Origin of the sequence: Zavarzinia sp. (assembly GCF_041650655.1) — a bacterium.
Taxonomy (GTDB): domain Bacteria; phylum Pseudomonadota; class Alphaproteobacteria; order Zavarziniales; family Zavarziniaceae; genus Zavarzinia.
Map to the genome: position 1 here is coordinate 1 of NZ_JBAZKR010000030.1, position 45,178 is coordinate 45,178.

Genomic DNA, 45,178 nt, shown 5'->3' on the forward strand with positions numbered 1-45,178 from the left:
GGATCTGCGAGCGCATCCTCGGGTCCCAGAATTTCACCAGGTGATCGGCGATCTCGGCAGGCGCCGAGGCGGCACCCTGGGCCTTGAAGAAGGCGGCGATCTGATTGGCCATGCGGACCAGCTTCTGGGCGTCCATCGTCACTCCGCCGCCTGGTCCGCGGCGACGATGCGCCGGCTCTTCTCGCTGTGTTCGCGGTAGCGTTCCTGCCAGTCGCTCGGCCCGTTGGAGGGCGAGACCTGGACCGCCGTCACCTTGTACTCGGGGCAATTGGTGGCCCAGTCCGAATAGTCGGTGGTGATCACATTGGCCTGGGTCATCGGGTGGTGGAAGGTCGTGTAGACGACGCCGGGGGCCACACGGGTGGTGATCTGCGCGCGCAATGCGGTCTCGCCCGAGCGGCTCTGCAGCTTCACGAAATCGCCGTCCTTGATGCCGCGGTTCTCGGCGTCATAGGGATGGATCTCGAGGAGATCTTCCGGGTGCCACACGGTATTGGCGGTGCGCCGCGTCTGCGCGCCCACGTTATATTGCGACAGGATGCGGCCGGTGGTCAGCAGCAGGGGGAAGCGCGGGCCGGTCTTCTCGTCCGTCGGCACATATTCGGTGATGACGAATTTGCCCTTGCCGCGCACGAAGCCGCCGATATGCATGATCGGCGTGCCTTCCGGCGCCTTCTCGTTGCACGGCCATTGCACCGAACCCATCTCGTCGAGCCGGGCGTAGGAAACCCCGGCGAAGCTCGGCGTGGTCGCCGCGATCTCGTCCATGATCTCGGACGGGTGGCCGTAATTCATCGCCATGCCCATCGCCTGGGCCAGCTTCTGCGTCACTTCCCAATCGGCCAGGCCGTTCTTCGGCGTCATCACCTTGCGCACGCGGTTGATGCGGCGTTCGGCATTGGTGAAGGTGCCGTCCTTCTCGAGGAAGGTCGAACCCGGCAGGAAGACATGGGCGTAATTGGCGGTCTCGTTCAGGAACAGGTCCTGCACCACCACGCATTCCATGGCCGAAAGGCCCGAGGTGACGTGTTTCGTGTCGGGGTCGGACTGTACGATGTCCTCGCCCTGGACATAGAGGCCCTTGAAACTGCCCTCCAGCGCCGCATCGAACATGTTGGGAATGCGGAGGCCTGGCTCGTCCGACAGGGTGACGCCCCAGAGTTTCTCGAAAATCTCCCGCGTGGCGTCTTCCGAGACGTGGCGATAGCCCGGCAACTCGTGCGGGAAGGAACCCATGTCGCAGGAACCCTGGACATTGTTCTGCCCGCGCAGCGGATTGACGCCGACGCCGCGCCGGCCGATGTTGCCGGTCGCCATGGCCAGATTGGCGATGGCGATCACCGTGGTGGTGCCCTGGCTGTGCTCGGTGACGCCGAGGCCGTAATAGATGGCACCATTGCCGCCGGTGGCATAGAGCCTCGCGGCGCCGCGGATCGCCTCCGCCGGCACGCCTGAGATCTTCTCGACCGCTTCCGGCGCATGGCGCGGATCGGCGACGAAGGCGGCCCAGTCCTGGAACTCGTCCCAATCGCAGGTGGCGCGCACGAAATCCTCGTTCACCAAGCCCTCGGTGACGACGACATGGGCGAGCGCCGTGACCACGGCGACATTGGTGCCGGGGCGGAGGGGCAGGTGATAGGACGCCTCGACATGGGGGCTGCGGACGAGGTCGATCCGGCGCGGATCGATCACGATCAGCTTGGCGCCCTGGCGGAGCCGCTTCTTGAGGCGCGAGGCGAAGACCGGGTGGCCGTCGGTCGGATTGGCGCCGATCACCAGGACGACGTCGGACTCTTCGACCGAATCGAAATCCTGCGTGCCCGCCGAGGTGCCGAAGGCGGTCTTCAGGCCGTAGCCGGTGGGCGAATGGCAGACCCGGGCACAGGTATCGACATTATTGTTGCCGAAGCCGGCGCGGATCAGCTTCTGAACCAGATAGGTTTCCTCGTTGGTGCAGCGCGACGAGGTGATGCCGCCGACCGAGGCAACGCCGTAAGTTGCCTGGAGGCGGCGGAATTCGCTGGCGACATGGGCGAAGGCTTCGTCCCAGCTCACTTCGCGCCAGGGATCGGTGATCCTGGCGCGCACCATCGGCTTCGTGATGCGGTCGCGGTGGGTGGCGTAACCCCAGGCGAAACGGCCCTTCACGCAGGAATGGCCGCGGTTCGCCTTGCCGTCCTTCCAGGGCACCATGCGCACCAGTTCCTCGCCCCGCATCTCGGCCTTGAAGGAACAGCCGACGCCGCAATAGGCGCAGGTGGTGACCACCGAATGTTCCGGCTGGCCGATCTCGACGACCGATTTCTCGATCAGCGTCGCGGTCGGGCAGGCCTGCACGCAGGCGCCGCAGGAAACGCATTCGGAGGTCAGGAACGTCTCATGCGCGCCGGGCGAAACCCGGCTGTCGAAGCCGCGGCCCTCGATGGTCAGGGCGAAGGTGCCCTGCACTTCCTCGCAGGCGCGGACACAGCGCGAACAGACGATGCATTTCGACGGATCATAGTCGAAATAGGGGTTCGACTGGTCCTTCTCGGAATGGGTGTGGTTCTCGCCCGCATAGCCGTAGCGGACATCGCGAAGCCCCACGGCGCCGGCCATGTCCTGCAATTCGCAGTCGCCATTGGCGCCGCAGGTCAGGCAGTCCAGCGGGTGGTCGGAGATATAGAGTTCCATCACGCCCTTGCGCAGGCGCTTCAGGCGTTCCGTCTGGGTCTGCACCGCCATGCCTTCGGCGACGGGCGTGGTGCAGGAGGCGGGCGTGCCCGCCCGGCCCTCGATCTCCACCAGGCAGAGCCGGCAGGAGCCGAAAGCCTTCACGCTGTCGGTGGCGCAGAGCTTGGGGATCTGCGTCCCCATCTCCATGGCGGCGCGCATGATCGAGGTGCCGGCGGGAACCGTGACGTTCCGGCCGTCGATGGTGAGATTCACCACCTTGTCGGCGGTAACGGCAGGGGTGCCATAGTCGGTCTCGGGGACGAGGGACATGGGGCCACTCCTATTCGGCCGCGGCGGGCATGGGGCCGCGCGCGAAATCGTCGGGGAAATGCTGCAGGGCGGAGAGCACGGGATAGGGCGTGAAACCGCCGAGGGCGCAGAGGGAGCCGAATTTCATCGTCTCGCACAGGTCTTCGAGCAGCGAGAGGTTAGCGGTCACGTCGCGGCCCGCGGCGATCTTGTCGACCGTCTCCACCCCCCGGGTCGAGCCGATCCGGCAGGGGGTGCATTTGCCGCAGGATTCGATGGCGCAGAATTCCAGGGCGAAACGTGCCTGTTTCAGCATGTCCGCGGTGTCGTCGAACACCACCACGCCGCCGTGGCCGATCAGCCCGCCCGCCTTGGCAAAGGCCTCATAGTCGAAGGGCGTGTCGAACAGCGCGGGCGGGAAATAAGCGCCGAGCGGCCCGCCCACCTGCACCGCCTTGATGGGCCGGCCGCTCGCGGTGCCGCCGCCGACTTCGTTCACCAATTCGCCGAGCGTGATGCCGAAGCCGACCTCGAACAGCCCGCCCTGCTTCAGATTGCCGGCGAGCTGGATCGGCATGGTGCCGCGCGACCGGCCGAAACCGAGGTCGGCATAGGCCTGCGCACCCTTGTGCAGGATGAAGGGCACCGAGGCGAGGGAGAGGATGTTGTTGATCACCGTGGGCTTGCCGAACAAGCCCTCATGCGCCGGCAGGGGCGGCTTGGCCCGGACCTGGCCGCGCTTGCCCTCGATACTCTCGAGCAGAGCCGTCTCCTCGCCGCAGACATAGGCCCCGGCGCCGACCCGGAGTTCGAGCTCGAAGCGCCGGCCGGAACCCATGACGTTGCCGCCCAGGAAGCCGGCATCGCGCGCCATGGCGATCGCCGAATTCATGATCGCAATGGCATGGGGGTATTCGGAGCGGGTGTAGATGTAACCCTTGGTGGCGCCGACGGCGATTCCGGCAATGGCCATGCCCTCGATCAGGTGGAAGGGATCGCCCTCCATCAGCATGCGGTCGGCGAAAGTGCCGCTGTCGCCCTCGTCCGCATTGGCGACGACATATTTCTGGGTCCCGGGGGCGTCCAGCACGGTCTTCCACTTGATGCCGGTCGGGAAGCCGGCGCCGCCCCGGCCGCGCAGGCCCGATTTGGTCACTTCCGCGACGATCTCGGCGGGGGCAAGGGAGATCGCCCGGGCCAGGCCCTTCCAGCCGTCCGTCGCGGCATAATCGTCGAGCGAGAGGGGGGCGATCACGCCGCAGCGGGCGAAGGTGAAGCGGGTCTGGCGCTTCAGGAAGGGAATCTCTTCGACCAGGCCGAGGCCGCCGTGGCCCTCGGCCAAGCCTTCGGCGAAGAGGCGCGCCACATCTTCGGGCTCGACCGGGCCGTAGCCGACGCGGCCTGCCGGCGTCGCCACCTCGACCAGGGGTTCCAGCCAATGCAAGCCCCGCGAGCCGTTGCGGATCAGGCGGAGATGCAGGCCGCGCTTGCCCGCCTCGATCCGGATCGCATCGGCGACGGCATCGGCGCCCACGGCCAGCGCCGCGGCATCCTGGGGTACGTAAATGGTCAGGGGGACGTTGAGGGCGCTCACGGCAGCAACTCCGCCACCAGGCGCTCGGCCTTGGCCGGGGTCAGGCGGCCGACCAGGCGGTCGTCCACCATGGCGGCCGGTGCGGTCGAGCAGAGGCCGAGGCAGAACACGGGTTCCAGCGTGACCGAACCATCCGCCGCCGTCTCGCCGAAGGAGAGGCCGAGCCGGCGGCATACATGCTCCGCCACCGCCTCGCCGCCCATCGATTGGCAGGCTTCGGCCCGGCACAGTTTCACGACGTGCTGGCCCGCCGGCTGTTCCCGGAAATCGTGATAGAAGCTGACGACGCCGTGAATCTCCGCCCGCGAGCGATTCTCCGCCTCGGCGATCAGCGACACCGCCGCCGCCGGCACATGGCCGAATTCCGCCTGGATCGCATGGAGGACCGGCAGGGTCGCTCCCTCCACCCCGGCAAAACGCGCGATCACCTCGCGCAAGCGCTCCCGCTCGGCCATTTCATGCGACATCGGCGCGACAATCCCTTCTCGCAGTTTCCCCCAACGTCCGGCCATTATCGATCGTGATCAAGGGGGTGAATTCTATGGTGCAATAGAACAATTCTATCGAACTAGTCATCCTCGGCGATGGCGGGGGCGACAGCTTCGGCTTGGGCGACCAGGGCGGTGGTCAGGGGGGTCATGGGGTCGCGGTGGGGCACGACCAGGCCGATCGTGTGGGCGGCGTCGGGCTCGACGATGGGGATCGAGCGGACGTTGTCGGGCAGGCCCAGGGCACCGGCCAGTTTGGCGGGCATCACGCTGGCCCATTTCGCGGTCCGGACATGGGCGAAGAGCACGATCATCGAATTGGATTCGAGGGTGGGCGAGGGGCTGGTGCCGGCCTCGCGCAGCAATTGGTCGATGATGCGCCGGTTCTGCATGTCGGGCGTCAGCAGGCAGAGCGGGAGCTGGCCGACTTCGGCCCAGGTGACGCGGGCGCGGTCGCCCAGCGGCGCGCTCGCCGCGGTGAGCAGGCGATAGCGCTCGCGGTAGAGCGGCACGGTGGTGACGCGGCCCAGCGGCTCGTTGTCGAGATAGGTGATGCCGGCATCGATCTCCAGATTCTCCAGGAGGCCGAGGACTTCGATCGAGGTGCGCGAGAGGACGGTGAAATGCACCTTCGGATAGCGCGCGCGAAACGGTGTGGTCAGCTGCGGCACCATGGCGAGGGCGGTCGGGATCGCCGCGATCTTCAGGTGGCCGGCCAGGCCCCGGCGCATCGCCTCGATGTCCTGGCGGAGGCCCCTGGCGTCGCCGACCAGGCGGCGGGCCCATTCCAGTACTTTCTCGCCCTCCGGCGTCAGGCCCTGGAAGCGCGAGCTGCGCTGGACCAGGAGCACGCCGAGTTCCGCCTCCAGCTGCTTGATCCCGGCCGAGAGGGTCGGCTGGGTGACATGGCAGGCTTCGGCGGCGCGGCCGAAATGCCGTTCGCGGGCGAGCGCCAGCAGGAATTCGAGCTTGGTGATCATGGCAGCAGGGCTTCGGCGGCGGCCAGGTCTTCCGGCCGGTTCACGTTGAAGAACGGATCGCGCCCTTCCGTGCCGAAGTCCACCAGCGCGAGGTCGAAACGGCGCACGAAATCCTCGACCCGGCGGATGCCCTCGTCGACCAGCGCCCGCTCGAGCGGGGCGGCCAGCGTCGGGTCCCACAGCGCGGTCGCCCAATGGACCCGCCCGCCCGAGGCGGCGACGGCGATCCGCCCGCCCGCCGCGGCGAGGCGCTGCGCCAGATCGGCCGGCAGGAAGGGCGCATCGCCCGGCACGGTGAGCAGGCGGCGGCTCCCGGCGCGGCGCAGGCCGGCCAGAACGCCCGCCAGCGGCCCGGGCTGGCCCGCTACCGGGTCGGGAACGACGGCGAGGCCGAAGCCGGCGAAACGCGCGGGATCGCCATTGGCGTTGAGGAGGAGTTCCGCGCATTGGGGCGCCAGCCGCTCGATCACATGGCCGAGCAGCGGCCGGCCGCCGAGCGGCAGCAGGGTCTTGTCGCCGCCGCCGAGCCGCCGCGCCCGCCCGCCCGCCAGGATCAGGCCGAGGGGGCGCGGATCGCTCACGGCAGCGTGCCCGGAAAGGGGATGAAGGCGACCGGGTCGCCCGGCACGATCGCCGCCGCGGGCTCGGGCATTTCGATCAGGCCGGTGGCCTGCCCGCTCCAGGCCAGGTTGCCGGCCATGGCGGCGGTCAGCCGTTCGATCCGTCCCTCGGCGGTGAGGCGGCCGGGCAGATAGATCCGGTCGCCTGCCGCTTTCTCGAAGGCGAAGCCGGCGGGCAGGCGGAGCCGCTGCACTCCGTCCGGCGTCTCGCCGGCCAGGCGGCGGACGAGCCCGCGGCCGAGCACGGTGAAGACCACGGCGGCGGCACCGGGGTTGCCCGGCAGGCCCAGCACGGGCGTCTGCCCGATGCGGCCGAGGCCGACCGGCCGCCCCGGCTTGATCGCCAGGCGGTGGAAGATCATGCCGCCCGAGTCCTTCAACACGGCGGGCACATGGTCCTCGTCGCCGACCGACATGCCGGCGGTGGTGACCACGAGATCATGGCTGGCGGCGGCCTCGTGGAGGGCTTCGGCGATCACGGCGCGGCGGTCGGGCAGGATCGGCCAGTCGGTCACCCGGCAGCCGGCGCCGCGCAGCCATTCGCGCAGCATGGGCCGGTTGCTGTCCACCACCTGATGATCCTCGGTCGGGGTTCCGGCCGGCACCAGTTCGTCACCGGAGGAGATCAGGGCGACCCGGGGTCGGCACCGCACCAGGACGTCGGCCGCGCCGAGATCGGCGAGCAGGCCGAGGTGGAGCGGCGAGAGGCGAAGGCCGGCGGCCAGCACCCGTTCGCCCGGCTTCAGCACTTCGCCGGCCCGGCGGATGTTGGCGCCGGGCCGGGGCTCGGCCGCGAGCCGGAGCATTCCTTCCGCCACATCGGCGCATTCCTGCATGGCGACGGCATCGGCGCCGGCCGGCAACAGGGCGCCGGTGAAAATCCGCACCGCTTCGCCCGGGCCGAGGCAGCCGGCGAAGGGCGCACCGGCGGCTGCCCGTCCGATCACCCGGCGGGGGCCGGCATCGGCGGTACGGAGCGCGTAGCCGTCGACCGCGCTGTTGTCGGCCGCGGGCAGCAGGCGGGTCGCGCTCACGTCACTCGCCAGCACGCGGCCCACGGCCTCGATGACGGGCAGGCTCTCGCTCCCCGGACAGGGGGCGATGTGACGGGCGATCAGGGCTTGCGCCTCCGCCAGGGTCAGCAGGGGCAGGGTCAGCAGGGGCTTGCTCACGCCAGGCCCTGCGCGATCAGGAAATCGGCCACCGCGCCGGCATCGTCGAGCGGCAGGAAGGGCAGGGCCACGCCGGGCAGCGGCGCCGGGCTCGCCACCGCGACGATATGGGGATCGTCCGGGTGGAGCAGGGGCTTGCCGACCTCGGGCCGATGCACCTCGATCTTGGGGATCGGATCGCGCTTGAAGCCTTCGACCACCACGACGTCGACCGGCGCCATGCGGGCGAGCAGGGCGGCCAAGTCCAATTCCGGGGCACCGCGATATTCATGCATGAGGGCGAAGCGGTTGGCGGAGGCGACCATGACTTCGCTGGCCCCGGCCATTCGGTGCTGGTGGCTGTCCTTGCCCGGCTTGTCGATGTCGAAATCGTGATGCGCGTGTTTGACGGTCGAGACCGAGCGGCCGCGCGCGATCAGGGCCGGGATCACCTGGGTGATCAGCGTGGTCTTGCCGGAACCGCTCCAGCCCGCGAAACCGATCAGCCGGGTCATGCCGCGATCCGCTCGGGATGGGCGAAGATCGTGCAGCGGCTGCCGCGGGCGAAGGCGGCGAGGGTGATGTTGGCGTCCTCCGCCAGGGCGGCGGCGAAGCCGGTCGGGGCGGAGACGGCGGCGATCACGGCGATGCCGGCCTGGGCCGCCTTCTGCACGATCTCGTAGGAACAGCGGCTGGTCACGGCGAGCATGCCGGTCGCAGGGTCGAGCCCGGCACGGGCCAAAGCGCCGGTCACCTTGTCGACCGCATTGTGGCGGCCGACATCCTCGCGGAGCAGCAGGACATGGCCCTCCGCATCGGCGAAAGCGGCGGCATGGACGGCGTGGGACTCGCGGTTCAACTGCTGGCCGGCCGCCAGTTCCGCCATGGCGCGGGCGATCGCCGCCGCCGCGACGACCGGACCGGGGCCGAGCGGGGCGAGGGGGCGGATCGCCTGGTCCAGGCTCTCGATGCCGCAGAGGCCGCAGCCGGTGCGCCCGGCCAGGCTGCGCCGCCGGTCCTTGAGGGCGGCGAAGCGGGCGGACGGGATCTCCATCCGCATCTCGATGCCGCGGGCATGGTCCTGGCGTTCGATCTCGCGGATCTCGCTCGCACGCCCGACGATGCCTTCGGCGAGCGAGAAACCGAGGGCGAAATCCTCAAGGTCCTGCGGCGTCGCCATCATCACGGCGTGGGAGATGCCGTTATAGACCAGGGCGACGGGCACTTCGGCCGCCAGCACGTCGACCACCGCCAAGGCCACGGCACCGTCGCGCCGCAGCGCCGGGCGGCGCTGCAGGGGCGGATGATCGTCCGGCGCGTGGTCGTCGGGCATGCGGGGGATCAGGCGGCCTTGACGCCGAAGCCGGCGCGTTCGATCGCCTGGGCCACCGCCTTGGGGTCGACGCCGTCGGCGAAGCTGACCTTGCCTGCGTCGAGATCGACCTTGGGGGCGGCATCGGGCGCCACTTTGGCCACGGCCTTCTCGACCGATTTGGCACAACCGCCGCAGGTCATGCCGGTGACTTCCAGAACTTGCATTTCACGCACTCCTGTTCTCACCGCCACAAGATGGGGCTTGCCACCGTGGTAAGGTCAAGGTGGAAATTCATGCTTGACCTTCCCACGTTGGGAAGGTGTTCGCTGAACCCCAGACAGCGAATGGATATGCGATGACCACCTTGCAGATCGACGGTATGACCTGCGCCTCCTGCGTGGCGCGGGTCGAAAAGGCACTGGCTTCGGTGCCCGGGGTTTCCGCGGCCTCGGTCAACCTGGCGACGGAAACCGCGCGGGTCGACGGCAAGGCGCCGCTCGCCGCCCTGATCGAAGCGGTCGAGGCGAGCGGCTACGAAGCCCATCTCGCGGCCGACGAATTCGATCCCGGGCGCCAGGTCGGCGCATCGGCACCCCACGGTGCCGAAGTGGTGCTGGCCCTGCTGCTCACCCTGCCGCTGCTGGTACCCATGGTGGGCGACCTTCTGGGGCAGCACTGGATGCTCTCGGGCTGGACCCAGCTCGGCCTCGGCACCATGGTGCAATTCGTCTTCGGCTGGCGCTTCTACCTGCATGGCTACAAGGCGCTCAGGGCCGGGGCCGGCAATATGGACCTCCTGGTGGCGCTCGGCACCTCGGCGGCCTATGGCCTCAGTGTCTATCTGCTTGCGGTCCGGGGCGCCCATCACCTCTATTTCGAAGCCTCGGCGGCGGTGATCGCCCTGGTCCTGCTCGGCAAATATCTGGAAGCGCGGGCGAAGCGGGAGACCGGCTCGGCGCTGCGCGCCCTGGCGGCGCTCCGGCCCGACAAGGCGATCCGGATCGAGGACGGCCAGGAAGTCGAAGTGCCGGTCGCCTCGCTCGCCGACGGCGACCGCATCCTGGTCCGTGCCGGGGCGCGCATCGCGGCCGACGGCGTGATCGAGGAAGGCTTGTCCGCGGTCGACGAAGCTTTGCTGACCGGCGAGAGCCTGCCGGTGGCCAAGGCACCGGGCGACGCCGTGGTGGGCGGGGCCGTCAACGGCGAGGGCCGGCTGCTGGTCCGGGTCACCGCGACCGGGCACCGCGCCTTTCTCGGCACGGTGATGCGCATGGTGGCGGAAGCCCAGGGCTCCAAGCCGCCGATCCAGCGCCTGGTCGACCGTATCGCCGCGGTCTTCGTGCCGGTGGTGATCGCCATCGCCGCCGCTACCATGCTGGGCTGGGGCATCGCCGGGGCGGATGCCGAGACGGCGATCATCCATGGCGTCGCCGTGCTGGTGATCGCCTGCCCCTGCGCCCTCGGCCTGGCGACGCCGGCGGCGATCATGGTGGGCACCGGGCTCGCCGCGCGGAACGGCATCCTGATCCGCGATCCGGCGGCGCTGGAGGCGGCGCGCACGATCGATCTCGTGGTGTTCGACAAGACCGGCACGCTGACCGAGGGCAAGCCCCGCCTGGTCGCCACCGAAGTGCTGGCGCCGGATCTTTCCGAGGACAAGGCCCTGGCGCTGGCGGCGGCCCTGCAATCGGCCAACGACCATCCGCTCGGCCTGGCGCTGCGCCAAGCGGCGGCTGGGCGGGGGCTGACGCTTCCCGCGGTCGAGGCGGCGCGGAGCCTGGCCGGGCGCGGCGTCGTGGGCCGGGTCGACGGTATCGACTATCTGCTCGGCAGCCTGGTGGCGGCCAAGGAGGCGGGGGCAAGGGTGCCCGGCACGGTGCTGGTCGAAGGGGCGAGCGAGAGCGTGCTGACCGCGGGCAGCACGGCGATCGCCCGCTTCGCCTTCGAGGACAGTGATCGGCCCGGTGCCGCCCCGGCGATCCGGGCGCTGACGGCGCGCGGTATCGGCACCGCCATGCTGTCGGGCGACCGGCGGGCAGCGGCCCAGGCGATCGCCCGGCGCCTCGGCATCGTCAATGTCACGGCGGAGGTTCTGCCGGGCGACAAGGCGCATGTGATCGCAGCCTACCGGAGCTCCGGCAAGGTGGTGGCGATGGTGGGTGACGGGCTCAACGATGCCCCGGCCCTGGCAGCGGCCGATCTCGGCATCGCCATGGCGGGCGGCGTCGACGTCGCGCTGGCGACCGCGGGGATCACCCTGATGCGGCCCGATCCCCGCCTGGTGCCGGCGGCGATCGCGCTCGCCTCGGCGGTGGCGGCCAAGATCCGCTCCAACCTGTTCTGGGCCTTCGCCTATAATGTGGTGGGCATCCCGCTGGCCGCCTTCGGCCTGCTCTCGCCGGTGATCGCGGGTGTCGCCATGGCAGCCAGCAGCGTCAGCGTGCTGACCAACGCCCTCCTCCTCCGCCGCTGGAAAGCACCTGAAGCATGAGCAACGGGTTTCACGGAACGCTCCGCCATCCGCCGGTCTGGCCCCCCGAAGCGGGGGCCAACCCCGCCAAAGGCGGGGTGCGAAGCGGGCCGGCGCAGCCGGCGTCTAGCGAAGCGAGCCAAGGCCGCGGATGCGGCCGCCCGGCGATTGAGGGACCTGAACAATGAACATCGGCGAAACCGCGGCCTCTTCCGGCGTCTCGGCCAAGATGATCCGGCATTACGAGAGTATCGGCCTGCTGCCGCCGGCGGCGCGGAGCGAGGCGGGCTACCGGCGCTATCGGGCGCAGGATGTCGAGACGCTCCGCTTCATCCGGCGGGCGCGCGACCTCGGCTTCTCGCTCGATTCGATCCACGACCTGCTGGATCTCTGGCGCGACCGCAGCCGGGCCTCGTCCGAGGTGAAGCACCTGGCGCTCGACCATGTCGCGACGCTGGAAGCCAAGATCGCGGAACTGCAGAGCATGGCGCGCACGCTGCGCCACCTGGCGGATGCCTGCCACGGCGATGAGCGGCCGGATTGCCCGATCCTCGACGACCTGGCGGGCTGCCCGCACGGCTGAGCGAAATTCAGTTTGCGTCGCGCCCCGCCCCGCCCGGAGAATAGCGGCGCCAGGAAGAGGTCGGGATGGAGAACGAGGAGAAAATCCTATACGGCGCCTGCCTTTGCGGAGCGGTGCGGTTTTCCGCCCGGGGCCGATTCGGCGCCGTTTCGGTGTGCCATTGCTCGCAGTGCCGGCGCTGGCACGGGGCGCCCGGCCCCTATACCGCGGTCCGGCGCGACCGGCTCCAGTTCCAGAACAGCCGCGGCCTCGCCTGGTATCGCTCGAGCGAGCGGGCACGGCGCGGCTTCTGCCGGGATTGCGGCTCCTCGCTGTTCTGGGAGCAGCCCCAGGCGAATTACACGGCGGTCGCGCTCGGCTGCCTCGATGCGCCGACCGGGCTTCGCGTCGCCCATCACATCTTCGTCGCCGACAAGGGCGATTCCTACGAGATCGCCGACGGCCTGCCGCAATGGCCCGACGGCCAGGTGACGGAATAGGCCGATGAGCCTTCTCGCCACCAGCCGTTTGTGGGATGACGGCGTCATGGATCCCGTGGATACACGGCGAGTCGCCGCTCCTCGCCGGGTGGCCGCCCCGACTGTGCCCAATCCGGAACCGCGCTCCGGCGCATTCCGCCTGTAAGGAAGCCTCCATGCCTACCGACATGAACGAAGTCGCCCCCGGCACCGAACTGCCGGATCTCGAAGCCGGTGTCCGCCTCGAAGTCTCGCCCGAGGGGCTGGCCGTCGCGACCCTGGCCAAGCCCGAGAAGCACAATTGCTTCGACGAGCTGACGATCGACCGCTTGTCGACGATCTTCGACGACCTCGGCCGCCAGGACGGTATCCGCGCCCTGATCATCCGGGCGGAAGGCGCCAGCTTCTCGGCCGGCGGCGACCTCAACTGGATGCGCCGCCAGGCGACCCAGGTCTATGACGAGAATCTGACCGACGCCCGCGGCCTCGCCACCATGTTCGCCCGCCTCGACCGCCTGCCGATGCCGACCATCGCCATGGTCGACGGCCCGGCCTATGGCGGCGGCGTCGGCCTGGTCGCCTGCTGCGACATCGCCCTGGGCACGCCCAAGGCCGCCTTCGCCCTCTCCGAGGTCAAGATCGGCCTGATGCCGGCCACCATCGCCCCCTATGTCCAGCGCGCCATCGGCGCCCGCAACTGCCGGCGTTACTTCCAGACCGGCGAGCGTTTCGGCGCCGAGGACGCCCTGCGCATGGGCCTGCTGTCCGAAGTGCTGCCCGATGCGGTCGCCCTGGAAGAGCGGATGAGCAAGCTGGTCGATGCGATCTTCCTGAACGCGCCAGGCGCCGTCGCCCGCGCCAAGAGCCTGGTCGCCGAAATCGAGGACATGCCGATCGACGACCGCCTGGGCGAGCTCACCGCGGTCGCCATCGCCAAGCGCCGCGCCACCGAGGAGGCCAAGGAAGGCCTTTCCGCCTTCCTCGAAAAGCGGCGTCCCGACTGGCAGTCGTGACGGCTGGCCCGACCAGCGAGCGGGCGGCCTGACATGGCCTATCGCCTGTCCCAAGCACAGCGCCGGGCGGTGACGCGGCTCGCCGATTCACCGCTCGCCCGGGCGCTTTCCTTCCCCATAGAGGGACGGGCGCTGAAGGGCCGCGCCATCGCGGCCCGGCTGCAGGTCGAATCGCTGCGCTGGGCCACGGCCTTCGCCATCGGGCCGGTGATGGCCTTTTCCGTGCTGCTGCTGGTCGGGCTGATCACGGGACGCATGCCGGGCTTCATGGTGCCGCTGGGCGGGGTCTGGTTCGCCCTCGCGGTGATCACCCTCGCTGGTTTCGCCGGCTGGTTCACCGGTCGGCGCGTGCTGAAACGCTTCTATGCCGACGTCCAGATGCAGCAGGCCGATGCGCCGGATTTCATCTGCGCCGACGCCCGCGGCTTGACCGTGACCGGGGCGGGCGGCTTCCGCCTGGAAGGGCCGTGGTCGCGCTGGCGGGTTTCGAGCATCACGGTGCATCCGCCCGAGGGACAGGGCCGCGCGGTCGGCCGGCGCAGCTATTTCCGCGCCATGGTGCTGGCGCTCGACGGCGACGCGGGCAAGGCGGTCGCCCTCGATCCCCTGCTGATCGAACGGGGCGCCGCCCTCTGCGCCGTGACGCTCAGGGCGCTCGAGAAGGCCGGCGCCTTCGCCGCGCCCGAGGCGAAATCTTAAGGATTACACCGCGACATTGTCGATCAGGCGGGTGGCGCCCACCTTGGCGGCGACCAGCAGGCGGGCCGGGCGGTCGGCCCGGTCGAGCGGCGCCAGCGTCTCGGCGTCGGCGAGATCGAGATACTGCACCTCGGAGAAGCCCGCCTTCAGGAGCCGGGTGCGCCCGGCTTCGAGCAGGGGGGCGGCGTCCAAGCCACCGCGGAGCTGGCTCGCGACGAAGCTCAGGGTCGCGGGCAGGGCGGCGGCGACGGCCCGGTCTTCGGACGAGAGATAGGCATTGCGCGACGACATGGCGAGACCGTCCGCCTCGCGCACGGTCGGACCCGGCACGATGTCGACCGCGAGGTCGAGGTCGGCGACCATGCGCCGCACCACCAGGAGTTGCTGGTAATCCTTCTCGCCGAACACCGCGAGGTCGGGCCGGACCTGGTTCAGCAGCTTGGTCACCACGGTGGCGACGCCGGAGAAATGGCCGGGCCGGCAGACGCCCTCCAGGCGGTCGGTGACGCCGCCCACGGTAACCGCCGTGGTGGCACCGGCGGGATACATCTCGTCGACCGTCGGGGCATAGAGGACGTCGACCCCGAAGGCGGCCAGGCGGGCGGCATCGGCCCGTTCCTGGCGCGGGTATTTCGAAAAGTCTTCGCTGGGGCCGAACTGCGTCGGGTTGACGAAGATCGAGACCACCACCCGGTCGGCCCGGGCGCGCGCCATCTCGACCAGCGACAGATGGCCGGCGTGCAGCGCCCCCATGGTGGGCACGAAGCCGATGCGAAGCCCGTTGGCGCGCCAGTCGCCTACGGTCTGGCGCAGGCTGGCGATCGAACGCGCGACGGGCAGCGGCAGGGGGGCGGCATCGGACATGGCGGCGAACTTTCTCGAGGCGCGCAAAGTTGCCCCGCGAGTAGGGCACTCGGCCCGACCTGTCAATCATTCGCTGCGATAATCTGCCCCCGCACGGGCGGTTGGATATGCCCAATGTTGCAGCATTGTGTATATTCTTTGAGCGATGACCTGATTCGGAATCGACATGAGCCGCAATAAGGCCAGGGTCAACCGATCCGCCGACTGGACCGCTACCGCGGCCGAGGGGCGCTTTATTCTCCTTCATTCGCCTTCAGGCGCTGCTTCCTTTTGTAATGCAAAAGATCGCATCGGACCGGGGCCCCGCTTCGCGGCGGGCCCGGTGCGGGACGAAATCCGCCTGCCGTCGCAGGCGGTTGACGCTCACTCCGAGGGTGCGGCCGCCACCGGGAGAGAGCTTCGATGCGGCCGTTCCGGTCGACCGCGGGGCGACGATCGCCGCCGGTTCACCGCGTCTCGTTCACCTCGACCGACGGAGTGACATCGATCATGGCAAAGACTGAAAAGAAAGCGGCCGAAGCGAAGGCCGACGACAAGAAGGCGAAGTCCGCCAAGAAAGCGGAGGCCAAGAAGGCCGAGGCGAAAAAGGCGGACGTGAAGAAGGCCGAGGCCAAGAAGCCGGCGCCGAAGAAGGCCGCCGAAAAGCCGGCCAAGAAGGCTGCGCCGAAGAAGGCCGCAGCGGCTGCGGCGGCTCCCGCCCCGGCCGCCGCAGCCCCGGCCAAGAAGCCGGCGGCCAAGAAGCCCGTGCTGAAAGTGGTTGCCGAGACCCCGGCCCCGGCCGCCCCAGCCGCGGCCAAGAAGCCGGCGGCCAAGAAGCCGGCCGCAGCCAAGGCCGAGGTCCCGAAGAAGGCCGAAGCCCCCAAGAAGGCTGCGCCGAAGAAGGCCGCCGCCGCCGCCGCGGCCAAGCCGCCGGCCAAGGCGAAGGCCCCCAAGGCCGCGAAGAAGTAACGCGGCACGGCCGGAACGGGGCGTAACGGCCGTCGTTCCGGCCTCGGCATTTCGCGGCGTCTCCCGCGCGGCCGGGCGGCGAGGCTGGCCCTTGCCTCGCGGCGACCATTCCGCTTTGCTGGCCCGGCGTTGCGGGAGGAAGCGATGGATCTGACGGCGCGGGATCTGACGGCACGGCTGGGGCTTCGGCACCCGATCGTCCAGGCCCCGATGGCGGGCGGCTCGACACCGCCCGGCTTCATCGCAGAGAGCATTCGCCTCGGCCTGCTCGGCTCGCTCGGCGCCGCCTATCTGGCGCCCGCGGTGATCGAGGCACAAGCGGCGGAGATTCGGGCCGCGGCGAAAGGCCCGCTCGGCATCAATCTGTTCCTGCCGGTCGGCCGGCCGCCCGCGCCGGGCGCGGTCGAGGCGATGATCGATTTCCTGGCGCCCTATCACGCCGCCGCCGGCATCGCGCCGCCCGTGCTGCCCGATCCGCCGGAACAGGATTTCCAGGCCCAGCTCGCGGCGTTGCGCCGGGTTCGGCCCGAAGTCGCCAGCTTCGTCTTCGACTGTCCCGATCCCGCCATGGTCGCCGCCCTCAAGGCCGAGGGGATGCTGGTGATCGGCGGCGCCACCACCTTGGACGAGGCGCACGCCGTGGCGGCGGCAGGCGTCGATGCCGTGGTCGCCCAGGGGGCGGAGGCGGGCGGCCACCGGGCGAGTTTCCTCGCCCCCTTCGAGGCCAGCCTGGTACCCACCCTGGAGCTGGTCGAGGCGGTCGCGGGCGCCCTGGCGCTTCCCGTGATCGCGGCCGGCGGCATCATGGACCGGGCCGGCATAAGCGCGGCGCTCGACCGCGGCGCCCAGATGGTCCAGCTCGGCACGGCGCTGCTCCGCGCCGACGAAAGCGGGGCGCCCCCGGCCCACAAGGCGGCGATGGCGCGGGGCGACGGCGCGCCGGTCGACCTGATCCGCGAATGGTCGGGCCGGGCGGCCATCGGCCTCGGCAACCGCTTCACCCGGGAGGTGCGGGCGGCGGGCCTTTCGGTGCCGCCCTTCCCCTATCAGAATGCCCTGACCCAGGCGATCCGCGCGGCCGGGCGGAAGGCCGGGGACGGCGATCTCCTGGCGCTCTGGTGCGGTGCCGGCTATGCCGCGGCCAAAGCCGCGCCCTTGGCCGATATTGTGGCCGATCTCGTCTAGATCGCTATCTATTGCGTCTCCGTCCTTGACGGGGCTGGGGGCGGGGCCGACCATGACCAAGGGGCCGACTCGCGGCCGGGACAATTACGGGTGCTCCATGACCAACGGGCGGCGAGCTCATATCATCGTTCTCGGTAACGAGAAGGGCGGCTCGGGCAAGTCGACCAGCGCCATGCATCTGGTGGTCGCGCTGCTCGAACAGGGCCGCAAGGTCGCCACGATCGACCTCGACGGCCGCCAGCGCACCCTGACCCGCTATCTCGAAAATCGCGCCAAGGCGGTGGCCGAGGGCATGGACCTGCTGATGCCCAGTTTCGCCGTGGTCACGCGGAGCGAGCTGCCCGATTTCCAGCAGGCCCAGGCAGACGAGCGCACCCGCTTCCTCTCGGTCCTCGAAGACTATGTCGACCGCCACGACGTGGTGATCATCGACTGCCCCGGTTCGGACAGTTTCCTCTCGCGCCTGGCCCATGGCTGTGCCGACACGCTGCTGACGCCGATGAACGACAGTTTCATCGACCTCGACCTGATCGCCCGGATCGACCAGAACGACCATTCGATCCTCGGCCCCAGCCTCTATGCCGAACTCGTTTGGGAGATGCGCAAGCGCCGCGCCCGGACCGGCGGCACCATCGACTGGCTGGTGATGCGGAACCGCGTCTCCCATCTCGACGCCCGGAACAAGCGCCGGGTCTCCGAAGTCCTGGCCAAGCTCGCCAAGCGGATCGGCTTCCGCGTCGTCGCCGGCCTGTCGGAGCGTGTCACCTACCGCGAGCTGTTCCTCCAGGGCCTGACCATGCTGGACCTCGGCCGCACCGGCTCCTCCCTCACCATGTCCGAGGTGGCGGCACGGCAGGAAGTGCGCACCCTGGTCGCTTCTCTCGACCTTCCGGCGATCGACCGGGCCACGGCGCCGATCGTCAGCGCCGCAGAATAGGGAACATCGGGCAAAGACGCGCATTGCTTAGGCTGCATACGACGTGGCATCAACGCCGCGTCGAGCGCCCGCACGTCCAGCCAGAGTCGTTTCCGCCATGACGATCAAGATCCGCAAGGCCGTTTTTCCCGTCGGTGGCCTGGGTACCCGCTTTCTGCCCGCGACCAAGGCGATGCCGAAGGAGATGCTGCCCGTCGTCGACAAGCCGCTGATCCACTACGCCCTCGAAGAGGCGCGCGCGGCCGGTTGCGACCATTTCATCTTCGTGACGAGCCGCGGCAAGACCGCGCTGGAAGACCATTTCGACCGTCACTTCGAACTCGAAGAAACCCTTGCCCGCCGCGGCAAGACGGCCGAGCTCGAGGCGCTGCGCGCCTGGCAGCCGGGCCTCGGCCAGGTTTCCTACGTGCGCCAGCCCGAAGCCCTCGGCCTCGGCCATGCCGTGCTCTGCGCCAAGGAGCTGGTGGGCGACGAGCCCTTCGCCGTGATCCTGCCCGATGATCTCGTGCTCGCCGACAAGCCTTGCCTCGCCCAGATGGCGGAAGTCTATTCGGGCATCGGCGGCAACATGTTCGCGGTGATGGACGTGCCGCGCGAGCACACCCAGCGTTACGGCGTGCTCGCCCCCGGCAAGCAGGACGGCCGCCTGACCGAAGTGAAGGGCCTGGTGGAGAAGCCGAAGCCGGAAGTCGCCCCCTCGACCCTTTCGGTGATCGGCCGCTACATCCTCTCGCCCAAGGTCTTCCACTACCTGGAGACCCAGGAGCGCGGCGCCGGCGGCGAGATCCAGCTCACCGACTCGCTCGCCAAGATGATCGGCGAAATGCCCTTCAACGGCTTCTCCTTCGACGGCACCCGCTTCGACTGCGGCGACAAGGTGGGCTTCCTCGAAGCCAATATCGCCTTCGCCCTGTCCCGGCCCGATATCGGGCCGAAGCTGAAGCCCTATATCGCCCAGGTCGCCGCCAAGCTGTGACCGCCCGCCCGCAAGACCGAGAGACACCCCCGATGGCTGCCTATCAGTTCCACAAGTCGATTCTCCGCGAATACGACATCCGCGGTATCGTCGGCGAGACCCTGCACGAGAGTGACGCACGCGCCCTGGGCCGGACCTTCGCCACCGTGATCGCACGCGGCGCCGGCAAGGCGCATCCCGTGATCGTGGTCGGGCGCGACGGCCGCGTCTCCTCGCCGTCGCTCGAAGCGGCGCTGGTCGAGGGCCTGAAGGCCGCCGGGGCCGAGGTGGTGCGGATCGGTATCGGCCCGACGCCGATGCTCTATTTCGCAGCGACCACGCTGCATTCGGACGGCGCCATCCAGGTCACCGGCAGCCACAACCCGCCGCATCACAACGGCTTCAAGATGATGCAGGGCAAGAAGTCCTTCTTCGGCGCCCAGATCCAGGACATCGGCAGGATCGCCGCCGCCGGCGACCTCGCCGAGGGCGCCGGTTCGGTGCGTGACGAGGACGTGAAGGGCCGCTATGTCGCTCGCCTGCTCGAAGAGGCGATCGACAACGATCTCGCCGTCGGCTGGGACCCGGGCAATGGTGCCGCCGGTGCCGTGCTGGGCGCCGTGGTCGCCGGGCTGAAGGGCCGCCATGTCGTGATCAACGAGGAAGTCGACGGCACCTTCCCGAACCACCACCCGGACCCGACCGAGCCGCATAATCTCGAACAGCTCCAGCACCTGGTGGCGGAACAGAAGCTCGATATCGGCATTGCCTTCGACGGCGACGCCGACCGTATCGGCGCGATCGATTCGAAGGGCCGCATCCTCTGGGGCGACCAGCTCCTGGCGATCCTGGCCGAGGACATGCTGCGCGATAATCCGGGCCAGACCGTGATCGCCGACGTGAAGGCGAGCCAGGTGCTGTTCGACGAAGTCGCCCGCCTGGGCGGCAAGCCGCTGATGTGGAAGACCGGCCATTCGCTGATCAAGTCGAAGATGGCCGAGACCGGCGCGCCGCTGGCCGGCGAAATGTCGGGCCATGTCTTCTTCGCCGATCGCTACTACGGCTATGACGACGCCATCTATGCGGCGCTGCGCCTGATCACGGCGGTGGTCCATGCCGGCGTCTCGCTCGATACGCTGCGCGACCGCCTGCCCACCATGGTGAACACGCCCGAGCTTCGCTTCCCCGTGCGCGAGGAAGAGAAATTCGCCGTGGTCGACAAGGTGAAGGCCGCGCTCGCTGCCGCCGGCGCCAAGGTCGACGACACCGACGGCGTCCGCGTCAACTCGCCCGACGGCTGGTGGCTGCTGCGCGCGTCGAACACCCAGGCCGTGCTGGTCGCCCGCGCCGAAGGCCCGAACGAGGCCGCCCTCGACAAGCTGAAGGCGACCCTGGTTTCCGCCCTGGTCGCCGCCGGGGTCGAACCGCCCAAGTTCTGAGCCGGGTCTGCGCGCCGCCGCGCCGAAGACCAGGGCCATATCGGAGGGTCGCATTCGGGAACGGATGCGGCCCTTTCGCTTGACCGGCGTCCGGCCGCGATATATTTAAGTGATGGCTTAAATATTTGACGGTTCGGCGACGTGCAGGCTTCTCGATCCCTTGCCCAAACCTTTGCGGCACTCGGCGACCCGACCCGGATGGCCATCCTGAGCCGCCTGGCGGCCCAGGGCGAGCTGACGGTGCAGGAGATCGCGGCACCCTTCGCGATGAGCCTGCCGGCGGTGTCGCAGCACCTGAAGGTGCTGGAGCACGCCGGCCTCATCGCGCGCGGCCGCGACGGGCAGAAGCGGCCGTGCCGGCTGAATGTCGAGCAATTCGCCGCGGCCGCCGGCTGGTTCGACCATACCCGCGCCGCCTGGGAGGCGCGCTTCGACCGTCTGGAACGCTTCCTCGCAACGACAGAGACGAAAGGTGACGGCCATGGACGCTGACCCCCACAGGACCTGGGACCCCCGCAGGACGTGGGCGCTCGATCGCGAGATCGTGCTGTGCCGGGTGATCGCCGCCCCGCGCGAGCGCGTCTTCGAGGCCTGGACCGATCCGGCGCAGATCGTGCAGTGGTTCGGGCCCGACGGCTTCGTGGTCGAATCGCTGGAATGTGACATCCGCCCCGGCGGGCGCTGGCGCTTCGTCTTCACGGGGCCCGACGGCACGCGTTACGACAACCGCATGGTGTTCCTGCGCCTGGAGGCGCCGCGGCTGATCGAGATCGAGCACGGCCGCGACCGGGACGACGACCCCACGCGCTTCCACGTCACCCTGACCTTCGATGCCCAGAGCGACGGCAAGACCGTACTGACGCTGCGTCAACTCCATCCAACCAAGGAGCAGCGCGATGCGGGGATCGGCTTCGGCGCCGTGGAATTCGGTTATCAGACCCTGGGCAAGTTGGCGCGCCATCTCGGCGCGGCCTGACCGGGACGGGACGAGGGCGGCCCCTCAGCCGGCGGAGCGGAGCTCGCCCGCCGGATCGGCCACCGGCGCATCCACTTCGCCGCCGAAGCCGTGCATCCGCAGCGCCCACTGCAGGCCGATCAGGGCGCCCTTGGCGCGCGGCAGCAGCGTGAGGGCGAGCAGCAGGGACAGGGGCAGCCACAGCACCGCATGGACCCACTCGGGCGGGGCATAGGTCTGTTCGACCACGAGCATCAGGGGAACGATGATGTGGGCGACCACCAGAATGGTGAAATAGGGTGGCGCGTCGTCGGCTTTGTGCAGGTCCAGGGCCTGGCCGCAGGCGGGGCAGCGGTCGTTCACCTTGAGGAAGGCATGGAACATGTGGCCCTCGCCGCAGCGCGGGCAGCGCAGGCGGAAGCCCCGCTTCACGGCCGTCTGCCAGTGGCGGGGTTCTTCGGCCACGGGGGCCGCGGGGCTGCTCTTCACGTCGATGGGCATGGCGTTCTCCGTTGCCTGCCCCAGCATCTAAGATCTGCGCTTAGACTTATTCAAGGGTGCGCGACCCCTTGACGCGGGGCGGGGGCGGCCGGGGATGCGGCGGCCAGGGCGATAGTCTGCCTCTTCTTCGCCCGGGCGCGCCAGGGTGAAGACCAGGCCGCCGGTGATCGGCGTCGCCTCGCGCAGCACGACCTTGACCTGATCGCCGAGCGTGAAGCGCTGCTGGCTGCGGCTGCCGATCAGGGCATGGGCCGCCTCGTCGTGGCGGAAGAAATCCGTGCCGAGGGAGGAGATGGGGACGAGGCCGGTCGCCCCGCTCTCGTCCAGCGTGACGAAAAGGCCGAAGCGGGTGACGCCGGAAACCCGCCCGGTGAAGGTGGCGCCGACATGGTCGGCCATGAAGGCGGCGAGATAGCGCTCGGTCGATTCGCGCTCGGCCGCCATGGCGCGCCGCTCGGTCAGCGAGATGTGTTCCGCCGTTTCCTCGAAATGGGGCACTTCGTCGTCCGACAATCCGCCCTCGCCCAGCTTGTCGCCCCGGATCAGGGCGCGGTGCACCAGGATGTCGGCATAGCGCCGGATCGGCGAAGTGAAATGGGCGTAGCGGCGGAGCGCCAGGCCGAAATGGCCGATGTTGTCCGGCGAATAGACCGCCTGGGCCTGGCTCCGCAGCACGATCTCGGCGACCGCGCGGGCGTGCGGCCCCGCCGCCGTGCGGGCCAGGATGCCGTTGAAATGATGCGGCTTCAGGACCTGCCCCTTGGCCAGCTTGATGTCGATGGTGCGCAGGAATTCACGCAGCGCCTCGAGCTTCAGGGCGGTCGGCTGGTCGTGCACGCGGTACATGCAGGGCTGGCGCCTCGCCTCCAACTGCTCGGCCGCCGCGACATTGGCGAGGATCATGAATTCCTCGATCACCCGGTGGGCGTCGAGGCGCTGGCGCGGCTCGATCGAGAGAACCTTGCCCTCGGGGCTCAGCTTGATCAGCCGCTCCGGCGCGTCGATCTCCAGCGGCTCGCGCTTCTCGCGGGCGAACATCACGGCCTTCCAGGCGGCCCAGAGCGGCTTCAGGACGGGGTCCAGCAGGGGGCCGGTCATCTCGTCGGTGCGGCCGTCGATGGCGTCCTGCGCCTGGCCGTAGTGGATGCCGGCGGCGATCCGGATCAGCGCCCGGCAGAAGCGGTGGCGGATCTTGTTGCCTTCGGAATCGAGCCACAGATGCACGGCGAGGCTGGCCCGGTCCTCCCCCTCGATCAGGGAGCAGAGGTCGGTCGACAGTTCCTCCGGCAGCATGGGCACCACGCGGTCCGGGAAATAGCAGGAATTGCCCCGCTCGCCGGCCGCCCGGTCCAGCGCCGAGCCGGGGCGGACGTAATGGGCGACGTCGGCGATGGCGACGATGACGTGATGGCCGCCCGGGTTCTTCGGATCGTCGTCCGGTTCCGCGAAGACCGCGTCGTCGTGGTCGCGGGCGTCGGCCGGATCGATGGTGATCAGGGGCAGGGGGCGCAGGTCTTCGCGCTTGCCCAGGGTGACCGGCTTCGCCTTCTTGGCTTCCTGCACCGCCTCGGGCGGGAAGGCCACGGGAATGCCGTGGGTATGGATCGCGATCAGGCTGACCGACTTGGGCGAGGAGAGATCGCCCAGGCGCTCGCGCACGCGGACCTTGGGCAGGCCGATGCGCCGGCCGGGCAGCGTCTCGGCCGAGACCAGCTCGCCGTCGACGGCGCCCTTCAAGTCGATCGTGTCGATCCGGTAATCGCTCTTCGCCTTGCGGTCGGCGGGGACGAGGCGGGCCTCGCCCGATTTGTCGAGCCGCACGATGCCCAGCACCCGCTCCTGCTCGTGGCTCAGGGTCCGGATGATATGGGCCTGGTAGCGGGCGTGGCCCAGATGGTCCTCGACCCGCTCGATCTTGGCCAGGATCCGGTCGCCCTCGGCCGGGGCCGGACCCGGGTGGCGGCCGGGCACCACGTCGATCTCGGGGACTTCCAGGCCTTCCGGCCATTGCACCGGGCGGGCCAGCAGCTCGCCGTCCTCCGGCACTTCCATGACTTCGAGCACGGCGACCGAGGGCAGGGCACCGGCCGCGACCAGGCCGCGCCGGGGTTCGCGCGCGATCACGCCCTGTTCCGCCATCTCGGCCAGCAGCCGCTTCAGCTCGATCCTGGCGTCGCCGGTGATGCCGAAGGCGCGCGCGATCTCGCGCTTGCCCGCCTTGCCCGGGTGCTCGGCCAGGAAACGGGCGATCTCTTCCTTCGAGGGGAGCTGGCTGCCGGGCGGCTTCGGACGCTTGGCCACGCCCTCAGTCCGCCTTCGTCTTTTTCGCGGGCGCCTTCTTGGCCGCGGGTTTCTTGGCGGCCGGCTTCTTTGCAGAAGCCTTCTTCGGCGCCGCCTTCTTCACCGGCGCCTCGCCCTCGGCAGCGGCCGCCTTCTTGGGAGCGGCCTTTTTCGGGGCGGCCTTCTTCTTGGTCCCGCCGCCCTTGGCCGCCTTGGCGGCGATCATGGCCAGCGCCTCGTCGAGCGTGATCGACTGCGGGTCCGTGCCCTTGGGCAGGGTCGCATAGATGCCGTTCCACGAGACATAGGGGCCGTAGCGCCCATCCATGACATTGATCGGCTTGCCATCCTCGGGATGGCCACCGAGCGCCTTCAGGGGTTCGGCCGCGGCGCGCTTGCCCCGCTTCGGCGGTTCGGCCAGCAGGGAGACGGCACGATTGAGGCCGATCGTGAAGGCTTCTTCCGAGGTCGGCAGGTTCACATAGCGTCCGTCGTGGACGATATAGGGGCCGTAGCGGCCGATGCCGGCCTGGATCGGCTTGCCCGACTCGGGATGGGTACCCACCTCGCGCGGCAGCGCGAGCAGGGCGACGGCCTTGTCGAGGTCGACGGCATCCGGCGTCAGGTCCTTGGGCAGGCTGGCGCGCTTCGGCTTCTCGCCCTCGCCGAGCTGGACATAGGGCCCGAAGCGGCCGGAGCGGAGCGAGACTTTCTCGCCCGTCTCGGGATCGTCGCCCAGCATCTTGATGCCGTCCTCGCCGATCGCGGCCTTCTGGCCGTCGTCGCTGGCGGCGGCGAACTGGCGGGTGAAGCGGCATTCGGGATAGTTGGAACAGCCGATGAAGGCGCCGAACTTGCCGAGCTTCAACGAGAGCCGGCCGTTGCCGCAGGACGGGCAGACGCGCGGGTCCTTGCCGTCCGGCCCCTCGGGGAAGAGATGCGGGCCGAGGAGCTGGTCCAGCGCCTCGATCACATCCGAAATCTTCAGCTCCTTGGTGCCGTCGATCGCCGCCGCGAAATCGCGCCAGAAATCGCGCAGGACCTCTTTCCAGCCGAGCTTGCCGGCCGAAACATCGTCGAGCTGTTCTTCGAGATTGGCGGTGAAGCCATATTCGACATAGCGCGAGAAGAAGCTCTCCAGGAAGGCCGTCACCAGCCGCCCCTTGTCCTCCGGCACGAAGCGGTTCTTGTCCATCGTGACATAGGCGCGGTCGCGCAAGGTCGACAGGATGGAGGCATAGGTCGAGGGCCGGCCGATGCCGAGCTCCTCCAGCTTCTTGACCAGGCTCGCCTCGGAATAGCGGGGTGGCGGCTCGGTGAAATGCTGGGCGATGGTGACCGGGCCGCGGCGCAGGCCTTCGTTCTGCGTGAGCCTGGGCAGGCGGCCGCCTTCCTCGTCGTCCTTGGCGCGGTCGTCCTCGCCCTCCTGATAGAGGGCCAGGAAGCCGTCGAACAACACGACCGAGCCGGTGGCGCGCAACAGGACTTGGCGGTCCTTCGAGGCGACGTCGACCGTGGTGCGCTCGATCCGGGCCGAATTCATCTGCGAGGCGAGCGCCCGCTTCCAGATCAGTTCGTAGAGTCGGCGCTGGTCGGGATCGAGGCGGCGGATGGCGTCGGGCAGGCGGGCGAAATCGGTCGGGCGGATCGCCTCGTGGGCTTCCTGCGCGTTCTTCGCCTTCACCTTGTAGAGGCGCGGCTGATCCGGCAGATAGGCCTTGCCGAAGTCGCGGTCGATCAGGGCGCGGGCGCCCTGGATCGCTTCGGCCGCCATGGAGACGCCGTCGGTCCGCATATAGGTGATCAGGCCGACCGTCTCGCCGTCGACGTCGACACCCTCGTAGAGGCGCTGGGCGAGCTGCATCGTGCGCTGGGCGGAGAAGCCGAGCTTGCGCGCCGCTTCCTGCTGCAGGGTCGAGGTGGTGAAGGGCGGCGCCGGGTTGCGGAAGCCGGGTTTCGATTCGACCGCCTCGACATGGAATTCGCGCTTCTCGATCGCGGCCTTGGCGGCTTCGGCCTTGTCGGCCGAATTGATGTCGAACTTGTCGAGCTTCTTGCCGTCCAGGTGAGTCAGGCGGGCATCGAAGGTCGCCCCGTCGCCGGCCGCGAAGCGACCGACCACCGACCAATATTCCTGCGTGACGAAACGCTCGATCTCGAGCTCGCGGTCGCAGATCAGGCGAAGGGCGACCGACTGCACGCGCCCGGCCGAGCGGGCGCCGGGCAGCTTCCGCCACAGCACCGGGCTCAGCGTGAAGCCGACCAGGTAGTCGAGCGCACGGCGGGCCAGATAGGCGTCGATCAGCTCCTGGTCCAGCTTGCGCGGGGCCTTGATGGCGCTGGTGACGGCGGATTTGGTGATCTCGTTGAAGGTGATGCGGCCCACCTCGACGCCCTTGAGCGCGTGCCGATCGTTGAGGATCTGCAGCACGTGCCAGGAGATCGCCTCGCCCTCGCGGTCCGGGTCGGTGGCGAGATAGAGGCGATGAGCCCCCTTCAACGCCTTGGCGATGTCACCGATCCGCTTCTTGGCGTCGGCGTCGACTTCCCAATCCATGGCGAAGTCTTCGTCCGGGCGCACCGACCCATCCTTGGCCGGCAGGTCGCGGACATGGCCGAAGCTGGCGAGAACCGTGTAATCGGCCCCGAGGTATTTGTTGATGGTCTTGGCCTTCGCCGGAGACTCGACGATGACAACGTTCATTGTGTCCCAGTGCAGACGGGCTTACGCGACAACAGGGTCAGATCAGCGAGACTCGGCCGCCGGCGTGGCGGACAAGCCGTCCGCCCAATTCAAGTTCGAGCAAAATGGTGAAAACCAGGGGGGGAGTCAATTCGGACTGCCGAACCAACTCGTCGATGGCGATCGGAACCGGCGACAGAAGAGCGGTCACCCCGGCCCGATGGCGGTCCACTTCGGCCTCGTCCGGGGCCTTCAGGGGCGGACCCGCGAAGTCGCGACCCTCGGGTTCGGCCAGCGGCGCCTCGATCATCGGGTGCAGAGCTTCGACCACCTCGGCCCCGTTTTCGACCAGTCGGGCGCCCTGCCGGATCAGGTCGTTGGCCCCGCGGGCCCGCGGATCCAGCGGGCTTCCGGGCACTGCCATCACATCCCGCCCCTGTTCGAGGGCGAAACGCGCGGTGATCAGGCTGCCCGATTTGACCGCCGCCTCGACCACCACGACACCGAGGGACAAGCCGGAGATCAGCCGGTTGCGGCGCGGGAAATGGCGGGCCTGGGGTTCCGTCCCGATCGGCATCTCGGCCACCAGCAGGCCGGAGTCGCCGATCCTGGCCTGAAGCGCCGCGTGTTCCGGCGGATAGACGACGTCGATGCCGCCGGCCACCACGGCGATCGTGCCCGAGTCGAGGGTCGCGGCATGAGCCGCCCCGTCGATTCCCCGGGCCAGGCCGGAGACGACGACGATACCGGCCCGCCCGATGTCGGCCGCCATCTCGCGCGCGATGCGCTGGCCGGCGGCCGAAGCGTTGCGCGCCCCGACCAGGGCGACGGCCGGGCGCGCCGCCAGATGGAGATGGCCCTTCACGGTGATCAGGGGCGGTGCCGCCTCGGTCGCGGCCAGCAGGCGGGGATAATCGGCCTCGCCCTTGGCGAGGAGGCGGGCGCCGGCTGCGGCCACGGCGGCCAGCTCGCGCTCCGCCTCGGCACGGCTGGGGACGCGGAGCGGCCGCCCGCCACCCTTCCGGGCGAGACCGGGCAGGGCCTCCAGTGCCGCGGCAGCCGTGCCGTAGAGCCCCACCAGATGATCGAAGGCGACGGGACCGACGCCGTCGGTCCTGATCAGGCGCAGGCGGTCGATCAGGTCGTCATATGAAGTCTTGCTGCGCGCCACCCGGCCTCCCGGAATTCCTCGGGGCTCAGTGTGGACGTTGCCGCGAGGAGAAACAACCCGCGGTCGAAGCTGGCTCAGCTCGCCGCGTTTTTCTTGCGCAGGCCGGCCAGCAGGGCGTCGATGCCGCCGGAGGAGATGACGCTGCCGTAATCTTCGCGCTGGGCGCTCCGCATCGACAGATTCTCAATCACCACGTCGACGATCTTGTAGCTGCCGGCGGCGCCCGAGAGGTGCCAGTCCACATTGGTGGGCTGGGGCTTCTTCGGGCTGACGATCTGGCTGCGCACCACGGTCTCGTCGCTCACGACCTGACTGCCCAGGACCTTCAGGGTCTCGCCGGCATATTGGCTGAGGCGGCGCGAATAGGTGCGCACCACGTCGTCGGTATAGAGCTTGTTGAATTCGTCGAGCTGTTCGGGCGTCGCACTGCGGCGGTAACGGCCCAGCACGAACTGGCCGATCGCGGACACGTCGAAGGCGTTGACGAAAAGATCGCGGAACTTGGCGTCGCGGTCGGCCTGGGTCAGCGCCTTGTCGGCCAGGACCGAGATCGCCCGATTGCCCAGTCCTTCGATGAATTCGCTGGCCGGATCGGCCGCCCGGGCCGGGCGGCCCAGCAGGGCGAAGCCCGCCAAAGCAATGCCGAGGGCCCCCGTGCGGGCCAGGAGAAAGCGTCGGGTAACCATGTCCAACCTTCCGAAACTCGCGGCGGATGGGCCGCAAGCCCGCCTCCACGAGAAAAACGCCCGAGGAAACCCCCGGGTTCCCTGTCTGTCAACCGGCGACCGCCGACAGGCGATCAGCGCGGTGCCGACAGGGTGGTGTCCGCCGCGTCGTCGTCGCGATTGTCGATCGCGGCGGCGCGGTGCTGACGATAGAGATTGCGGATCGCCGCGTAGAAATCGATCGAGGATGCCTCGACGTCGTCCAGGCTCTCGATGCTGCGGGCCCGCGCATCGATCAGGCCGGTCCCCTTCAGGCCATAGCCCACCTCTTCCGCGTCGTTGGCGGGCAGGACATAGGTGAGCGGGTCGAAGGCGAAATCGACGACATAGCCGGCGAGGTCGCGCGGGGGAATCGGGCCGAGCAGCGGCAGCACCAGATAGGGGCCTTCGCCGGCCCCCCAGACCGCCAGGGTCTGGCCGAAATCCTCGTCGTGGCGGGGATAGCCGATATGGCTGGCATAATCGTAGAAGCCGGCGACGCCGGCGATCGTATTGGTGATGAAGCGCGCCGTGGTGATGCGCGCACGGCCGAAATCGCCCTGCAACAGGTCGTTGGCCAGGATCACCGGGCTGCGCAGGTTGTTCAGGAAATTATGGATGCCGTTCTGCACGAAGGTCGGCGCCAGCGAGCGATAGACCGTCGCGACCGGCTTCAGGAACATATAGTCGAGAAAGCGGTTTACTTCGAAGAAATAGCGGTTCAGCGGCTCGACGGGATCGTTGCGCTTCTGGAACTCGACCAGGGCTTCGGGGTCGCTGGCCGGCGGCTTGGTGGCGCAACCGCTCACCGCACCGGCGAGCAGGAGCAGGGTCACCCCGGCGGCGACCAGGCCGCGTAACCGCGCCTGTCCCCGGCGGACGATAGTCACTGCCTTCACTTGATCGCGCGTCTGTCCCACGAATTCTCTCCGCAACGAAACGGCCGCAGGGCCGCACTAGATGCGCTGCTACACCAAGAGTGTTGCCTATCACACTGTTCTTCAAGGGAGTAAGAACGAAATTTACCCAAGCGTTGCCGTCGGGTGACGGGCCGGGTGCGTTCGGCCGGATCGTGGCGCGGGGGGCTTGAAGAAACACATAAAGATATGTTTATGTGTCTTATGACTTTTGCCGCGCCCACCCCGCCATGACCGATCTCCTCGCCGCCCTGAAAGGCGCTGCCGAGCCGACGCGCCTGCGCATCCTGGGCCTGCTGGCGCGGGCGGAACTCACCGTGTCCGAACTGGTCCAGATCCTGGGGCAGAGCCAGCCGCGCCTGTCGCGCCACCTGAAGCTGATGGACGAGGCCGGCCTGATCGACCGCTTCCGTGAAGGCGCCTGGGTCTTCCACCGCCGGGCGGCGGAAGGCGTCGGCGCCGAACTGGCGGCCCGGGTGGTCGCCCTGATCGACGACTCGGACCCCGGGCATCAGCGCGACATGGCTCGCCTCGATCAGGTCCTGAAGGCACGGACCGAGGCGGCCGCCGCCTATTTCGCCGCCAATGCCGCGCAATGGGACCGCATCCGCACCCTCCATGTGCCGGAGGCCGAGGTCGAGGCGGCGCTGGACCGGGTGATCGGGGCGGACCGAATCGATTTTCTGGTCGATATCGGCACCGGCACCGGGCGGATGCTGGAGCTCTTCGGCGCCCGGGCCGGCCGCGGCCTCGGCGTCGACCTCTCGCACGAGATGCTGGCGATCGCGCGCGCCCGGCTCGACCAGGCGGGCCTGGTCAATTGCCAGGTGCGCCACGGCGATCTCCACGCCCTGCCGCTGGCCGATGGTGCCGCCGATCTCATCATCGTGCACCAGGTCCTGCATTTCGCGGCCGACCCCCAGGCGGCGATCGCCGAGGCGGCGCGCGTGCTGGCGCAGCGCGGGCGCATCGTGCTGGTCGATTTCTTGCCTCACGGGCTCGAAGAGCTGCGCGACCGCCATGCCCACCGGCGACTCGGCTTCACCCCGCGCGAAGTGGCGGCCTGGGGCCGTTCCGCGCATCTCGATTTCGACCTGGTGGCGACCCTGGCGGGCGATCCGCTCTCGGTCGGCATCTGGCTCGGCCGCAAGACGGCCGCAACTTCCAAGGACGGGCCTCTTCCATGACCCTCGCTTCCATCGGTCCCCTTTCCGTCTCCTTCGAGTTCTTCCCGCCCAAGACGCCGGAGATGGAAGAGGCGCTGTGGCGTACCGTGCGCCGGCTGGAACCGCTCAACCCCAGCTTCGTCTCGGTCACTTATGGCGCCGGCGGCTCGACCCGCGAGCGGACCCACGCCACGGTGAAGCGCCTGGTCGAGGAGACCAAGCTGAAGCCGGCCGCGCATCTGACCTGCGTCGCCGCGACGCGCGAGGAAGTGGATGCCGTCGCACGCGACTATTGGGCGGCCGGCGTTCGCCACATCGTGGCGCTGCGTGGCGATGCCCAGGCCCCCGGCGCGCCCTATCAGCCCCATCCGGGCGGCTATGCCTTCGCCGTCGACCTGGTGCAGGGCCTGAAGAAGATCGCCGATTTCGAAATCTCCGTGGCCGCCTATCCCGAGGTGCATCCGGATGCCGCCAGTGCCGAGGCCGACCTCGACAATCTGAAGCGCAAGATCGACGCCGGCGCCACGCGCGCCATCACCCAGTTCTTCTTCGACAACGAAGTCTATTTCCGCTTCATGGACCGGGTGCTGGCCGCCGGCATCAGCGTGCCCGTGGTGCCCGGCATCATCCCGGTCTCCAATTTCAAGCAGATCGCCAAATTCGCCACCGCCACCGGGGCCTCGATCCCGCCCGCCATGGCGCGCCATTTCGAGGGCCTGGACGACGACGCCGAGACGCGCAAACTGGTCGCCGTGGCGCTCGCCGCCGAACAGGTGCACGGTCTGGCCAAGGCGGGGATCCGCGATTTCCACTTCTATACCCTGAACCGGGCGGACCTCTGCTTCGCCCTCTGCCATCTGCTCGGCCTGCGCCCGGCCGCCTGAGGTTTCGATCATGAGCAAGTTCCTGGAAGCCCTGGAAGAGCGCATCCTGCTGTGCGACGGCGGCACCGGCAGCCTGGTGCAGGCGATGAACCTGGACGTCGCCCGCGATTTCGACGGCCGGGAGAATTGCACCGAAGTGCTGAACCGGACCCGGCCGGACGTGGTGCGCGAAATCCACCGCAGCTATCTCGCGGCCGGATCGGACATGGTGCAGACCAATTCCTTCGGCGGCTCGCCCATCACCCTCGGCGAATTCGACCTCACCGACGAAGCCTTCGAGCTGAACAAGCGCGCGGCCGAACTGGCCCGCGAGGCGATCGAGGAATTCGCCCATGACGGGCGGCAGCGTTTCGTGCTGGGTTCGATCGGGCCTGGCACGCGGCTGCCCTCCCTCGGCCATATCCCCTACGACCCGCTCGAAGCCGCCCTGGCGATCCAGGCCGAGGGGCTGATCGCCGGCGGCGTCGATGCCGTCCTGATCGAGACCTGCCAGGACACACTGCAGATCAAGGCGGCGGTGAATGGCGTCAAGATCGCCCGCGCCAAGCTCGGCACCACCACGCCGATCATGGTCCAGGTCACGGTGGAGACCACGGGCACCCTGCTGGTCGGGCCGGACATCGGCGCCGCGGCGACCGTGATCCATTCCCTCGACGTGCCCGTGATGGGCCTCAACTGCGCCACCGGGCCGCAGGAAATGGCGGAACACGTGAAGTTCCTGGCCGAGAATTGGCCGGGCAAGATCTCGGTCCAGCCGAACGCCGGCCTGCCGGAACTCCGCGATGGCAAGACATTCTATCCCCTCAGCCCCGAAGAAATGCAGCGCTGGGTGCGCCGCTTCGTGCTGGAGGACGGCGTCAACATCGTCGGCGGCTGCTGCGGCACCAATCCGAAGCACATCGGTGCGCTCGACCAGATGCTGCGCGAGATCGAAGGCGGCAAGGTCCGCCCGCGCCCCGTGGCCCGCAGCTTCCATTGGGTGCCTTCGGTCGCCTCGCTTTATAGCCAAGTGCCGCTCCGCCAGGAGAACGCCTATCTCTCGATCGGCGAGCGCTGCAATGCCAATGGTTCCAAGGCGTTCCGCGAAGCCCAGGCGGCCAACGACTGGGACAAATGCGTCGCCATGGGGCGCGAGCAGGTGAAGGAGGGCAGCCACACGCTCGACGTCTGCACCGCCTATGTCGGCCGCGACGAAGTTTCCGACATGACCGAGGTGGTCTCGCGCATGCGGGGCTCGGTCAATGCGCCGCTGGTGATCGATTCGACCGAATTCCCCGTGCTCGAAGCGGCCATGAAACTCTATGGCGGCAAGCCGATCATCAATTCGATCAACTTCGAGGACGGCGAAGAGCCGGCGGCGATGCGGCTGCGCCTCGCCAAGAAGTTCGGTGCCGCCGTGGTGGCGCTGACGATCGAAGAATCGGGCATGGCCAAGTCCACCGCCGACAAGCTCCGCGTCGCCCACCGCCTCTATGATTTCGCGGTGAATCAGCACGGGCTTCCGCCTTCGGACCTCATGTTCGATCCGCTGACCTTCACCATCTGCACGGGCAACGAGGACGACCGCAAGCTGGGCCTCGAAACCCTCGATGCGATCGAGCAGATCGCCAAGGAAATGCCGGAAGTCCAGACCATCCTGGGTCTCTCCAACATTTCCTTCGGTCTCAACGCGGCGGCCCGCCACGTGCTGAACTCGGTCTATCTCGACCATGCCATCCGCCGCGGCCTCACGGGTGCCATCGTGCATCTCTCGAAGATCATGCCGCTGCACAAGATCCCGGCCGAGGAAGTGAAGGTCGCCGAAGACCTGATCTTCGACCGCCGCGCCGAGGGTTACGACCCGCTGCAAGCCTTCATCGCCCTCTTCGCCGACCGCAAGGGCGCCAAGGTCGAGAAGAAGGCGCGCGCCGAAACCGCCGAGGAACGCCTGACCCAGCGCATCGTCGACGGCGACCGCCAGGGTCTCGAAGACGACCTCGAAGAGGCGATGAAGGCGCATCCGCCGCTCGACATCATCAACAACTTCCTGCTCGACGGCATGAAGGTGGTGGGCGAACTGTTCGGCTCGGGCAAGATGCAACTGCCCTTCGTGCTGCAGTCGGCCGAGACGATGAAGGCGGCCGTCGCCTATCTCGAGCCCTTCATGGAAAAGGCCGAGGGCCAGGAGAAGGGCATCATCGTGCTGGCCACGGTGAAGGGCGACGTGCACGACATCGGCAAGAACCTGGTCGATATCATCCTGACCAACAACGGCTACAAGGTGGTCAACCTCGGCATCAAGCAGCCGATCGGCGCCATCATCGAGGCGGCGGAAAAGGCCAGGGCCGATGCCGTCGGCATGTCCGGACTGCTGGTCAAGTCGACCGTGATCATGCGCGAGAACCTGGAAGAGATGACGCGCGCCGGGCTGAACGTGCCGGTCTTCCTCGGCGGTGCCGCGCTGACCCGGAAATATGTCGAGGAAGACTGCGTCCGCGCCTATGGCCCGGGCCGCGTCGCCTATGCTAGGGACGCCTTCGACGGGCTCGACCTGATGGCCCGGGTGGTGAACGACAATTTCGACGACCACCTGAAGGAACTCCAGGTGAAGCGCGCCGGCCGGCCCTCGAACAGCAAGCGCATCGGTCAGCCGACCGAAGCCTCGGCCGCGCGTCCGATCGACTACGAGGAAACCCGCATCCGGCGGGAAGAACTGGCCAAGGGCGTGACCGTGCCGGTACCGCCCTTCTGGGGGCCGCAGGTGATCGACGATCTGCCGCTCAAGGCCCTGGTGCCCTATCTGAACGAGACCATGCTCTATCAGTTCCAGTGGGGCTTCGAGAAGGCGGGGCGCAGCCTGGAGGATTACAAGGTCCATGCAGCACGGGAGATCCGCCCGATCCTGAACCGCCTGGTCGAGCAGTGCCAGCGCGAGGGCATCCTTCGCCCCAAGGCGGTCTACGGCTATTGGAAGGCGGCGGCGGAAGGTAACGATGTCGTCCTCTTCGACGAGTCGGGCACCAAGGAAGTCGCCCGTTTCGCCTTCCCGCGCCAGGCGCGCGGCGGCGGCCTCTGCATCGCCGATTTCTTCCGTGACATCTCGGCGGGCGAGCGTGACGTGATCGGGCTCCAGGTCGTCACCATGGGCCAGCAGGCATCCGACATCGCGCGCCAATGGTTCGCCGAGAACCGCTACCAGGACTATCTCTACCTCCACGGCCTCTCGGTCGAGATGGCGGAAGCCCTGGCGGAATATGTCCACAAGAAGATCCGCGGCGAACTCGGCTTTTCCCACGAGGACGACCGCGACATCGACAAGATGTTGAAGCAGGGCTACCGCGGCAGCCGCTATTCCTTCGGCTATCCGGCCTGCCCCAACCTGGCCGACCAGCGGAAATTGCTCGCCCTGCTCGGCGCCGAGCGGATCGGGGTCGAGATGGCGGAGGAAGACCAGCTCCACCCCGAACAGTCGACCAGTGCCATCGTGGTGCACCACCCCCAGGCCAAATATTTCTCGGTCTGAGGGGGCCCCCCGCCCCCCGCGGGGCGGGGGCTTCAGCGGTCGAGCACGGCCGCGGTCACATCCGCGATGCTGCGCGTGCCGGTGAGCGCCATCGAGACATCGAGTTCCTTGGCGATCAGGTCGAGCACTTTGGTGACCCCCGCCTCGCCCATCGCAGCGAGACCGTAGAGCCAGGCCTTGCCGATCAGGCAGCCGCGGGCGCCCAGCGCCAGCGCCTTCAGCACGTCCTGGCCCGACTGCACGCCGCCGTCGAACCAGATTTCCGTCTTGTCGCCGATCGCCTCGGCCACCCGGGGCAGCGCCCGGATCGAGGAAACGGCACCGTCGAGCTGGCGCCCGCCGTGGTTGGAGACGATGACAGCCTCGGCCCCGGTGGCCGCCGCGGCCTTGGCATCCTCGGCATCCAAGACGCCCTTCAGGATCAGCTTGCCCGGCCAGATGGTGCGGATCCATTCGACATCCTTCCACGAGAGGGAGGGGTCGAATTGCGAAGCGGTCCATTTGGCCAGCGTGTCGAGCCCGTCCGCATTCTTCACGTGACCGGCGAGGTTGCCGAAACTCCGCCGCTTGCCGAAGAGGACGCGCAGCGCCCATTCGGGCTTGGTCGCGATGTCGATCGCATTGGCGAGCGTCAGCTTCGGGGGCACGTTCAGGCCGTTCTTGATGTCGCGGTGGCGCTGGCCCTGGATCTGCAGGTCGAGGGTGAGCACCAGGGCCGAGCATTTGGCGGCGATCGCCCGTTCGACCAGCGATTTGACGAAGCCCCGGTCGCGCATCACATAGAGCTGAAACCAGAAGGGTTTCCCGGTCGCTTCCGCCACGTCCTCGATCGAGCAGATCGACATGGTGGAAAGGCAGAAGGGCACGCCGAAATTCTGCGCCGCCCGCGCCCCCAGGATCTCGCCGTTGCCGTGGAACAGGCCGGTCAGCCCGGTCGGCGCGATGGCGATCGGCATGGTCACCTTCTCGCCCAGCATGGTCGTCTCCGTCGAGCGGCCGGAGACGTCGATCATCACCCTTTGCCGCAGGTTCAGGGCGGCGAGGTCGGCCCGGTTGGCGGCGATCGTCCGCTCGTCGTAGGAACCGCGGTCGGCATAGTCGAAGATCGCGCGGGGAATGCGGCGGCGCGCCATCAGGCGCAGGTCCTGGACATTGGTGACGACGGGCATCGGTCTTCCTCGGCGTTGCTGGACAATTGGATAAATCTTTTTACCAGGAATGGGAACTGGTAAAATTATTAGACCAAATCCGCGCCCTGCCTTAATCTCTCGCCATGACCGATCCGATCAAGCCCCCCCGCCTCGCCGCCGCCGTGGCCGGCCATCTCCAGGAGATGATCCTCGAGGGCGTGCTGCGCCCCGGCGACCGGCTGGCGGCCGAACGCGACCTCGCCGAACGGCTGGAGGTTTCGCGGCCGTCGCTGCGCGAGGCGCTGGCGATCCTGGAGCGGAAGGGGCTGCTGGTGACGACCAAGGCGGGCACCACCGTCGCCCGCTTCCTGGCCCCCCTGTCGGAGCCGCTGGCCGAACTCTTCGCCGCCGACGGCCGGGTGGCGGCCGACTATTTCGAATATCGCCAGGGGGTGGAGGCGCAGGCGGCGCGCCTCGCGGCGCTGCGGGCGACCGAGGCCGACCGGGCCGCGATCAAGGCCCAGCTCGACGCCCTCGAGGCGGCCCATCTGGCCGACGATCCGGGGGCGGAAGCGGCGGCCGACGTCGACCTGCACCAGCTCGTCTACGAGGCGGCCCATAATGTCGTGCTGCTGCACATGATGCGGGCCATGGCCGACCTGTTGCGCCGGGGCATTTTCTACAGCCGCGACCGGCTCTATCGCCGGCCGGGCGTGGCCGAGGCGGTCCTGGCCCAGCACCGCGCCATTGCCGAAGCGGTACTGGCCCGCGACCCTGCCGCGGCAGAAAAGGCGGCGGTCGACCACCTGGCCTATATCTTCGCGACGGTCGAAGAGATCCGGCGCGACGACCTCCGCGAGGCGGCAGCACTCCGCCGGGTCGACCGGCGGAGCCTGGTCGCGGAATGAGCCGCGTTACATGGTGACGACGACCTTGCCGGTCACGCGGCGTTCCATCATGTCGCGGATCGCCCGGCCGCCCTCGGCCAGGGGGTAGGTCTTGGACACCAGGGGGCGGATCTTGCCGGCCTGGAACAGCTCGATCAGCTCGGCCACATTCTCGCGGTGCAGGTCCGGCTCGCGCACCGTGAAGGCGCCCCAGAACACGCCGACGATCTCGCAGCCCTTGAGCAGGGCGAGGTTCAGCGGGATCGAAGGGATCGGCCCCGCGGCGAAGCCGACGACGAGGAAGCGGCCCTTCCAGGCGATCGAGCGGAGTGCCTGTTCGGAAAGCTCGCCGCCGACCGGGTCGTAGACCACGTCGACGCCGTTGGGCGCCAGTTCGCGCAGCCGGTCGCGCAGGGATTCGGCGGCGTAATTGATGCCCTCGTCGGCGCCGTGTTCCTTGGCCAGGGCCAATTTCTCCGGCGTCGAGGCAGCCGCGATCACCCGTGCCCCCATCGCCTTGCCGAGCTCGACTGCGGCGAGGCCGACGCCGCCGGCGGCACCGAGCACGAGCAGCGTCTCGCCCGGCTGGAGCCTGGCTCGCTGCTTCAGGGCGTGGTGCGAAGTGGCATAGGTCATCAGGAAGGCGGCGCCTTCCTCGTAGGACATGCCAGGGGGCAGGGGGGCCAGACGGTCGGCGCCGACCACGATCTCCTCGGCGAAGGCACCCCAGCCGGTCATCACGATCACCTTGTCGCCGACCTTGTAGCCGGTGACCCGGTCGCCCACCTCGGTGATCTCGCCGGCCGCTTCGCCGCCCGGGGCGAAGGGCATTTCCGGCTTGAACTGATATTTGCCCTGGATGATCAGCACGTCGGGGAAATTCACCCCGGCGGCATGGAGGCGAACACGCACCTCGCCGCGGCCGACCGGGGCCGGCGCCACCTCTTCGAGCACCAGGGATTCGGGCGGGCCATAGGCCTTGCACTGCAGGATCTTCACCACCGGACGCTCTCCTTCGTTCTTATCCCGTTGGGGTTACGCGTTCGGAATTGCCGGTCAAGCCCCCTCGGCCAATCGAACGGTCCCGACCGGCTCGCCGCCCCAATTGGTGAGCACCGGCGCGATCAGGTCGGCGACCGTCTCGCGCTTCTCGCCGTCGAGCAGGCCGTGGCGCTCCATCAGGCCGGCGACCAGGGTTTCCGCGGCGCGGGTGCCGCCGTCGTCGATTTTCAGGGCGATGCCGAGGCCCTTCGACGGGGCGATGACGATATAGACCGCCTCCGCCCCGGTTTTGGCCACGGTGCCGGGCAGGGCGGCGCGCATCAGGCGGGTGCAGGCCCGGCCGGTGCCGGCGACCAGCTCGGGATATTCGGCCATGGCGGCGGCGAGGCGGGCGACGGCGCGGCCCCGTTCCGGCGCCAGGCGGTCCGGCACCGCGATCCGGCTCATGGCGAGGGCGAGTGCCTTCAGCGGCAGGCAAGGGTTGGGCGCGGCGCAGCCGTCGATGCCATAGGGCATGTCGACCGGCTGGTCGGTCAGCGCCGCGGTCGCCTCGAAGGCCGCCTGCTGCACCGCATGGGCGCGCTTCTGATAGCCCCGCGTGGCGACGCCGAGGTGAAGCGCCAGGGTGAGGAAGCCGGTATGCTTGCCCGAGCAATTGTTGTGCAGGCGGCAGGGTGGCGTCCCCGCGCGCACCAGCGCCTCATAGGCCGGCACCGACATCGGATTATGCGGCGCGCAGGCGAGATCGGCTTCGACGAGGCCGACGCGGGCGAGCCAGTCGCCCACCGCCTTGACGTGGAAATCCTCGCCCGAATGGCTGGCGCAGGCGAGCGCCAGTTCGGCCGGGGTGCAGGCGAAGGCATCGGCCGCCCCGCTCTCGACCAGCGGGATGCCCTGCAGGATCTTCATGGAGGAACGCGGGAAGATCGCCCGCTCGATGTCGCCCCGGGCGTCGACCAGCGTGCCGTCGCCGTCGATCACGGCATAGGCGCCACGATGGCGGCTCTCGACGATGCCGCCGCGCAGGACCTCGACCAGCACCGGATTGTCGCTCGCCATGGCGGATCGCCCCTCAGTTCACGGTTTCGTCGGGATAGACACCCCACAGCCAGGCCCGCTTCAGCCAGCCACGGCTGCCCTCCACATTGACCCGGCACCAGTCGCCCCGGCAACGCTCGACCCGCACGATCACGCCGGGTTCGAGCCGGAGCAGGGGCCGGGCGGTTTCCGCCGCCTCGTCGTACATCACCCGGACCAGGCCCTCGACCGAGGCGAAGCGCTTGCCCGACAGCAGGCTCTTGTGCACCCAGCCGACCGAGCCGTCGTGGTCCTTGATCTTCCGCCAGAATTCGAATTCCGCCACGATCTCGACCGGCAGGCCGGAGCGGACATATTTCCAGGCGATCGGATATTGCGGTCCGGGGCCGGTGCGCACGTTGATCTCGCCCGAGCCGAGGGAGGCGAAGCGCGGCACCCGCGGGCCGGATTCACCTTCGCCGCCGGCGCCACCGTCGGCCGGGGCGGCTTCCTCGGTCGTCTCCTGGGCGGCAGCATCGGGCAGCGTCCGGGCCAGGGCGGCGAACAGGACGAAAGCGGCGAGGAACAGGCGGGGCAATGTCATCGAGGGGGATGGGCGGCGTCGCAACAGGGGGTCGAATCGTCTTGCCGCCACTGTCGTCGGGTGGGGCGTTCCGGTCAAGGCGGGGGCTTTCACCCCTCCCTCGCCGTCACGGCACCAAGAGGCGAGAACGTCACCTTTGAACCTTCGCCCAAGTCTGCTAGGAAGGGCCGGAGTTCGCCGCGGATCGCCGCATTCCGCCGCCCGAGGGAGAGGATGATGCCAGTCAAGAAGCCGCTCGTGATCGTCACGCGAAAGCTGCCCGAAGCGATCGAGACGCGGATGATGGAATTGTTCACCACCCGCCTCAATCCGGACGATCATCCGATGAGCCAGGCCGAGCTGATCGAGGCCATGAAGGTGGCCGACGTTCTGGTGCCGACCGTGACCGACCGGATCGACGGCCGCATTCTCGCCCATGCCGGCCCCAACATGCGCCTGATCGCCAATTTCGGCACCGGCGTCGACCATATCGACCTGGCGGCGGCGCGCCAGCGCGGCATCACCGTGACCAATACCCCGGGCGTGCTGACCGAAGACACGGCGGACATGACGATCGCCCTGATCCTGGCCGCCTCGCGCCGCCTGGCGGAAGGCGAACGGGTGATGCGCAGCGGCGAATGGGGCGGCTGGTCGCCGACCTGGATGCTCGGCCGGCGGATCTGGGGCAAGCGCCTCGGCATCATCGGCATGGGCCGCATTGGCACGGCGGTGGCGCGCCGGGCGCGCGCCTTCGGCATGTCGATCCACTATCACAACCGGAACCGCGTCTCGGAAGAGATGGAGCACGAGCTGGAGGCGACCTATTGGGAGAGCCTGGACCAGATGATGGCCCGCATGGACATCATCTCGGTCAACTGCCCCCATACACCCGCGACCTATCACCTGCTCTCGGCTCGCCGGCTCAAGCTGCTGCCGAAGCATTCGATCCTGGTCAATACCGCGCGCGGCGAAGTGATCGACGAAAACGCCCTGACCCGCATGCTGATCGGCGGCGAGATCGCTGGCGCCGGGCTCGACGTCTTCGAGCACGAGCCGGCGGTCAATCCGAAGCTGGTGGCGCTCGACAATGTCGTGCTGCTGCCCCACCTCGGCTCGGCCACCATCGAAGGCCGGCTCGACATGGGCGAGAAGGTCATCATCAACATCAAGACCTTCGCCGACGGCCACCGCCCGCCCGACCGCGTGCTGGAAGGACTGCTCTGATCTACTCCGAACAGACGTTGGCGGCGGGCGGCGACTGACCGATCCTCGCCGCCAGCGACGGAGGAGTGCCCATGGCCAAGCGCCACATCCATCTGCATTCGGTGATCAAGGCGCCGCGCGCCGAGGTCTTCGCCTGGGTCGGCGACCACGAGAAATTCGGCTCGCTCCTGCCGGGCAAGACGCGGCGCATCGTCGACGGCACCGGACCGGACGGGGTGAATGGTGCCGGCTCCGTGCGCCGGGTCTCCTTCGGCGTCTCCTATACCGACGAGAAGACCACCGCCGTGGTGCCCGGCGAATATGTCGAATACACGGTGGTACAGGGCAGCCCGGTGAAGAACCACCTGGGCCGCATCAAGCTGACCGACACGGCCGACGGCGGCACCGAAGTCGACTACCGGGTCGAATTCGAGCCGCGCATTCCCTTCACCGGCTTCCTGACCGAACTCCTGGTCCGCAACATCCTGGGCGGCGGCCTCGCCAAGCTGAAGCGCAAGGCCGAGGCGGCCTGAGGCGCTTCAGAGCGCCGCGCCGCTGCGCAGCACCGCCTCCGCTTCGGGGGTGAAGGCCCCGTCCGGCCCGTGCAGCACCAGGCCGGACAGCAGCCTGGCCGGTGTCTTCCGCCCCGCCCGGCCGGCGACCAGCACCCGTTTCGCCTCCTGCCCGGCCTTGGGCCAGAGGGGCAGGATCTCGAGCGCGCCGAGCCTGCCCTCGGCCAGGGCCAGAATCTCGGGCAGGCGGTCGGCCCGATGCACCAGCGTCAGGCGGCCGCCGGGCTTCAGGGCCTTGATCGCTTCGTCGAGCCAGCGCGGAAGGTCAGCGCCGCCTTCCATATGGGCGTCACGCCGGCTCTCGTGCGGATGGCTGCCGCGGCCGGCGGCGAGATAGGGCGGATTGGTCATCACGGCGTCGAAGGTCTGGCGCGGGATGCCGTCCTCGATCGCGCGGCGCTCCAGCGTCACCCGTTCCGCCATGCCGTTCAGCGCGGCCGAGCGGGCGGCCAGGGCGAGCGAGCCTTGGTCGCCATCGATGCCGGTCAGATGCAGGTCGGGCCGGCGCGCCGCAAGGCAGAGCAGGGCGGCCCCGGTGCCGCAGCCGAGGTCGAGCACCGATCCGCCCGCCGGCGCCTCGGTGAAGGCGGCGAGCAGCACGGGATCGATCGCCGCACGGTAGCCTTCGGTCGGTTGCAGCAGGCGGAGCCGGCCGCCGAGCAGCCTGTCTTCGGTCTCCGTCACGTCGCCGGCCGCAATTCGTGGGCCAGGCCGGCCTCGTCCAGCAGGCGGCGGGCGCGGCGCTCGTCCTCCTCCGCCACCATGATCCGGCGTGGCAAGAGGCCCAGCGAGCCGTCGACCGCACTGGTGTGGCCGTCCAGCACCAGGGCCTCGATCCCCTCGGCGCGCAGCAGGGAGTCGACGAAGGAAATCAGTACGAGATCGTTGGTCCGGACCAATTCCTGCATGTTGCACCCTAGAAGCGTGAAGATGACGCGGTCGCAAAGCGCTAAGGTGCGTTGACCGGCCTTGGAGAGGGCTCCTATTCTGCGCCGGCATTAGCTGCGGCAGGAGCAGGCGCTTGAGCGTGGTCGTATCACTCGGTGAGGATGGGAACAAGCGGACCCGGGCCGACGGCCGCAATGCGCTCGAAATCCTGCTGGCTCTGGTGGGCGACGATTTCCGCAAGGTCGATGCCGAGATCCGCACCCGCATGGTCTCGGACGTGCCGCTGATCCCGGAGCTGGCCGCCCATATCATCGCGTCCGGCGGCAAGCGGCTGCGCCCGCTCCTGCTGATCGCCGCCGCGCGCCTGTGCGGCTATGTCGGCGAGCGGCACGTGCGCCTCGCCGCCTGCGTCGAATTCATCCATACCGCCACCTTGCTGCACGACGACGTGGTCGACGAATCGGCCCTCCGTCGCGGCAAGGCCACGGCCAATATCGTCTGGGGCAACCAGGCGAGCGTCCTGGTCGGCGATTTCCTGTTCAGCCGCTCGTTCCAGCTCATGACCCAGGACGGCTCCCTCTCCGTCCTGTCGATCCTCTCCGAAGCCTCGGCCATCATCGCCGAGGGCGAGGTGATGCAGCTCACCACGGCGAACAACCTGGCCACCACCGAGGACGACTATCTCAAGGTGATCGCGGCCAAGACGGCGGCCCTCTTCGCCGCGGCGACCCGCGTCGGCGCCGTGGTCGCCGGCAGGCCCGAGCGCGAGGAAGCCGCCCTGGCCGATTTCGGCCGCTGGCTCGGCGTCGCCTTCCAGCTGGTCGACGATGCGCTGGACTACCAGGCCGACGAAGCGACATTGGGCAAGACGGTGGGCGACGATTTCCGCGAGGGCAAGATCACGCTCCCCGTGATTCTGGCCTTCCAGCGCGGCGACGGCGCCGAGCAGGCGTTCTGGCGCCGCTGCGTCGAAGCGCGCGAGCAGACCGAGGAAGATCTGGCCAGGGCGATCCGCCTGATGCAGCGCCACGACACGCTGACCGAAACCCTGGAGCGCGCCCGCACTTACGGCGACAAGGCGCGCGCCGCCCTCTCGATCTTCCCGGACAACGACTATCGCCGCGCCCTCGAAGGCGTGATCGATTTCTGCATCGAGCGGGCTTATTGAAAGTCGTGCTTGAACAGGCCGGGGCGCGGTGCTACAAGGCCGGCCTCCCGGTCGGAGTGTAGCTCAGCCTGGTAGAGCACTAGCTTCGGGAGCTAGGGGCCGGAGGTTCGAATCCTCTCACTCCGACCAATCATTTGGTCCGACCGGCCGATCGGGAGAACCCCTCACGGGGACGGGCGCATCAGCGCCGCTGCGGCCTTCATGTCGGCCGCCATGGTCGATACCAGCCAATCACTGAACAGTTTCGCCGCAGGCTTCAGGCGCCGGCCCGGCGCCGTGACCAGCCAATAGGCGTGATCGTCGATCGCCCGCCGGGTCAGGCGCACCAGGCGGCCGGCCGCGCGGTCGTCGAAATCCAGTACCGAATCGCCGAGCGCGATGCCCTGGCCGAGCGCCGCCGCCTCCAGCGCCAGATGGGTGTCGTGCAGCATCAGGCCGGCGGGGGCCGGTGCGTCGGCCCCGCTCTCCTCCCGGAACCAGCGCCGCCACAACAGCCCGTCCTCATGCAGCAGGGTGAAGCGGCGTAACTCGTCGCGGCCCGCTTCGTCCGGCAATTGCGCGGCGATCGCCGGGGACGCCACCGGATAGACTTCGACGCGGGCCAGAAGTTCGGCCGAAACGCCCTTCCAAGGGCCGTCGCCGTAACGGATGCCGAGGTCGATCCCTTCCGCCGCGAGCTCGACCAGACGGTTGGTCGGATCGAGCACGATCTCGATCTCGGGATGTTCGGTGCGGAATTCCATCAGTCGGCGCAGCAGCCAGCGCTGCGCCAGTACCGGCTCGACCGTCACCGTGATCCGGGCCGGCGCACTGTCAGCCCGTTCCGCCGCCACCGCCGCCCCCAGGGCCTCGAACACGGGCACCAGGGAGGCGCCCAGCCGTTGCCCGGCCAGGGTCAGGGCGACGCCCCGGGCGCGGCGCTCGAACAGGGGCGCGCCCAGCCAGATCTCCAGGTCGCGGACATGACGGCTCACCGCCGCCTGGGCCACGTTCAGCTCCGCCGCCGCACGGGCGAAGGACTGGTGGCGAAAGGCGGCCTCGAAGGCGCGGAGCGCGTTCAGCGGCGGCAGGGCGCGGGTCATCCGAAAGCCTAACTTTTTGTGAGGCTCAGCACAAGGCAACGGCGTTTGAGTGGGATCCGTCGCCAGCGCAGTCTGGCCCCATGCAACAAGGAGTTCCGCCATGTTCGACGCCATCTACCAGGCCTTCGCCGGTCTGCTCTCTGCGCTGCTCTTCTCGCATCAGCGCCGGCCCCGGGCCTGAGCGCCGGAGGGTCAGCGCTGGCCCTTCTCCCAGCGCTTC

43 protein-coding genes and 1 tRNA gene are annotated in these 45,178 nt (G+C 68.8%); 20 read left to right on the top strand and 24 right to left on the bottom strand.

Going from position 1 to position 45,178, the window contains the following annotated elements; translation table 11 throughout:
* The 10 genes from WC493_RS08850 to WC493_RS08895 all read right to left on the bottom strand — a co-directional run.
* The coding region (locus tag WC493_RS08850) for a formate dehydrogenase subunit delta (protein WP_373064754.1) at positions 1-136 on the bottom strand (136 nt) is incomplete at its 3' end.
* Between the two features lie 2 nt (positions 137-138).
* On the bottom strand, positions 139-2,985 hold the full coding sequence (gene fdhF, locus WC493_RS08855; RefSeq protein WP_373064672.1) for a formate dehydrogenase subunit alpha: 2,847 nt from the start codon (positions 2,983-2,985) through the stop codon (positions 139-141).
* 10 nt (positions 2,986-2,995) lie between these two features.
* Positions 2,996-4,558 carry an NADH-ubiquinone oxidoreductase-F iron-sulfur binding region domain-containing protein gene (locus tag WC493_RS08860; protein ID WP_373064674.1) on the bottom strand — a complete coding sequence of 521 codons (1,563 nt, stop codon included), beginning with the start codon at positions 4,556-4,558 and terminating at the stop codon, positions 2,996-2,998.
* Entirely contained in the window at positions 4,555-5,025 is a 471-nt protein-coding gene (locus WC493_RS08865) for a formate dehydrogenase subunit gamma (RefSeq protein WP_373064676.1), read from the bottom strand. The genes WC493_RS08860 and WC493_RS08865 overlap by 4 nt, the downstream gene beginning before the upstream one ends.
* 101 nt (positions 5,026-5,126) lie before the next feature.
* Complete coding sequence (locus tag WC493_RS08870; RefSeq protein ID WP_373064678.1) at positions 5,127-6,026, bottom strand: LysR family transcriptional regulator; 900 nt, start codon at positions 6,024-6,026, stop codon at positions 5,127-5,129.
* Positions 6,023-6,607, bottom strand: coding sequence for a molybdenum cofactor guanylyltransferase MobA (gene mobA / locus WC493_RS08875; protein ID WP_373064680.1), 585 nt, complete (start codon positions 6,605-6,607; stop codon positions 6,023-6,025). Before mobA ends, WC493_RS08870 begins: the two co-directional genes overlap by 4 nt.
* Positions 6,604-7,818 carry a gephyrin-like molybdotransferase Glp gene (glp, locus tag WC493_RS08880; RefSeq protein WP_373064682.1) on the bottom strand — a complete coding sequence of 405 codons (1,215 nt, stop codon included), beginning with the start codon at positions 7,816-7,818 and terminating at the stop codon, positions 6,604-6,606. The genes mobA and glp overlap by 4 nt, the downstream gene beginning before the upstream one ends.
* Positions 7,815-8,312, bottom strand: coding sequence for a molybdopterin-guanine dinucleotide biosynthesis protein B (gene mobB, locus WC493_RS08885; RefSeq protein WP_373064684.1), 498 nt, complete (start codon positions 8,310-8,312; stop codon positions 7,815-7,817). Before mobB ends, glp begins: the two co-directional genes overlap by 4 nt.
* Entirely contained in the window at positions 8,309-9,130 is an 822-nt protein-coding gene (fdhD, locus tag WC493_RS08890; protein WP_373064686.1) for a formate dehydrogenase accessory sulfurtransferase FdhD, read from the bottom strand. The genes mobB and fdhD overlap by 4 nt, the downstream gene beginning before the upstream one ends.
* Before the next feature lie 8 nt (positions 9,131-9,138).
* Positions 9,139-9,336, bottom strand: coding sequence for a heavy-metal-associated domain-containing protein (locus WC493_RS08895; protein WP_373064688.1), 198 nt, complete (start codon positions 9,334-9,336; stop codon positions 9,139-9,141).
* Positions 9,337-9,467: 131 nt separating this feature from the next.
* On the opposite strand from WC493_RS08895, the gene WC493_RS08900 reads away from it, so the two are divergent.
* The 5 genes from WC493_RS08900 to WC493_RS08920 all read left to right on the top strand — a co-directional run bounded on the left by WC493_RS08900 (position 9,468) and on the right by WC493_RS08920 (position 14,335).
* Entirely contained in the window at positions 9,468-11,603 is a 2,136-nt protein-coding gene (locus WC493_RS08900; protein ID WP_373064690.1) for a heavy metal translocating P-type ATPase, read from the top strand.
* A 163-nt stretch (positions 11,604-11,766) separates the two neighbouring features.
* Complete coding sequence (gene cueR / locus WC493_RS08905; protein WP_373064692.1) at positions 11,767-12,165, top strand: Cu(I)-responsive transcriptional regulator; 399 nt, start codon at positions 11,767-11,769, stop codon at positions 12,163-12,165.
* Positions 12,166-12,317: 152 nt separating this feature from the next.
* Positions 12,318-12,644 (top strand): GFA family protein, encoded by a 327-nt coding sequence (locus tag WC493_RS08910; RefSeq protein WP_373064694.1) that lies wholly within the window; start codon positions 12,318-12,320, stop codon positions 12,642-12,644.
* A gap of 155 nt (positions 12,645-12,799) precedes the next feature.
* A complete protein-coding gene (locus WC493_RS08915; RefSeq protein ID WP_373064696.1) occupies positions 12,800-13,636 on the top strand; it encodes an enoyl-CoA hydratase-related protein in 837 nt (278 codons plus the stop codon).
* Between the two features lie 33 nt (positions 13,637-13,669).
* Positions 13,670-14,335, top strand: a complete 666-nt coding sequence (locus WC493_RS08920) for a hypothetical protein (RefSeq protein ID WP_373064698.1) — start codon at positions 13,670-13,672, stop codon at positions 14,333-14,335.
* Positions 14,336-14,338: 3 nt separating this feature from the next.
* On the opposite strand, the gene panC is transcribed toward WC493_RS08920, so the two are convergent.
* A complete protein-coding gene (gene panC, locus WC493_RS08925; protein ID WP_373064700.1) occupies positions 14,339-15,199 on the bottom strand; it encodes a pantoate--beta-alanine ligase in 861 nt (286 codons plus the stop codon).
* A 489-nt stretch (positions 15,200-15,688) separates the two neighbouring features.
* Between panC and WC493_RS08930 the strand changes: the two genes are divergently transcribed.
* The 7 genes from WC493_RS08930 to WC493_RS08960 all read left to right on the top strand — a co-directional run bounded on the left by WC493_RS08930 (position 15,689) and on the right by WC493_RS08960 (position 21,639).
* Complete coding sequence (locus WC493_RS08930; RefSeq protein ID WP_373064702.1) at positions 15,689-16,147, top strand: hypothetical protein; 459 nt, start codon at positions 15,689-15,691, stop codon at positions 16,145-16,147.
* 144 nt (positions 16,148-16,291) lie between these two features.
* Positions 16,292-17,332 (top strand): nitronate monooxygenase, encoded by a 1,041-nt coding sequence (locus tag WC493_RS08935; protein WP_373064704.1) that lies wholly within the window; start codon positions 16,292-16,294, stop codon positions 17,330-17,332.
* 52 nt (positions 17,333-17,384) lie between these two features.
* Positions 17,385-18,269, top strand: a complete 885-nt coding sequence (locus WC493_RS08940; protein WP_373064706.1) for a division plane positioning ATPase MipZ — start codon at positions 17,385-17,387, stop codon at positions 18,267-18,269.
* 97 nt (positions 18,270-18,366) lie between these two features.
* Positions 18,367-19,245, top strand: a complete 879-nt coding sequence (galU, locus tag WC493_RS08945; RefSeq protein ID WP_373064708.1) for a UTP--glucose-1-phosphate uridylyltransferase GalU — start codon at positions 18,367-18,369, stop codon at positions 19,243-19,245.
* 32 nt (positions 19,246-19,277) lie between these two features.
* Positions 19,278-20,663, top strand: coding sequence for a phosphoglucomutase/phosphomannomutase PgmG (gene pgmG / locus WC493_RS08950; protein ID WP_373064710.1), 1,386 nt, complete (start codon positions 19,278-19,280; stop codon positions 20,661-20,663).
* Between the two features lie 141 nt (positions 20,664-20,804).
* Complete coding sequence (locus tag WC493_RS08955; RefSeq protein ID WP_373064712.1) at positions 20,805-21,155, top strand: ArsR/SmtB family transcription factor; 351 nt, start codon at positions 20,805-20,807, stop codon at positions 21,153-21,155.
* Positions 21,145-21,639, top strand: coding sequence for an SRPBCC family protein (locus WC493_RS08960; RefSeq protein WP_373064714.1), 495 nt, complete (start codon positions 21,145-21,147; stop codon positions 21,637-21,639). Before WC493_RS08955 ends, WC493_RS08960 begins: the two co-directional genes overlap by 11 nt.
* A gap of 24 nt (positions 21,640-21,663) precedes the next feature.
* Here WC493_RS08960 and WC493_RS08965 read toward each other — a convergent pair whose 3' ends face one another.
* The 6 genes from WC493_RS08965 to WC493_RS08990 all read right to left on the bottom strand — a co-directional run bounded on the left by WC493_RS08965 (position 21,664) and on the right by WC493_RS08990 (position 29,847).
* Positions 21,664-22,119, bottom strand: coding sequence for a DUF983 domain-containing protein (locus WC493_RS08965; RefSeq protein ID WP_373064716.1), 456 nt, complete (start codon positions 22,117-22,119; stop codon positions 21,664-21,666).
* A 27-nt stretch (positions 22,120-22,146) separates the two neighbouring features.
* A complete protein-coding gene (rnr, locus tag WC493_RS08970; RefSeq protein WP_373064718.1) occupies positions 22,147-24,420 on the bottom strand; it encodes a ribonuclease R in 2,274 nt (757 codons plus the stop codon).
* A 4-nt stretch (positions 24,421-24,424) separates the two neighbouring features.
* Entirely contained in the window at positions 24,425-27,103 is a 2,679-nt protein-coding gene (topA, locus tag WC493_RS08975; protein ID WP_373064720.1) for a type I DNA topoisomerase, read from the bottom strand.
* Positions 27,104-27,140: 37 nt separating this feature from the next.
* Positions 27,141-28,253, bottom strand: a complete 1,113-nt coding sequence (dprA, locus tag WC493_RS08980) for a DNA-processing protein DprA (protein WP_373064722.1) — start codon at positions 28,251-28,253, stop codon at positions 27,141-27,143.
* A 74-nt stretch (positions 28,254-28,327) separates the two neighbouring features.
* The gene (locus WC493_RS08985; RefSeq protein WP_373064724.1) at positions 28,328-28,939 is read right to left on the bottom strand and encodes a phospholipid-binding protein MlaC; all 612 of its coding nucleotides are present in this window, start codon (positions 28,937-28,939) and stop codon (positions 28,328-28,330) included.
* Positions 28,940-29,052: 113 nt separating this feature from the next.
* Positions 29,053-29,847 (bottom strand): VacJ family lipoprotein, encoded by a 795-nt coding sequence (locus WC493_RS08990; RefSeq protein WP_373064726.1) that lies wholly within the window; start codon positions 29,845-29,847, stop codon positions 29,053-29,055.
* A gap of 224 nt (positions 29,848-30,071) precedes the next feature.
* Between WC493_RS08990 and WC493_RS08995 the strand changes: the two genes are divergently transcribed.
* The 3 genes from WC493_RS08995 to metH are packed head-to-tail and all read left to right on the top strand — an operon-like array spanning position 30,072 to position 35,426.
* Positions 30,072-31,061 (top strand): ArsR/SmtB family transcription factor, encoded by a 990-nt coding sequence (locus tag WC493_RS08995; protein WP_373064728.1) that lies wholly within the window; start codon positions 30,072-30,074, stop codon positions 31,059-31,061.
* On the top strand, positions 31,058-31,924 hold the full coding sequence (gene metF / locus WC493_RS09000; protein ID WP_373064730.1) for a methylenetetrahydrofolate reductase: 867 nt from the start codon (positions 31,058-31,060) through the stop codon (positions 31,922-31,924). Before WC493_RS08995 ends, metF begins: the two co-directional genes overlap by 4 nt.
* Before the next feature lie 10 nt (positions 31,925-31,934).
* The gene (gene metH, locus WC493_RS09005; protein WP_373064732.1) at positions 31,935-35,426 is read left to right on the top strand and encodes a methionine synthase; all 3,492 of its coding nucleotides are present in this window, start codon (positions 31,935-31,937) and stop codon (positions 35,424-35,426) included.
* A gap of 32 nt (positions 35,427-35,458) precedes the next feature.
* On the opposite strand, the gene WC493_RS09010 is transcribed toward metH, so the two are convergent.
* Positions 35,459-36,595 (bottom strand): L-lactate dehydrogenase, encoded by a 1,137-nt coding sequence (locus tag WC493_RS09010; RefSeq protein WP_373064734.1) that lies wholly within the window; start codon positions 36,593-36,595, stop codon positions 35,459-35,461.
* Positions 36,596-36,699: 104 nt separating this feature from the next.
* On the opposite strand from WC493_RS09010, the gene WC493_RS09015 reads away from it, so the two are divergent.
* Complete coding sequence (locus WC493_RS09015; protein WP_373064736.1) at positions 36,700-37,464, top strand: FCD domain-containing protein; 765 nt, start codon at positions 36,700-36,702, stop codon at positions 37,462-37,464.
* 6 nt (positions 37,465-37,470) lie between these two features.
* Here the strand turns inward: WC493_RS09015 and WC493_RS09020 are convergent, their stop codons facing one another.
* The 3 genes from WC493_RS09020 to WC493_RS09030 are packed head-to-tail and all read right to left on the bottom strand — an operon-like array spanning position 37,471 to position 40,066.
* Positions 37,471-38,442, bottom strand: coding sequence for an NADPH:quinone oxidoreductase family protein (locus WC493_RS09020; protein WP_373064756.1), 972 nt, complete (start codon positions 38,440-38,442; stop codon positions 37,471-37,473).
* A gap of 57 nt (positions 38,443-38,499) precedes the next feature.
* Positions 38,500-39,504: an asparaginase gene (locus WC493_RS09025; RefSeq protein WP_373064738.1), complete on the bottom strand. Its 1,005-nt coding sequence runs from the start codon at positions 39,502-39,504 to the stop codon at positions 38,500-38,502.
* A 13-nt stretch (positions 39,505-39,517) separates the two neighbouring features.
* Positions 39,518-40,066, bottom strand: a complete 549-nt coding sequence (locus WC493_RS09030; RefSeq protein WP_373064740.1) for an SH3 domain-containing protein — start codon at positions 40,064-40,066, stop codon at positions 39,518-39,520.
* Between the two features lie 216 nt (positions 40,067-40,282).
* Here WC493_RS09030 and WC493_RS09035 point away from each other — a divergent pair, with 216 nt between their 5' ends.
* Together WC493_RS09035 and WC493_RS09040 are read left to right on the top strand one after the other, a co-directional pair.
* A complete protein-coding gene (locus WC493_RS09035) occupies positions 40,283-41,269 on the top strand; it encodes a 2-hydroxyacid dehydrogenase (protein ID WP_373064742.1) in 987 nt (328 codons plus the stop codon).
* 71 nt (positions 41,270-41,340) lie between these two features.
* Complete coding sequence (locus WC493_RS09040) at positions 41,341-41,781, top strand: SRPBCC family protein (protein ID WP_373064744.1); 441 nt, start codon at positions 41,341-41,343, stop codon at positions 41,779-41,781.
* A 6-nt stretch (positions 41,782-41,787) separates the two neighbouring features.
* Here the strand turns inward: WC493_RS09040 and WC493_RS09045 are convergent, their stop codons facing one another.
* The gene (locus tag WC493_RS09045) at positions 41,788-42,504 is read right to left on the bottom strand and encodes a tRNA1(Val) (adenine(37)-N6)-methyltransferase (RefSeq protein ID WP_373064746.1); all 717 of its coding nucleotides are present in this window, start codon (positions 42,502-42,504) and stop codon (positions 41,788-41,790) included.
* Entirely contained in the window at positions 42,501-42,728 is a 228-nt protein-coding gene (locus WC493_RS09050) for a DUF2007 domain-containing protein (RefSeq protein ID WP_373064748.1), read from the bottom strand. The genes WC493_RS09045 and WC493_RS09050 overlap by 4 nt, the downstream gene beginning before the upstream one ends.
* Before the next feature lie 113 nt (positions 42,729-42,841).
* On the opposite strand from WC493_RS09050, the gene WC493_RS09055 reads away from it, so the two are divergent.
* Entirely contained in the window at positions 42,842-43,876 is a 1,035-nt protein-coding gene (locus WC493_RS09055) for a polyprenyl synthetase family protein (protein WP_373064750.1), read from the top strand.
* Between the two features lie 52 nt (positions 43,877-43,928).
* Positions 43,929-44,005 (top strand) — tRNA-Pro (locus tag WC493_RS09060).
* Positions 44,006-44,040: 35 nt separating this feature from the next.
* Here the strand turns inward: WC493_RS09060 and WC493_RS09065 are convergent.
* Positions 44,041-44,958, bottom strand: coding sequence for a LysR substrate-binding domain-containing protein (locus WC493_RS09065; protein ID WP_373064752.1), 918 nt, complete (start codon positions 44,956-44,958; stop codon positions 44,041-44,043).
* Between the last annotated feature and the right edge of the window lie 220 nt (positions 44,959-45,178).

What these genes read in the sequence shown, in the direction of transcription:
- fdhF (WP_373064672.1), bottom strand. Translation starts at nt 2,985, where the DNA reads ATGTCCCTCGTCCCCGAGACCGACTATGGCACCCCTGCCGTTACCGCC.
- WC493_RS08920 (WP_373064698.1), top strand. Translation starts at nt 13,670, where the DNA reads ATGGCCTATCGCCTGTCCCAAGCACAGCGCCGGGCGGTGACGCGGCTC.
- WC493_RS09050 (WP_373064748.1), bottom strand. Translation starts at nt 42,728, where the DNA reads ATGCAGGAATTGGTCCGGACCAACGATCTCGTACTGATTTCCTTCGTC.
- WC493_RS08865 (WP_373064676.1), bottom strand. Translation starts at nt 5,025, where the DNA reads ATGTCGCATGAAATGGCCGAGCGGGAGCGCTTGCGCGAGGTGATCGCG.
- WC493_RS08930 (WP_373064702.1), top strand. Translation starts at nt 15,689, where the DNA reads ATGGCAAAGACTGAAAAGAAAGCGGCCGAAGCGAAGGCCGACGACAAG.
- cueR (WP_373064692.1), top strand. Translation starts at nt 11,767, where the DNA reads ATGAACATCGGCGAAACCGCGGCCTCTTCCGGCGTCTCGGCCAAGATG.
- WC493_RS09040 (WP_373064744.1), top strand. Translation starts at nt 41,341, where the DNA reads ATGGCCAAGCGCCACATCCATCTGCATTCGGTGATCAAGGCGCCGCGC.
- WC493_RS08965 (WP_373064716.1), bottom strand. Translation starts at nt 22,119, where the DNA reads ATGCCCATCGACGTGAAGAGCAGCCCCGCGGCCCCCGTGGCCGAAGAA.
- WC493_RS08960 (WP_373064714.1), top strand. Translation starts at nt 21,145, where the DNA reads ATGGACGCTGACCCCCACAGGACCTGGGACCCCCGCAGGACGTGGGCG.
- metF (WP_373064730.1), top strand. Translation starts at nt 31,058, where the DNA reads ATGACCCTCGCTTCCATCGGTCCCCTTTCCGTCTCCTTCGAGTTCTTC.
- galU (WP_373064708.1), top strand. Translation starts at nt 18,367, where the DNA reads ATGACGATCAAGATCCGCAAGGCCGTTTTTCCCGTCGGTGGCCTGGGT.
- WC493_RS08895 (WP_373064688.1), bottom strand. Translation starts at nt 9,336, where the DNA reads ATGCAAGTTCTGGAAGTCACCGGCATGACCTGCGGCGGTTGTGCCAAA.
- WC493_RS09035 (WP_373064742.1), top strand. Translation starts at nt 40,283, where the DNA reads ATGCCAGTCAAGAAGCCGCTCGTGATCGTCACGCGAAAGCTGCCCGAA.
- panC (WP_373064700.1), bottom strand. Translation starts at nt 15,199, where the DNA reads ATGTCCGATGCCGCCCCCCTGCCGCTGCCCGTCGCGCGTTCGATCGCC.
- WC493_RS08870 (WP_373064678.1), bottom strand. Translation starts at nt 6,026, where the DNA reads ATGATCACCAAGCTCGAATTCCTGCTGGCGCTCGCCCGCGAACGGCAT.
- WC493_RS08900 (WP_373064690.1), top strand. Translation starts at nt 9,468, where the DNA reads ATGACCACCTTGCAGATCGACGGTATGACCTGCGCCTCCTGCGTGGCG.
- topA (WP_373064720.1), bottom strand. Translation starts at nt 27,103, where the DNA reads ATGAACGTTGTCATCGTCGAGTCTCCGGCGAAGGCCAAGACCATCAAC.
- WC493_RS09065 (WP_373064752.1), bottom strand. Translation starts at nt 44,958, where the DNA reads ATGACCCGCGCCCTGCCGCCGCTGAACGCGCTCCGCGCCTTCGAGGCC.
- WC493_RS09030 (WP_373064740.1), bottom strand. Translation starts at nt 40,066, where the DNA reads ATGACATTGCCCCGCCTGTTCCTCGCCGCTTTCGTCCTGTTCGCCGCC.
- fdhD (WP_373064686.1), bottom strand. Translation starts at nt 9,130, where the DNA reads ATGCCCGACGACCACGCGCCGGACGATCATCCGCCCCTGCAGCGCCGC.
- WC493_RS08915 (WP_373064696.1), top strand. Translation starts at nt 12,800, where the DNA reads ATGCCTACCGACATGAACGAAGTCGCCCCCGGCACCGAACTGCCGGAT.
- WC493_RS08985 (WP_373064724.1), bottom strand. Translation starts at nt 28,939, where the DNA reads ATGGTTACCCGACGCTTTCTCCTGGCCCGCACGGGGGCCCTCGGCATT.
- mobB (WP_373064684.1), bottom strand. Translation starts at nt 8,312, where the DNA reads ATGACCCGGCTGATCGGTTTCGCGGGCTGGAGCGGTTCCGGCAAGACC.
- pgmG (WP_373064710.1), top strand. Translation starts at nt 19,278, where the DNA reads ATGGCTGCCTATCAGTTCCACAAGTCGATTCTCCGCGAATACGACATC.
- WC493_RS09025 (WP_373064738.1), bottom strand. Translation starts at nt 39,504, where the DNA reads ATGGCGAGCGACAATCCGGTGCTGGTCGAGGTCCTGCGCGGCGGCATC.
- WC493_RS09010 (WP_373064734.1), bottom strand. Translation starts at nt 36,595, where the DNA reads ATGCCCGTCGTCACCAATGTCCAGGACCTGCGCCTGATGGCGCGCCGC.
- WC493_RS08940 (WP_373064706.1), top strand. Translation starts at nt 17,385, where the DNA reads ATGACCAAGGGGCCGACTCGCGGCCGGGACAATTACGGGTGCTCCATG.
- metH (WP_373064732.1), top strand. Translation starts at nt 31,935, where the DNA reads ATGAGCAAGTTCCTGGAAGCCCTGGAAGAGCGCATCCTGCTGTGCGAC.
- WC493_RS08935 (WP_373064704.1), top strand. Translation starts at nt 16,292, where the DNA reads ATGGATCTGACGGCGCGGGATCTGACGGCACGGCTGGGGCTTCGGCAC.
- WC493_RS09015 (WP_373064736.1), top strand. Translation starts at nt 36,700, where the DNA reads ATGACCGATCCGATCAAGCCCCCCCGCCTCGCCGCCGCCGTGGCCGGC.